Genomic DNA, 57671 nt, shown 5'->3' on the forward strand with positions numbered 1-57671 from the left:
GCTTCCAGCGTTTGCTTGATCGCATCGACCACGGTAGCGCGGGTCGGCAATCCCTGGAACCACATGGCGTGGGCGGAGTCGAAAAGCCGGTCGAGGTGGGCATCCAAGGAAAATACCCGCCCGTCGTACACCCGTAATCCTTCCCAGACCGCGTCGCCGCCCTGTACGCTGCTGTCGAAGACGCTGACCTTCGCTTCGGCGCGGGGCAGCAGTTTTCCGTCGATGTAGACCTTGATATTTTCGTTGGCGGGGTTGAAACCTTGTAGCATAGGGGGATTAAATAGCGTGTTCGAGCAGGCGCTGGTAAACCGGAAGGCACTCCTTGGCCACCCGCTCCATTGTCGGTGATAGTTCTACGGCCCGGGGCTGGTAGGGGCGGAAACCGACGCTCTCGTGTACCCCCGCGTACCAGTAGGGGGCCCAGCTGCCGTCGTAGGCTTTCGGCCCTTTTTCCCAGCTCAGCATGGCCGGGTCGTAGCCGATGCCGATCTGTTCACAGAGTTGCTCCAGCACACCCGGCGGATCTTCCAGCAGGCGGCGGGCGTCCACCACGGCGGCCAGGGTGCCGGCCACGGCCAGGCGGTCGAAGAGCTCCCCTTGCTGGGGCAGACCGATATCGCGGGCGGTAACCTTATCGATCACCTGGTGGAAAGAGGCGAGGATCTCGCGCGGGTCGCGAATCAGCAGCACGTTGACCATCTGGAAGAGGAAGTCCTGCGGCAATTCGATGAGGTGGTGGGTCATCTGCTTGAAGACCACTACGGGGGTGGTGTATTCTCCCTCCACCATTTGCCGTACGACGGCGTTGCCGTCGTTGTTCTGGGTTTTCAGGATCGTTTCCCGCCCCGGGTGATCGGCCTCGGTGGGCTGGTGGCCCAGGTAGTGGGCGTAGAGGGGCTCGTCTACCACCGTGGTATCCGCGCGCTGGGCGAAGGCGTACATCAGGGCCGTGCTAATATTACGCGGCGATGACCAGAGATTTATCCGGCTGCGGGTTTCCATACAATGGCGAAGAAAGAGGAAAAGGCGGGTAAGAAAAAATCCAAGGACGGTAAGAAGAAGAAATGCTGCGAGAAATACCTCAAGAAGGGTAAGTTTTGCAAGCGCTGCCCGATCGCGCCGGCGAGCTAGCCGCGGTCCGGTGCCCCCGGCACATCACGTGTTTGGACATTTGATCCAGGTGTATTAGTTTCACCGCTGCCTATAGTATCTTGTACCACTGAGTCTAAGACATCAGACTACCGAAGAAGTGGTAACGTGCCCCCGGTCAATTCGGCCGGGGGTACTCTCCGTTAGGCGTTTTCCGCTCGCTAGCGCCGGAACGGATCGCTGAGGCTGGCATCCACCAAAACGGAGCGGTCGGTGGTCAGTTCCAGGAAGGCGATGAGTGCCTGTTTGTCAGCTTCGGTGAAGTTCATTTTCCGCGGGGCGCCGTTGAAGTTCTCGCGGAGGTTGAAGTGGAGATTGCCGTGGTCCTGGATGCCCTCGCTATAGTGATCCACCACTTCCCGTAGCGTGGCGAAGCGGCCGTCGTGCATGTAGGGCGCGGTGAGGGCGACGTTGCGCAGGAAGGGTACCTTGAATACTCCGTCGAAGGCACTACCCCGGTGCTCGCCCACGCCGGCGTCCGCCGAGATCCGGTCGAGGCCGTTGTTAGCGATGGCCACGAAGGGCTGGGTAAGGTTCGTGCCGTGGCAGCTGGAGCAGTTATCGTTGAACAGTTGCTGCCCGTGGAGTTCATCCTCCGAGAAGGCCTCCAGGGGCGGGGCTCCGACGAAGCCGAAAGCGGCATCCATCAGGTCGTCGAAGGGGGAATCCATGCTGGAAATCGTGGCGCAAAACTTTTCGAGCGCCAGGGTGATGCGGTCCCCGGTCAGGTTTTCGCTGCCAAACGCTTTGCGGCTCAGGATGCGGTACATTTCCTGGCGTTTCAGATCGTCGGCCAGCTCGTTGAGGTCACGGCCCATCTCCACCCGGTCCTGGATGGTGAGGGTGCTCTGCTCCTTGATGGTGGCGGCGCGCTCGTCCCAGAAGAAGGCGACGCTGCCCTCGGTGAAGGAATTGCCGTCGGTGGAGGTTTCCCCGTAGCCGCTCACCTCGGTGGCGAAGGAGGGTACCGAGGCCAGGGCGATGCTGTTACGCTTGGTGTGCCCGCCGTTGATGCCCTTGCTGAAGGCCAGGTCGTCGCCGAAGGCCAGCTCCTGTTTGTGGCAGGTGGCGCAGCTCGTCTCTCCGGTGGCCGATAGCTGGGTATCGTAGAAGAGGACCCGGCCGAGCAGAGCCTTGGTCAGGTCGGCGGGATCCATAGCCAGGGTGGACTGGCCGGCCGTATTTATGGCGATGTGGTCGGGTAACGCCACTTCCCGTTCGAAGGTCACGTTGCCGAGGGTAAGTTCCTGATTCAGTACCGCGAGTTCCTCGGCGGTGAAGGGGGCCACGGCGAGGGCGGCGGGTTCGTTCCGTTCGTCTTCCAGACAGGCCGAGAACGTGAGGGAGACAACGACTAGGGGGAGGAGGTAGCGCATAGGGGAGGGTGTGGGTGGTACGAAGGCCGGTGCGGAGAGCGCGAACCATCAACCGCTGAAGGAAGATACGGGGAAAGTCACGGCACTGCAAGACCAGTGTCACTGCAATGTCAGTACATGGACGATGGCGCGGGCCCATTCGTTAGCGCTTTAGGTCATATTTAACAGATTTATTTTACCGTACCCCGACTGCCCCCGCGCAACCAAGTACCCGCATCGCCTATTTACCACGCATGTATGCTTCCCTGCGCGACGCCGTCGACGACCTAGAACGCTCCGGTCAACTTCTCCGCATTCGAGCCGAGGTCGACCCCGATTTGGAAATGGCCGAAATCCACCGGCAAGTCTTCGACGCCCGCGGCCCGGCCCTGCTCTTCGAGCGGGTTAAGGGAAGCCCCTTCCAGGCCGTATCGAATCTCTACGGCACCTACGAACGCACCGACTTCCTCTTCCGCGATACGCTGCCCGGCGTTAAGAAACTGGTGGAACTCAAGGCCGACCCGGCAAGCGTGGCGAAGAACCCGCTGCGCTACCTCGGGACACCAAAAACCGCTTTCTCCGCCCTGCCCCGCCGGCACCTGCGCCCCGCCGTCCAGTACGCCCAAACGACGATCGACCAGCTCCCGCTGGTTAAGTCCTGGCCCATGGACGGCGGCGCCTTCGTCACCCTGCCGCAGGTGTGCACCCTGCCCCCCGGCAGGCGCAAACCGATGGAGAGCAACATTGGGATGTACCGCATCCAGCTTACCGGTAATGAGTACGCGACCAATAAGGAGATCGGCCTGCACTACCAACTCCACCGCGGCATCGGCGTCCACCACACCGAATACAACCGCTCCCGCGAACCCTTCCGCTGCTCCGTCTTCATCGGCGGACCGCCCAGCCACGCCTTCTGCGCCATCATGCCGCTGCCCGAGGGACTCAGCGAGATGACCTTCGCCGGTATGCTCGCCGGTCGCCGCTTCGGCTACGCCTGGGACCGCGACTGGCTCCTCTCCGCCGACGCCGACTTCGTCATCACCGGCACCATCCGCAAGGGGGAGAAAAAACCCGAGGGCCCCTTCGGCGATCACCTGGGGTACTACTCCCTGCAGCACGACTTTCCGGTCATGGACGTGGAAACCGTCTGGCACCGCAAAGATCCCCTCTGGCACTTCACCGTGGTGGGCCGCCCCCCGGCCGAGGATTCCAGCTTCGGCTACCTCATCCACAAGATCGTCAAGGACCTTACCCCCGGGGAGTTTCCCGGCATCCGCCAGATCAACGCCGTGGACGAAGCCGGCGTCCACCCCCTGCTGCTGGCCATCGGCTCGGAGCGCTACATGCCCTTCCGGGAAAAGGTGCCCGAAGAGATCATCACCCAGGCCAACCGCATTCTGGGCAGCGGGCAGACCAGCCTCGCCAAGTACTGCCTCATCGCCGCCGAGGAGGACGACCCCGAGCTGGACGCCAACGACCAGCCCGCCTTTTTCCGCCACCTGCTCGAACGCTTCGACCCCACCCGCGACCTCCACTTCCAGACCCGCACCACCATCGATACCCTCGATTATTCCGGCTCCGGCTGGAACGCGGGCTCCAAGCTCATCTGGGCCTGTCGGGGGCCGGTGCGGCGCACGCTGTCCGCGGAAGTGCCCGCTGCCCTCGACCTGCCGGAAGGTTTCTCCCGTCCGCGCATGGTCGCGCCGGGCATCCTGGCGGTAGAGGGACCGCCCTTCGCGGGAACGGAAAGCTACGCCACGCTGGAACCATTTTTGCGCCGGGGCGCGGGTGAAAAGCTCCTGGAACAAACGCCATTGATCGTGGTGTGCGACGACAGTGAGTTTTTGGCCGCCGATTTCGCCAACTTCGTCTGGGCCACCTTCACGCGCAGCAACCCCAGCCACGATATCCACGGCATCGATGCCTTCACCGAGCATAAGCACTGGGGCTGCCGCGGACCCGTAGTGATCGACGCCCGGATTAAACCGTGGCACGCCCCGGGCTTGGTCACCGATCCCAAGGCGGTGGAAAGCGCTAGTCGGATCCTCCACGCCGCCGGCTTCCGGTAAGGGTATAGCCGACGTGCCACTCTACGAAGTCCGCCACGCTAAACTGTCGGGCGTTGACCAGGGTGGCGAGGTACACCCGATCGGAGAGCCGGTACTTCAGGCCGAGGCGCTGCCGGAAGCGATCCACGGGGTTCATGTCACCCGGCGCGACAACGTAATACTCCGCCTGCACCATTACCGACCAGCGGTGAAATATCAGTTCGTAGGAGGGGAAGACGCCCAGCCGCAGTCGGTCGCCCACGGAGCCCGCCGCGTGATGGTGTAGTTGCCCGTCTTCGGTCCAGGCCGACACGCGGTTCCCGTCGTGGTACATCAGGGAGCCACCCAGGCCAATCTTGGAGCCGTAGGATAGCCGTCTACCCACCGTCACCGCGATTCCGCCCAGCCCGTGGGTCAGGCCGCGGTACTTCTCCGATGGTGGTAAGTTTTCGGTTTGGTAGAGTCGCTTCTCCACACCGCCGAAGAAGGATATGCTGAGGTCCGTATACGGGGAGAACCGCGGTAGGGGCGGAAGCACCGCCGGTGGCACTTCCCGAATTGCGTAGCGCAGGCCGATCCCGGCCGACACGGCGTTCAGCCCCGCGTTCGGCCGCTTGACGTTGCCGTTGGAGACGTGGGTGAGCCCGGCGTCCAGCTGCAGGGCGAAGTGATCGCTCAGCGGCACCTTACCCGCCACCCGCAGGCGAAAGTAGGCCGTGAGGTAAGTGCTGATGAGCTTATTGAAGGGGTTGCGGTCCGCATCGTAGCGTCGCCAGCCGGCGGCCAGGCCGATATCGGCACCGTAGGCCAACCGGATTCCGTCACGTTCCCAGAGCGGGGCCAAAAAGCTGCGGTGGAGGGCGACGGGCCGGCCCAGTTCCCGGCGATTGTGGTAGTGGAGAAACGTCAGTCCGAAGCCAAGTTCCGGCCGCCCGTGGCGCCGTTCCCATTCCCGGTGGCCGGCCGTCCGCACCAGGAAGCTCGCCGTAGTGGCACCGAAGCGGGTGAGGGGAGCACCACTCAGGTTTTCGCCCCGTAGGAAGGGCTCCACGGGCAGGAGCATCCCCACTTGGTGACCGGCGGTCACGGTCCATGGCCGCCGGTTGTCGGCGGTATTCCGGTCGTGCTGCGCCGTGGCGATCGCGCTGATCAGGAACAGGAGATGTACGACGAGGAGGGCCTGGCGCATGGGCGGCGGAAGCCGCCCTTAGTGGCCGGGATCCGCTATGCTACGGGAGCGGGGCTTTCGGGGTTCGGCGCTTTCGAAAAGAAATGTCGACCCGGTGCCAGCGGCGGTAAATGGACGCCCGGGATTGCCGGGGCCACACCGGTGAAGACTATTTCGGCCCGCCGAACAGGGTCGGGGCGATCATGATACCTACGTAGTCGGATAGTTGGTTACCGAAAAGGAGGTTGTACTCCACCGCAATGCGCAAGTGGCTCAACTCAAGGCCAAGGCGCGGTACCAGCCCCAGCGCCGAATGGAGTTGGAGATCTCCTTCGTCCATCCTATTGCCGTTGTCGTCGTAGGTGGTGGTCGTACCGACAAATCCGCCGAAGCCGAGTCCGGCAAAGGGGCGGAAATTACCCTCCGTGCGCAGGTAGTAATCGCCGACGGCGACCACGCTGAGCGTGGTCCCGATGTCGGAAGCGCCTCGGTCAGGATCGGAGATGGAGGCTAAAAGTTCGTTGCGCAGACCGATGGAGGTGCGGTCGGAGGCGTTGTAGCGAACTTCGGTCCCCATGGCTACCGCCAGGTCGAAGCGCTCCCCGCCCGGGATTGCGTAGCCAAGCCGCACTACATCCCACTCAAACGCGCGGTAGTTAATAGACTGGGCCGTCAGTACCCCGGAAAGTAGTAGGAAGAGCAGGAAGGAGAGGTGCGCTTTATGCATAACAGGCTAATGCGGTACGCTCCTCCCCAGCCGGAGGAACCGGTTACTGGAATGACGCTACCTAACGCCCGCTCCCGACAACGCATTGTTCAGCAACTCCGATAAGCTGATTCCATCGCTCCGGGCCCACCGCTGGTGATTACCTTCATTCAATTAAAGCTTTACGATGCTCGACTATCCTGCCGCTTTGGCGCTTACCCTGGCACCGACATTTGACTGGGGAGAAGAAACCGTTCCGCTAGCCACGGCCACCGGCCGCGTGCTGCGGCAAACGGTGACCGCCGACCGCGACCAGCCCCCCTTCGACCGGGTCGCCATGGACGGGGTGGCCATCGCCTACGCTGCCTACGCCGCCGGGCAGCGCCGCTTCCCCGTCTCGCACATGGCCCCCGCCGGTACCGCTCCCCGACCGCTAGCGGCCACCGATCAGTGCGTCGAGGTCATGACCGGCGCGCCGCTGCCCCCAGGTACGACGACGGTGATTCGCTACGAAGATGTGCGCCAGGACGGGGAGGCCTTCGTCTTGCCCGACGGAATAGCCGACGCAACCAGCATCCACCGCCGGGGTACCGATGCCCGGGCCGGCGATCGTATGTTGGACGATCGGCGGGTGATCGGTCCCGCGGAAATGGCCGTGCTGGCAACCTACGGCGTGGCGGAAGTAACCGTCAGCCGCTGGCCGCGGGTAGCGATCGCGTCCACCGGCGACGAGGTCGTTTCGGTAGACCGCGATCCCCTCCCACACCAGATCCGCAGTTCCAACGTCCACCAGCTGGCCGCCCTCTTCCGGGCTGTGGGGATCGAGCCGACCCTGGGGCACCTCGGTGACGATCCGGCCGGTGGGCGGGCGGATCTGGTCGAGCTGGTCCGCGACCACGACGTGGTCCTCCTCAGCGGTGGCGTATCGAAGGGGAAGCTCGACCACGTTCCCGACTGGCTCGCGGCGGCGGGTATCGAAAAACTGTTCCACCGCGTAGCCCAGCGCCCCGGTAAACCGCTGTGGGTGGGCCGCGACGCCGCTACCATGGTGTTCGCCCTGCCCGGTAATCCGGCATCGAGCCTGGTCGGCGCGGTGGCCTACGTCGGCGCCTGGTTACGTAAGCAGTTGGGCATTTCCCGGCCGGACCGGTCCGTGCGCCTGCTCGAAGCCGTGGACTTTCCGCCCGAACTGACTTTATTCCGCTCCGTACGGCTCGATCAAACCACGGAAGGGGAAGGCGCCCGGCCGGTATCCAACAACGGGAGCGGAGACCTGGTGAACCTGGCGGCTAGCGACGGATTCCTGGTTTTGCCCGCCGACCGCGCTAACTTTTTGCCGGGCCATTACTTTCCGTATCTACCCCTCCGGTTCTTTTAATTCGCTCCTTATGCACCAGAAGCATCCCAAAATGACGCGTCCGGCCCTCGGTCACTACGGCCGCACGGAATTCGCCCTCGTCGGCACCACCTGCGAGCGTATGGAACGACTGATGGCGGAATGGGCGGCCCGCTTCGCCGAATACCGTTGCCTAACCGTAACGGGCGAGCACCGGGACCACCCCACGCCGGCGTCGATTCGGTACGGCCGCAAACACTTCACCCCCGGTATGGACGACTGGAACGAATACGACGACCGGCTACTCGGCCAGGACTACGACCTGGTGCTGGTAAACGGCAATCACTACCCGGCCAAGCGGCAGATCGTATTCGTCGACGAGGCGAAAGCCGCCACCCTCGAAAGGCGGAAGGAGCAGCTCACCGACATCTTCGCTATCGTGCACGTCAACGGCCCCGCGGCCATGCCGGAGTGGTTAAAGACCCTGGCGAGTCAGCAGCACTGTCCGCCGATCACCACCACCATGAGCCTCCTCGAACCACTCGCCGACGGTATCGGGCGGGCACTGAAAAGCGGCGTTCCCCGCCTGCGCGCCCTCATACTGGCCGGTGGCGCCAGCAGCCGGATGGGGGAAGACAAGGGCCAGCTCGTGTACCGGAACGGGCAAACGGAAGTCGAGCGGCTCTACCATCTCTGCCTTTCCTGCGGGGTGGCGGCGAGCATTTCCGTCCGCGAGGGCACGGATGCGGAGGCATATCCCGCTCCGGTCATCCCGGATCGTTTCCTCGGCATGGGGCCGGCGGGGGCCATCTGTTCGGCTTTCCTGGAGGATCCCGACGCCGCCTGGCTGGTACTGGCTTGCGATCTGCCCCTGCTGGATACGGACACCCTCCGCCAACTCATCGACGCCCGCGCTCCGGAGCGCTACGCCACCGCCGTCCGCGGACCGGAGCGGGAATGGCCCGAACCCCTAATTGCGATCTACGAACCCCGTGCCTACCAGCGACTCCTACGGTTCCTGACGTTGGGCTACTCTTGTCCGCGGAAGCTGCTCATCAATAGCTCGATCCAGCTGGTCAACCTGGACGACATGCTCCCCCTCACCAACGCGAATACGCCGGAGGAGCGCGACCGGGTCCGGAGCATCTTTCGGTAGGCGGCCACTGGAAAGCAAAGAACGAGAGCGAGGGAAATTTTTACAGGGCTTGCGTAGTTACGTAGAATATACGTAGATTTGCTTACGTAGCAATCTACGTATGCTACGTAAACGCCAGCCACTATGCAAATCGTCGTCATCGGGAATGGAATGGTCGGACACAAGTTCTGCGACCTATTCGCCCGTCACCCCCGCCGCGGAGAATTTCAACTGACCGTCTACGGCGAGGAATGCCGGCCGGCCTACGACCGCGTCCACCTCAGCGCCTACTTCAGCGATCGCGACGCCGGGAAGCTTTCCCTCGCTACCCGGGAGTGGTACGCGGAAGCGGGCATCACCCTGCGTACCGGCGAGTTGGTCACCGAACTCGACACCGACAAGCGCGAGTTACGTACCCACCTCGGTAACGTACAGCGCTACGACTACCTGGTACTGGCCACCGGCTCCGTCCCCTTCGTACCCCCCGTTCCCGGTCGGGACAAGAAGGGGGTCTTCGTGTACCGTACGATCGAGGACCTCGAGGCGATTCTCGGTTACGCCGATCAACTGAAGCAACGCCCGGGCGCCCGTTCCGTGGTAATGGGCGGCGGCCTGCTCGGACTCGAAGCGGCCAAGGCGACCCTCGACATGGGCTTGCCCACCGACGTGGTGGAGTTCGCCCCCCGCCTGATGCCCCGCCAGCTGGATGAGGTCGGTGCCGCCACACTCACCAGTACCCTGACCGAGTTGGGACTCGGCGTCCACCTGTCTAAAAGCACCACCGCCATCGCGGGCAACGGCTCGATCACCCACCTGGAGTTCAGCGATCGGTCGACCTTACCCACGGATATGCTGATCATCTCAGCGGGAATCCGGCCGCGGGACGAACTGGCACGCAAAGCCGGCATCGAAGTCGGCCCCCGCGGCGGCATTCTCGCCGATGAATACCTGCGCACGAGTGCCCCCGACGTCTACGCGATCGGGGAGGCGGCCCTGTACCGCGACATGATTTACGGGCTCGTCGCCCCGGGTTACGACATGGCCCGGGTGGCGCTGGGGTCGATCATGGCCGACGCCGACGGGGGCTGCATGCCGGAATCGATCGACCTGTCCACTAAGCTGAAACTGATCGGTACCGACGTAGCGAGTTTTGGCGACTGTTTCCCCCCGGCCGAAGCATCCCGCTCCATCGTTTACCACGACGAATCCCGGGGTATCTACAAGCGGATCAACATTAGCCGAGACGGCAAACGATTGCTGGGGGGCATGCTGGTGGGCGACGCCGGCGACTACAACATGCTCCACCAAATCTACAAGAACGGTATGCCCCTGCCCCCGCAGCCGGAAGACCTGATCCTGGGGGCCCGTGGGGTAGGGGGGCAGCCCGGCGCCGGCGTGCTGGACCTGCCGGACGCGGCCGTCATCTGCTCCTGCGAAAACGTCACGAAGGGGAAACTCTGCGGCCTGCTGGAAGACGGGTCGGCCGCCTCGGTAAAGGAACTGGTAGGCTGCACCGGGGCCGGAACGGGCTGCGGCGGCTGCAAGCCCATCCTGAGCGACGTGGTCGAAAATTACCTGAAGGCCCAGGGCAAGGTAGTCCGCAACGTCATCTGCGAGCACTTCCCCTTCACCCGCCAGGAACTGCGGGACCTGGTGCAGCTAAAGGAGCTGCGTACCTACGACGAAGCCCTCGATACCCTCGGCAGCGGCCACGGCTGCGAGGTCTGCAAGCCGGCGCTCGCGAGCATCTTCGCTACCGTCTACGCCGAAACCGCTAACCCCCAGGCGCAGATTCAGGATACCAACGACCGCTTCCTGGCCAACATCCAGCGGAACGGTACCTACTCGGTGGTGCCGCGTATCCCCGGGGGGGAGATCACGCCGGACAAGCTGCTCGCCATCGGTCGCGTAGCCAAGAAGTACGACCTCTACACCAAGATCACCGGCGGGCAGCGTATCGATCTGTTCGGCGCCCGGCTGGAGGAGCTGCCCCCGATCTGGGAGGAGCTGATCGCCGCTGGTTTCGAGAGCGGACACGCCTACGGTAAATCGCTCCGCACGGTGAAAAGCTGCGTCGGCAGTACCTGGTGCCGCTACGGGATGGACGAGTCCGTCTCCTTCGCCATCGAGATCGAGGAGCGGTACAAGGGCCTCCGGTCCCCGCACAAGCTCAAGGGTGGGGTGAGCGGCTGTATCCGGGAATGTGCCGAGGCCCGGGGCAAGGATTTCGGCCTGATCGCCGTGGAAGAAGGCTATAACGTGTACGTCTGCGGCAACGGCGGTGCCCGCCCCAAACACGCCGAGCTACTCGCGGGGCCGGTAGATCGGGCCACCGCCGTGAAGTACCTCGATCGCTTCCTCATGTTTTACCTGCGCACCGCCGCCCCCCTGGTCCGCACCGCCAAGTGGCTCGAGGGCCTGGACGGCGGCATCGCCTACCTGAAAAGCGTGGTGGTGGACGATGCCCTCGGCCTGGCGGAGGAACTGGAAACGGAAATGCAGGGCCTGGTGAACGGCTACGCCTGCGAGTGGAAAGAGGCCATCAGCGATCCCGCCATGCGGCAGCGCTTCCGCCCCTTCGTGAACACAGAGGACAGCGAGGAGCTCGCCTTCGTTCCCCTCCGTGAGCAGAAAATGCCGAAACCGTGGTAGTGCCCGAAACCTCATTCCCTTCCGTAATCCCCTCCAAATCATCCGCCATGACCGCTTACACCACCACCTCCCCGGAACGGGTCACCACCTGGTTCCGCGCCGGCCACACGAGCCAGTTTCCGGTAGGCGCCGGGGCCACGATCAAGTACGGCGACCGCCAGATTGCCGTTTTCTACTTTCACCGTACCGACCGTTGGTACGCCTGCCAGAACCTGTGTCCACACAAGCTGGAAAACGTACTCGGCCGGGGCCTGATCGGCGAGCAGGACGGCATTCCGAAAGTAGCCTGCCCGCTGCACAAACGCACTTTCAGCCTGGAGACGGGGGAGAACCTGAACGGGGAGTGCCCACCGGTAGCCGTGTACCCCGTGAAGATCGAAAACGACTACGTATACGTAGGATTCGCCGACTAGCGCTTACCTTTCGGCTATGTCCGCTACCGATGACCCGAAACTGACCGCCGCATTCGCCGCCTTTGATGCCGCCAACGCCGCCGACCCCCGCTACGTGGATTCCGGCGCCGACGAGGTGCCCTACGAGCTCCTGTACGCACAAAGAATGACGGAGGAATTGAACCGGTACCTTCCCGAGGCCCCCTTGCCCCTGCGCCTCGCCGCCCGCGCCCAGCACCTCGAACGCTGGCGTAGCCCGCGGGAAGATTACCCCATGGACCGGGAGGGCTACCTGCGGTGGCGGGCGGACCTGAAAAAGTTCCACGCGGCCCGCGCCGGGGAGATACTGAGTGAGGTGGGCTTCGGAGCGGAAGTCATCGAGCGCGTGGCCTTCCTGCTGCAGAAAAAACGCTTGAAGCGGGACGACGATACCCAGGCGCTGGAAGACGTGATCTGCATCGTTTTTCTCAAGTACTACGCCGCCGCCTTCGCCGCCGAGCATCCCCACGAAAAGGTCATCGACATCCTGCATAAAACCCTACGGAAAATGTCGGACCGCGGCCGCGATGCCGCCCTCGCCGCCGAGCTGCCGGAAGCCGTGCGCGGCATGGTGCTCGAGGCGATGAAAGGGGCGTAGGCCATGGGAGAAAACCGCATCTTCTCCCGTCTCCGCCGCGCCTACCTGCTGGCCCTTTCGCTCATCGCCCTGGCGTTGATCGGGGAGCTCGTACTGGTGGACGGCTACCTCACGGACCAGGAGCGCGACGCGGAAATCATCAACGTGGCCGGACGCCAGCGTATGCTGAGTCAGCGCATCGCCAAAATGGTCGCCCTCAATCCGCCCGCCGACGCCGCGGACGTGGAAGAATGGCAGCTGCGCCACGGGTGGCTGAAGACCGAACTCAGGGGCCTGCCCGTTCGCCAGGAGCTAGCGGGACTGGACAGCCTGGTATTGCGGCTTTCCAGCCTCGCGCGGGAGGGAGGGGGCGCCGGAGCGCGGGTAGCGGAAGTGGACCGGTTATCCAATGCCTTTCTCCTGCGGATGGACGCCATCGTGGACGACCTCAGCGACATCGCCACCCGGAAGGTGGACCGGCTGCAGGGGGTGAATAAGTGGCTCACCTTACTGACGCTCTTCATCCTCTTCCTGGAACTGCTTTTCATTTTCCGGCCCCTGTCGCAGTTCGTGCGGCGGCAGTTCACCCAGATCCAGACCGAACGCCAGGCGCAGGAGGAAGCCCGGCACGAAGCCGAGGTGGCGGTGCGGGAGAAGGACGCTACGCTGCGCCAGCTCTACGCCCTTAACAGTGCCATCGACGAGGCGGCGCTCTTCGCCTCGTTGCGGGCCGACGGTACCGTGATCCACCTGAGCAAGAAGTTCCGGAGCCTGCTAGGAACGGATGAGCAGCTCGCTAACCGCTCCTTCGCCGAAATCCTGAACCGGGAGGAAGGGCGCCAGGCCCGCATGGAGGAGATCCTGCGCAACGTTGCCGTGACTCCCTGGCGGGGCGAATGGCAGCTGGTGGACGCCCGCGAGCAGCTGCGCTACCTGGAACTGAGCATCCTGCCCGCGCGCCGTGCCGGGGTGGATACCGATCGCTTCGTGCTGGCCACGGACATCACCGAAAGCCACCTCGCCCGCAAGGAACTGAACCGGATGACGGAGCGGCAAATCGCCGAGGAAAAGCAACGCGCCGATCAGCGTGCGCGGCAGACCAGCGAAGCCCAGGAAAAGGAACGGCTGCGCGTTGCCCGCGATCTCCACGACGGGGTGGGGCAGAACCTGACCGCGCTGAAGTTCAGCCTGGAAAGCCTCAAACTGGAAAAAACGGAACGCAACCAGGCCGATCTCGATCGCCTCAAGCGGCTGGCGGGCGACATCATCCGCGGGGTCCGCATGGCCACCTTCAATCTGCGCCCGCCGGAGCTGAGCGACTACGGACTGGCCATCACCCTGGAACGGATGGCCCGCGAGCTGAGTCGGCTGACGGGCGAACGGGTGGTCTGCCAGGTGGATACCTTTGACGTGGAGCTGGACCCGGCCGTCGAACTCAACCTCTACCGCATCACCCAGGAGGCAGTGAATAACGCCATCAAGTACGCGGGGGCGAACTACATCCTCGTCACCCTCTCCGCCGGGGATAACCTCGTCAGCATCACGGTCGACGACGACGGGCGGGGCTTCGACCCGGAGACGGTCAAGACCCGTACCGACGGTTCCGGCCTGGGATTGGCGAGCATGGAGGAACGCATCGCCCAATTGCACGGTCGCCTATTCATCCGTAGCTCGCCGGAAACCGGAACGCGGATCACCATCAACGTACCGCTGCCGAGCCGAACCACGCCTACTTTGCCTCCCGGCTGAAGCTAGCGTTTCCCCTTATTTTGCCCCCTCAACCTTAGCTACCGATCATGCCCACCCAAATCTTACTCGCCGACGATCACGCACTGGTGCGCGACGGTATTCGCCGCCTGCTGGAAGACGAACCCGATCTCCAGGTGGTCGCCGAGGCCGATGACGGGGTCGGCATGCTGGAAATGGTGGAACGCGTCAAACCGGACCTGGCCATCGTCGACATCCGCATGCCCCGCCTGAACGGCATCGAAGCGGTCCGGCAGCTACGGGATAAAGGGGACAAAACCCCCTGCCTGATGCTCTCCATGCACGACAGCGAGGAATACGTGCTACAATCCATCGACGCCGGGGCCTTCGGTTACCTGCTGAAGGACGCCAGCCGGGAGGAATTCCTGCGGGCGGTGCATACTATCGTCGGGGGCGATCGCTACTTCAGCGGTGATCTATCCAATATCCTGATTCGCCAACTAATGAAGTCCGACCGGGGGGTGAGCAGTGCGTCACCTGCCCGGGAGGAAGTCGTCCTGACGCGGCGGGAGCGGCAGATCCTGCCCCTCATCCTCGAGGGGGCCACGAACCAGGAGATTGCCGATCGCCTCGACGTCAGCCGTCGAACCGTAGAGACTCATCGCTTCAACATGATGAAAAAACTCGGCGTCAGCAACAGCAGCGAACTGAATCGTCGGGTACGGGAGCTGGGCCTTCTCTAATTTCAGTGCTCGAGGAAGCCGATGAGGTGCTCCCGGTAGCCGTAATAATCGGGGTGGTTCAGGATCTCCTTCCGCATGCGCGGCCGCTGAAAGCCGATTTCCAGGATGTCGCCGATCTGGGCCCGGGGGCCGGAGGTCATCATAATCACCCGGTCGGCCAGGAAGATCGCCTCGTCAACGTCGTGGGTAATCTGGATGGCGGTGATCTTTTCCTTGTCCCATACCTCTAACAATACGTCCTGAAGTTCGGCCCGCGTCAGGGAATCCAGCATGCCGAAGGGTTCGTCGAGGAGGAGGATCTTCGGTTTCAGGGCGAAAGCGCGCGCGATGCCCACCCGCTGCTGCATGCCCTGGCTGAGTTGATTGGCACGGCGGTACATCGACTGGCCGAGCCCCACCTTGTCCAGGTAGTATTTGACGATATCTTCCCGTTGCTTGCGGGTGCCGTGGGGGAAGACCTGCTCCACGCCCAGCATGACGTTGTCGAAGGCGGTCATCCAGGGAAAAAGGCTCGGCGATTGAAAGATGACGCCCCGATCGGGCCCCGGACCGGTGATGGGAAATTCATTCAGCAGGATCTCCCCCCGCGAAATGGCATTCAACCCGGCGATCATGGTCAGCAGGGTGGTTTTCCCGCAGCCGGAGTGCCCGATGATGGATACGAACTCCTCCTTTTTGATCTGGAGCTGCAGGTTTTCGAGTACGACGTAGTCGCCGGTCGGGGTAGGGTAGATTTTAGTCAGATCGCGGAAGTCGAGCACGACGTCGCGGAGGTTGACGGGGGCGGTGGGGGCGGTAGCTTGCATGGATTCCGTTTTAGGCGCGACGCCACTTGCTTACGAAGCTGCGGCTGCCGGGTTTGATGGGCTGGATGTCGGGAAGGGTGAGGGAGGCATCACGGTCCGGCCGTCCCGCTTCACCGAGTTGGACGAGGTAGTTGAGGATGTCGGTGCGGACGCGTTTGAAGTGGGGGTCGTGGTTCATGTCCGTCTTGTCGCGCGGCCGTTCGAGCTCGATGCGGAATTCCGGGCCCAATCCCGCCGCGGGGCCGGGGTCGAGGGGGATGATGCGATCGGCCATGTAGATGCCTTCGTCCACGTCGTTGGTGATCAGCACGGCACTGCGGCGGTTGGTGCCCCAGATCTGGAGGATTTCATCCTGGAGGTTGCCGCGGGTGAGGGCATCCAGGGCTCCGAGCGGTTCGTCCATGAGCAAGAGATCGGGGTCGGTGGCCAGTACCCGGGCGATGGAGACCCGTTGCCGCATGCCGCCGCTCAGTTCCGCCGGGTGCTTGTCGACCGCGTGACTGAGGCCCACCATTTGCACGAACTTCCGGATGTGCAGATTGCGCTGCTCCTTCGTCCAGTAGGGATACACTTCGTCGACCGCGAGTCCGACATTCTGGTACACCGTATACCACGGGAGCAGGGAGTAATTCTGAAAGATGATCCCGCGCTCCGGCGCCGGTCCGGTGATGGGCTGGCCGCGGTACAGCACCTCCCCTTCGCTGGGTTGCAGCAGTCCGGTCATCAGGTTCACCAAGGTCGTTTTGCCCGAGCCGGTGAAACCTACGATGGCCAAGAATTCACCTTCCTCGATCGTCAGGTTGATGTTAGAGAGCACTTCGGTGCGGGTGTTGCCGTGGCCGTACCATTTGCTTACGTTTTTGAATTCTATTATTGGAAGCATTTTTAGTCTTTTAGCTCTTTAGTCTTTTAGGGGCCGGCTTCGCCGTCGGTTACTCTTTAGGGGGGAGTTGTCTGTTGTCAGTTGTCAGTTGTCAGTTGTCAGTTGTTAGTTGTCGATTGTCAGATTTCGGTTGGGCTTGCCAATTGTTGGTCAGCTTCGCTGGTTAGCCTTTGGGGGGGAGTTGTCAGTTGTCAGTTGTCGGTTGTCGGCCGAGCTTGGTAATTGTTGGTCAGCTTGGCTGGTTTTGTCATCGGTTAGTCGCCTTCGGTAGGTAGTGCGGTAGTAGCTGGCTTAGTGGTTGTTGTTCTCCAGGTTCGGGAAGCTCTCATTGGACTACCCGAAAACCGATAACCAACAACCAAAAATCCAACAACCCCTCAACCCACCGCCTTCTCGAAACTAACCCGCTGCTGCACCCAGAACATGATCCGGTCGAGCAGGAAGCCGACCAGTCCGATGACGAACATGGCGACGATGATCTTGGCGTTGCTGTCCGAGCCGCCGTTCTGGAATTCCTCCCATACGAAAGAACCGAGGCCCGGGCTCTGCGCCAGTAGCTCGATGGCGATGAGGACCATCCAGGCCACGGATACCGTAATGCGCATACCGGTGAAGATGACCGGAATGGCGGAGGGCAGGATCACCTTGAAGATCTTCTTCCCGATACCCAGGTTCAGGACGCGGGCCACGTTCAGGTAGTCCTTGTTGACTGAAGAGACGCCAAGGCTCGTATTGACCAGGGTAGCCCACATCGAGCAGAGCCCTACGCTGATGCAGGAGATGAGAAAGGAGGTGTCGGAATCGCTACCCAGGGTCAGGGTCTTGACGATCATGAATACGAGCAGTAACCACACGACCGGGGAGACGGGTTTGAAGACCTGGATCATCCAGTTGAAGGCGATCCGCAGGGTATCGTTCAGGCCGATGACGATGCCGATCGGAACGGCGATGAGCAGGGAGATCAGAAAGCCCACCGCCACGGTCTTCAGGCTGGTACCGATCTGATCCACGAAGGAAGGGCGGCCGGTGTAGACGATCGGATCCAGGCCCTGTTCTTCCCGTACCGCGTTGAGTTCGGCGGTTTCGGCGCCGAATTCCGCTTTTTTGGAGCTAATCGCGCGGTGGTCGGCCAGGAGTAATCCCGCGGCGTGGACCACCTCGCTGGGGAATGGCAGGGTGTTCGGTTTGCAGCTTACCGCACCGCTGGCGATACAGGCTTCCATTTCTGCGCCGGCTTCCGGTCCCTGTTCCTGCACCGTCCGTTCGATGCGGGCAGCGGCCTCCACCCCGTAGAGGTAGCTTGCGCTGAGTTGCCACAGGAGGAGGAAAACAGCCATGGATGCCAGGGAAATGCCGAGGGTGCGCACTACGCCCGGGAACCGACTCCGGACCTTACTGCGGGCCGGGAGGTAGCGACCTAGTCCGGCCAGGGATGCTTTCGGGGCGGAGGCTACGGGAGCGTCGAAGGGGGGTTGTCCCATGGTAAGTTGTCTTTGGTAGTTTCGGATGCCGCAGATCGCGGTAAGGGGGTGAAGAATTACTGGTCTTTATTGCCGATGGCGAAGCTGGAGAGGTAGCCGATCGGGTCCTTGCCGTCGTAGGTGTTGCCGTCGATGAAGGCATCGGTGGCGGGCTTGTAGCCGTCGGTATCCGGGATCTCCGTGGCGGGGATGTGGCCTTCGGTCACGAGTTCTTCCGCCGCTTGCCGCCAGATATCGGGACGGTAGATTTCCTTAATGGTGCCGTGGTACCAATCGGCCGGCTTGGCTTCCGGGATCTGCCCCCAGCGCCGCATTTGGGTGAGAAACCAGATGCCGTCGGAGTAAAAGGGATAGGTGGCATCGTGGCGGTAAAAGACGTTGAAGTCGGGCATGGAGCGCTTGTCGCCCTTCTCGTACTCGAAGGTGCCGGTCATGGAGTTAGCGAGCACGATGGAGTCGGCACCGACGTAATCGGAGCGGGAAAGAATGCTTACCGCCTGGGTGCGGTTAGCGGGGTCGTCGAGCCAGCGGCCGGCGCGGATCAGGGCCTTGGTGATGGCCTTCGTGGTATTAGGGTACTTGGTGGCGAAATCGGCCCGCATCGCGAATACTTTTTCGGGGTTGTTCTGCCAGATGTCGTAGTTCGTGACTACGGGCACGCCGATCCCCTTGAATACGGCTTGCTGGTTCCAGGGCTCGCCCACGCAGTAGCCGTAGATCGTTCCGGCTTCCAGGGTGGCGGGCATCTGGGGCGGGGGGGTGACGGAGAGCAGCACGTCGGCGTCTACCTGCCCCTGGATGTTGTCGGCGGTGTAGAAGCCCGGGTGGAGGCCGGCCGCCGCCAGCCAGTAGCGGAGCTCGTAATTGTGGGTGGAGACCGGGAAGACCATCCCCATCTTGAAGGGGTTCCCGGCGTTGCGGTATTCCTCGACCACCGGCACGAGGGCGTCCGCCGCGATCGGGTGGACGGGCTTGCCGCTGTCGTCCATATCGAGGTGGGGCTTCATTTTGTCCCAGACATCGTTCGAGACCGTGATGCCGTTGCCGTTCAGGTCCATGGAGAAGGGGGTGATGAGCTGCGCCTGCCGCCCGAAGCCCGCTCCCGCCGCGATGGGTTGGCCGGCGAGCATATGCGCCCCGTCGAGCTGGCCGTCGATCACCCGGTCGAGGATATTCTTCCAGTTGGACTGGGCTTCTACGGTCACGAACAGGCCCTCGTCGCGGAAGTAGCCCATTTCCTTGGCAATCGCCAGGGGTGCCATGTCCGTCAGTTTGATAAAGCCGAAGGTTAACTGGGGTTTTTCAATGGCCGCCAGTTTGCTGGCCCGGGGATTCGCTTCCGCGGAGCCGGTCTGGGCGTTGCTTTCGCCGCAGGAGTGGAGGAGGTAGGAGCAAGCCAGTAGGAGTAGGAATACATGCTTCATGACGGGAGATTTTTAAGGGAGGCTGGTTGGGAATCCGGGCGGGCGGTGGCCCGGGGATTTATTTCTTCTTGTTTTCCGTTTTCAGCAGGCTGGGCTGAAAAGTGATCATGGTCCAGGCCCAGTTATTGGACTGGCGGTTGCCGGGGCGCAGGGTGGTCAGCGTTTCCGTGCCGAGGAGGTGGGAGTAGCCGACGTGCAGGGTGACGGCGTCGGCGAGCTTGCGCACGTACACCAGGTCGAGCTCCGTGCCCAGGGAAGCGCTCAGCTTGTCACCGCTGTCGTCCAGTTGTTCGGAGGCCGTTAGAAAGTGGTGACCGTGGGCGAGCAGGGCGGCCTTGCCCACTTTCCACTTCGTTTTCAGGTAGAGGTCCGTTACGCCGACCGTACCGTTGGCCGGTCCGACGAAGAAGTAGTCCATAAAGCCGTTAAAGGCGTGATTCGTACCGTAGGAGGGGTCGAACCAGGTCACGTCGGCGGATTCGTCGGTATCGTCCTTGCCCGAGATGTACTCGAAGCCCAGCGTCAGGGGAGTAGCCTTGGTGGGATAGGTGGCGTTGATGCCGCCGAGGAGCGCACCCACCGTGTTCCCGCCGAGGCGGCCGGTCTGGGCGTAGAGGTCGCCGGAGAGGGTCACCTTACCCACTTGGTACGTGAAGTAGGTGCCCAGCGTCTGCCGGTTCGAGACGGTAGAGTCGGCATTCTGTAGCGTCTCGTTCATCGCCAGTAGCGAGAGCGTGCCCTTTTCCTCGGCGAAGGTGCGGTTGAACCAGGCGTACTGCAGGCTTTTGTAATTGCCGCTGACGGAGTAGAAGTTGGCGCCGGGGCGCTGGAGCAAAGCCGGCTCGGGAATATCGTCATCGGAATTAAAGGCGAAACCCAGGTGCAGGCGGTTCACTTTCTTTTCCCCTTCGAACTGGAAGAGGAGGGCATCGTGCCGCCGTCCCTGCTGCGCCCATTCCAGTGCGCCGAGGATGCGCTCGTTGTCGTAGCTGATGATCTGGCGGCCCGCTTTCACGGAGAAGCCGGGCGTGAAGCGGTACTGGCCCCAGGCTTCGCTGAGGAAGGTGTTGCCGCCTTCGTTCTTGAAGATCTGCGGCACCTCGCCCCAGAGGCGAACGTCCTGCAGCGCCAGGCGGAAGGTGTACTTTTCTTCGGCGTAGTCCAGGTAGAGGCGGCTGCGCTGCTCCACGAAGAAAGCGGGGTCGAAACCGGAGGAGCTCGGCGTCTTGAAACCGTTGCGGAATTCGGCGCGCGGCCGTACTTCGGCGCTGAGCTCGAACTGGGCGGAGAGCCCGGCGCCCAGCGAGAGGAAGAGAAGAAGGAAGGCGATCTTTTTCATAGCTTGTAATGACTTAGCGAGTGGGTATGCCGTCGGACGTCCGAATGCCCGATGAAACAAATCTACGTAGTGGAAATCAAACTACGTAATTAAATACGTACTTATCTAAGTAATTTTTTCATTGCCCCGCCGAATTACGTATGTTTGTAGCGTCCTAAATGGCCCAATTACGTAGTTAATAACCCCGCCCTATGGCACTGAACCAAGTGAAAACAACCTGTTCGTACTGTGGCGTAGGCTGTGGTATCATCGCTACGCGGGACGGACAGGACCGCCTCACCGTCGAGGGGGACCCCGATCATCCCGCCAATCGGGGCCAGCTCTGCTCGAAGGGCCGTAACCTGAACTACGTAGTTCAGGATCGGTCCGACCGCCTGCTGTATCCCCAAGCGCGGCTCCACCGTCATCACCCCCTGCAGCGGGTCAGTTGGGACCAGGCCCTGGATCGCGCCGCCGCCGTGTTCCGTAGCATCATGGAGGAGCACGGTCCCGACAGCGTAGCCTTTTATATATCCGGACAGTGCCTCACCGAGGAGTACTACCTGGTGAATAAGCTCACCAAGGGCTACCTGGGCACCAACAACATTGATACCAACTCCCGCCTCTGCATGAGCTCCACCGTGGTGGCCTACACGAAGGCGCTGGGAGAGGACGTCGTGCCGGGCACCTACGAGGACATCGACCATACCGACTGCCTCTTCGTAGCCGGCGCCAACCCCGCCTGGTGCCACCCCATCATCTGGCGCCGGGTCGAGGCCCGCAAAGCCGCCCACCCCTCCATGAAGATCATCGTGGTCGACCCGCGACGCACCGATACCTGCGCCCTGGCCGACCTCCACCTGCAGATCAACCCGGGTACCGACGTGCTGCTCTACCACGCCATCGCGCGCCGCCTCTACGATACCGACCGACTGGACCTCGGCTTCATCCGCGATCACACGGAAGCGGACGAGAACTATCTCCGCATCCTGAAATCCTTGCACCTGCGCTCCGCCGCAAAAACCTGCGGCGTCAGCCTGGACGACATCAAGACCGCCGCCAACTACATCGGTGACGCCCGCGCCTTTATGTCCATGTGGGCGATGGGCCTCAACCAGAGCCGCGTGGGCGTGGAAAAGAACGGTGCCCTCATCAACCTGCACCTCCTCACCGGCCAGATCGGCAAGCCAGGGTCCGGCCCCTTCAGCCTCACCGGTCAGCCCAACGCGATGGGCGGGCGGGAAGTGGGGGGCATGGCGAGTCTGCTGGCGGCCCACCGCGTGCTCGCCAATAAGTCGGATCGGGAAGAGGTAGCCCGCTTTTGGGGGGTGGACCGCATCCCCGCCGAACCCGGGCTTACCGCTACCCAGATGTTCGATGCCCTCGAGAGTGGAAAGCTAAAGGCCATCTGGATCATCTGCACCAACCCCTCCGTAAGTCTCCCGAATGCCAACCACGCCGATTCCGCCCTGCGCAAGGCCAAGTTCGTGGTGGTGCAGGACATCAGCCACCGCAGCGATACGGCCGACTACGCCGACCTGCTGCTGCCCGCCGCCGGCTGGCTAGAAAAGACGGGCACGATGACGAACTCCGACCGCCGGGTCAGCTACCTTCAGCCTTTGGTGCCGCCCCCCGGCGAAGCCCGCCCCGACGCCGATATCATCTGCGATTTTGCCCGCCGCATGGGCTACTCCGGCTTCGACTACCGCGACGTCAGCGAGGTGTACGACGAGTACGTGCGCATGACCGCCGGTACCCACATCGACGTCAGCGGCCTGAGCCACGACCGCCTCCGCCGGGAGGGTACCTTTCAGTGGCCGGTGCCTTCACCCGTGCACCCCGGCACGCCGCGGCTGTTTACCGATCACCGCTTTTATACGCCGTCCGGCCGCGCCCGCTTCCTGTCTACCATCTCCCACAACGAGAAGCCCCCGGTAGCCCCGCCCGACCGCCCGTACATTCTCACCACCGGGCGCATCCGGGACCAGTGGCACACCATGACCCGTACCGGCAAGGTGGCCCGGCTGCGCCGCCACATGGACGTGCCCTGCCTGGACATCCACCCGCTGGACGCCGCGGCGGAAAAACTGGAGGACAACCAACTTGCGGTGGTGCACGCCGGCAACGGGGAGGTACGGGTACGCATCCGCTACCAGACCACGCTGAAACGCGGGGTGGTCTTCCTGCCGATGCACTGGGGCAAGACCCTCGGCTCCTCCCTGACCCGCGCGAACAACCTGACCGACGATACCCTCGACCCGTACAGCAAGCAGCCCAACTTCAAATTCGGCTTCGTCGGGGTGAAGGCCTACGTCAAGGCACGGGAGGACATCCTCGTCATCGGGGCCGGCGCGGCGGCCTACCGCTTTATCGCCAGCTACCGCGAGCACAATACGCGCGACCGCATCACGGTCTTCTCCCGCGAGAAAAACGCCTTCTACAACCGGGTCCTCCTGCCCGAATACGTCACCGAGCACCTGAGTTGGGAGCAACTCGAGAAGATCCGCGAACGGGAGCGGCAACGGCTGGACTTCGATCTCCAGCTGGAAACCTCCATCGAGCGGATCGACCGCGAGCACCGGGTGGTGTACACCGCCGCCGGCGACGCCTTTACCTACGACCGGTTGATCATCGCTACCGGTAGCCGCCCCTTCGTGCCCCGCGACGTTCCCCTGCAACTGCCGGGGGTATTTACCATGCGCCGGCGTGAGGACGCGGACCGGCTCAGCCATTACCTGCGCATACCCGAGCGGCCGCGCGACGCACACGTGCTCATTGTCGGCGGCGGGTTGCTGGGGCTGGAACTGGCGGCCAGCATGCAGGACATCGGCGTACGCATTACCCTCGTCCAGCGCAGCAACCGCCTCATGGAGCGGCAACTGGACGCCACGGCCAGCCAGCTGCTGGCGGAGGACGTCGGCGAGCGGGGCATCCAAACGTACTTCCGCAACGAGGTGGACACCATCTTCCCGGTGGGGGCGGGGGAGGGCGCCGGAGCGCGGGAAGCGATGCGGGTAACTTTCAAGAGTGGTATTTCCCTGGTATGCAACGCGGTCGTCTACGCCATCGGCACGCGGCCTAACCTGGAGGTAGCGCGGACCGCCGGACTGAAGTGTACGGGAGGCATCGTGGTAGATGACCGCCTGACGACCAGCGATGCGCACGTGCACGCGATCGGGGAGGTGGCCGAATGGCGGGGTAAACGCTTCGGCATCACCGCCGCGGCCGAGCAGCAGGCGGACGTCCTGGCGGCTTACCTTTCCGGCGACCTCAGCGCCGTCTACGAAGGATCCGTGCCGATGAATATCCTCAAGTTCCGCGACCTGGACCTGTGCAGCCTGGGGGAGGTAAGCGTACCCTCCGGCGCTCCGGGCTACGAGGAGGTGGTGTTCCGTGATCTGAGTCGGCGCTACTACAAGAAATGCGTGATCTACCAGGACCGGCTGGTCGGCGCCGTGCTGATCGGCGACAAGCACGAATTCGCGGAGTACCGGGCGTTGATCGAGGACCGCATCGAGTTGGGGGACCGGCGAGAGGAGCTGCTGCGGTCGGCGGGGAGTAAGGAACCCGTCTTAGGTCGGGTGGTCTGCAGCTGCAACAACGTTGGCGAAGGCAACCTGATCAAGGCCGTGACCGAGGGGTGCCACGGATTCAACGAACTGGTGACCCGGACGGGGGCCGGTTTGGGCTGCGGCAGCTGTAAGCCGGAAGTGAAATCGATTTTGGACCACCAACTCGCCAGTGTATGAGCGCCCAACTGTACCGCGTATCCGTGAAGGGAGGCATTCTTTCCCCCAGTGAGCTACTCACGGTGATCGATCTGGCCCGGGAGCTGGGGTTGGACGGGTTGCACTTCGGCTCCCGCCAGGATATCCTCTTCCCGGTCCGGGAGGAGCAGGCCGACCTACTCCAGCGCTACCCCCGGCTGACGATCGAGTCGCTCGCCGCGAAGCACCACGCCAACATCATGTGCAGCTACGTGGCGGCGGATATCTTTCCTTCCACGCCCTGGCTCACCAGTTCGACTTACCTCTACATCCTCGAGCAGTTCGCCTTCGCCACGCCGCTGGAAATTAACCTTACGGACCCCCGGCAGCGTCTGGTGCCGCTGTTTACGGGTCACCTCAACTTCGTGGCATCGGACGAGGAGGATTTCTGGTACCTCTACGTGAAGCTGCCCGGGTGGCTGCGCATGGAGACCTTCCCCGCCCTCATCCACAGCTGGGACGTGGGGCGAGTAGCCGGCGCCCTCTGCGCCGCTCCGGACGCCGAGAACCTGGACGAAGTAGTACTGACGGCCCACGAAAACGAGGACCTGAACCTGCGCGACGTCCGGAAGGACCTGGCCATTACGTTTAAGCCCTTTCCCTACTACGAGGGTATGAACCGCCTGGATCGCGACCACTACTGGCTGGGACTGTACTGGCGCAACAACTGGTACTCCCTGGACTTCATGGCGGCGGCCTGCGAGCTCTGTCTGGAGCAGCGCATTGGCAAGCTGAGCATTACCCCCTGGAAGAGCTTCATCGTGAGCGGCATTCCGGAGACCGGTCGGCTGACCTGGGAAAAACTGCTGGGCCGGTTCGGGATCAATGCCCGCCACAGCAGCCTCGAACTCAACTGGCACCTGCCGGTAGCGGACGGCGACGCGCTGGAGCTGAAGCGGTACCTGGTGCGGGAATTCGACCGACGGGACATTAGCACCTACGGGCTCACCTTCGGGGTAAGCCGGGGGCGGGACGTGCCCTTCACCAGTATCGTGGTCGAACGGGAGGAACTGCGCTCGGGACTGGTGGACGGATTTGCCGTGCGACCGCTCTACACCCTGAAGTGCGCCAGAAACTTTGACCCCAACACCCGGGAGTACGCCGAATACGCCCGCCGCGTGGACCGCTCCGAGCTCGCCGAGCTCATGGTCGAGATCAGCCAGCTGTACTTCGAGCAACTTAACGAGGAGCAGGAAGAGATCATCGAGAGCAGGACGGCCGCCCAGGAACCGGTACCCACCCGGCAGTTGCAGCAGTGCGGGCGCTGTCGTTCGGTTTACGATCCGGACTACGGGGAGCCGGCGTCGGGCATTGCGGCGGGTACGGCGTTCGCTGGGCTGCCCGCGACCTACCGTTGCTGGACCTGCGGTGGCGGGAAAGAACAATTTTCGGCCATTGTCCTGGCCGTTCCGGTGGGGGAATAAACAATTTCCACGGCCGGCGAGGTTATCTTTGTACCGACCCAGTTATTCTTTTTTCCTTGGCGACCCATATCATTCACCCCCGACAGTTTCTCGATCCGGACCAGCTTGATGCGTTCCTGGAGCGTGGCTGGCGACCGACGGGGCAATCGATTTACACTTCCGACTACCTCCGTACGGACGATGACGAGCTGCACGGCTGTCTGCAGATTCGGCTTCCGCTATCGGGATTCGATTTCAAGAAACGGCACCGGAAGCTCCTGCGCCGCAATGCCAGGCGGTTCCGGGCCCAGCACGCGAAGGCCGGCATTCCCGACCAGGAGTTGCGCGCCGTTAATCGCCGCTACATGGCCGAGCACCCGGACAAAACGCGGGAGGACCTGGAGTACAACGTGATTAACGAGGCGGGGCAGCAGGTGCTCAATACCCACGTGCTGCGCATCTTCGAGGGCGAGCGGCTGGTGGCCTTTAGCTACTACGATCTGGGCCAGCGGGTTGTGTACGCCAAAGCGGGGATTTACGATCCGCTGTATGCTTCGGCCAGTCTGGGCCTGTACACCATGCTCCTGGAGGTGGAGCGGGCACTGGAACTGGGCTTTACGCATTACTATCCGGGCTATTATTCGCCGACCTTTCCGGCCTTCGATTACAAACTGCGGCTTGGGTCGATGGAATACCGGGACATATCAACCGCAGAATGGCGGGCCCATACCACCGATCCGAATACCCAACCCGAGGACCCGTTGCGGATCAACCGCCGTAAACTGGTGGAAGCCCGCGATACCCTCGTGGCGGCTGGCATCCGCGCCGAGTTTCGGGAGTACCCCTCCTTTACGGGACGTTTTCGGCCGGTGCAACAGGGGGAGAACATCATGCTGGACGCGCCGCAGTTGCTGCTGATCGGCCGGCCGTTGCCACTGGAATTCTACTTCGTGCTCACGTACGATAACGAAGTGGGTCGCTACCGCTTCGACGTGGTGCGTACCGCGAATCTGTACGACATGCGGGTGCAGCTACTGAGTCGGGAGGGCGTACCGCGCTTTACGACGCCGGTCGTGGTGCATAGTCGGATCGTGGAAAGCGAACTCCTCCCGGTGGTCGTACGAAAGGTACGGGAGCGGTTGGCCGGGACTTCCCCCGCCTGATCGTTACATTTGCGGCCCACTTAAAAAGGTATCAGCATGAGCAGCCAACTCCTCGCCGGCAAACGCGGCGTCATCTTCGGAGCCCTAGACGATCAGAGCATAGCCTGGCAGGTTGCCGAGGTCTGCGCCGAACAGGGCGCCAAATTCACCCTCACCAACGCCCCGGTTGCCCTGCGCTTCGGGAGCCTGAACGAGTTGGGTGAACGGCTGGGTGCCGAGATCATTCCGGCGGACGCCACCAGCATCGAGGACATGGAGAACCTGTTCACGAAATCGGAGGAGATCCTGGGGGGTAAGCTGGACTTCGTCCTGCACGCCATCGGGATGTCGCTGAACGTGCGCAAAGGCAAAACCTATACCGACCTGAAGCACGACTGGATGCTCAAGACCTTCGATATCAGTGCCATCAGTTTCCATAAGATGTGCCAGGTACTGTATAAGGGGAATCATATGGCCGACTGGGGCAGCATCCTGGGGCTTACCTACATCGCCGCCCAGCGTACGTTCCCGGATTACAGCGAGATGGCCGAAAGCAAGGCCTTGCTCGAGAGCTTCGCCCGCAGCTTCGGCTACCATTTCGGGGAGAAGAACCACGTACGCGTGAATACCATCAGCCAGTCGCCCACCATGACCACCGCCGGTAAGGGGGTGAAGGGCTTCGACGAGTTTTTCGGTTACGCGGATAAAATGTCGCCCCTCGGCAACGCGCCGGCGAAAGCCTGCGGGGAGTATTGCGCCATGCTGTTCAGCGACTTCACCCGCTACGTGACCATGCAGAACCTGTTCCACGACGGTGGCTTTAGTAGCATGGGGATGAATCCCAAGGCATTGCAGTAGCGCTCACTGTGTTCGCGGCAGAGGTCAAACTCGCCACGCTCGTCTGGCGGTAGTGCTGGCTTAGCTCGCGGTAGCAGGGCATAGCAAGGCGGGGTCGCTGGATGTAAATGCCGAATGGTTGCTGGCTGACGTGGGCAGCAGGTGAGAGAAGGTGCGATATTGAGGTGTTGTACGTTTGCTAATTATGGTGAGGAGACGCTATCGGATCGGGTTGCTGTTGGTGCTGATGTGCGGGGCGGGGCTGCGGGCCCAGATTGTCGATCCCAGCGAGACCATCGAGCTCGATCCGGACGACCCGGACTACGATGCATCCTCGGCGCGGCAGGGAGCCCCCCAGCAGCAGCGGGTCATCGAACCGGACACCTTTGGTATCTACCTCTACGGCGCGGACAACCCGAACCGGGAACAATCCTTTTCCGATAGCTTACTTTCGGGCTTCCAGCAGTACGAGCCGGATCGGCGGGTACCCTTCGACTACGCTACCCTGGGTCAGATTGGGTCGGCCGCTTACCGGATGCGGTACGAACCGGAGTACCGGCGCGGACTCGAGATCGGGCTTCGGCAGTTCGATCTGTACCGACTCAATGTGGACAATCTGGACTTTTACCGGCTCGAGCGTCCCTTTACCTATCTACGCTATTTGCGGGGCAGTGAGCAGCAGGACGGGATGCTGGAGGCGCGCTTTAGCCGCAACTTCGCCGACGGCGTCAATCTTCTGCTCGGCTACGACCGCATTTTCCAATTGGGGGAGCAGGACCAATACCCCGGCACGGCGATCCGCAACACCAACGTAACCGTGGGGCTATCGGTCCGGCCACCCGGCAGTCGCTACAGCGGTTATTTCAGCTATACGGCCAATACCTTCGAGAACCGGCAGAACGGGGGTATCGCCGAGTACCAGGAAGATGACATCGGCGAGATTGACAATCCGGGCGTCCTTACGCCCTTTCTGGCCGAAACCCGGATCCGCCACGCCTACCGCCAGGTCGCCGCAACCCAGTATCTCCAGTTCGGTGCCGCCACGGATACGCTGACGGGGCGGGAGCGTCGCGCCTTTACCCTCAAGCATCAGTTGCGCATCGAGCGGCAATTCTTCCGGATGACGAGTATCCGTACGGTGACGGATACCAGTTTCTACGCCCGCTACCCCGCGCTGGATCTGGACTTCCGGGGCTTGCGAAGCCAGGTTACCGACAACATCATCAGTAACGAAATCGGCTTTTCGACCTTTCGAAGGAGCCGGTCGGCCAGCCAGGAAACCGTACAGCGCGATTTGCTGGAACTGGGGTTGACCCACCAGTACCATCGCGTGGGTCGGGAGACCGGCGACAGCAGCTTGCACTTCGTTCTCGCCACGGGTAGGGTGGGGCTCCGGCCTAGCGACCGCATCAATTTATTGGTCGACGGGCAGCTGAACCTGATCGGGCAAGTGGGGGACTACCGCGTGGCCGCGCGGGGCGAACTGGACCTGGGCGTAGCGGGTAAGCTGGAAGTGGGCGCCGTTAACCAACTGTACGCGCCCGACCTGATCCAGCGCACCTACCTGCTCAACGGGGGGACGTATTACGACCGGGACTTTGGCAAAACGCTGGAACTGCGCGTGGAAGGAGCCTATACGCTGCCGTTCCTGGGTATTCGTGCGGGGCTTGCCTATACGGTACTTACCAACTACATCTACCGGGATACGGAAGGAATACCCCAGCAAAGCGACGGGCCGAATAGCATCCTGCAGCTCACCGCCGAGCGAAATTTCTCCTTCGGTGCCTACCGGATCGACAACCGCATCCTGCTGCAGGAAGCCGATCAAAGCGTTTTTCGCTTGCCCCGGCTGTACGGCGAGCACAGTCTGTACTTCGCCGGTAAGTGGTTTGGCGTCCTCAATGTAAACTTGGGTGCGGATGTCCGCTACGCTTCCGGATTCGTGCCGCAGTACTATAACCCGATCCTCCAGGCCTTCCACTTGCAGGACCGGCAGGCCGTACCGTTTGCCTTCCAGGTGGATCCTTTTTTCAGTTTGCGGGTAACGCGGTTTCGCTTTTTCGTGAAGTATATCCAGGCCCAGACCCTGCTTACCGGCGACTACTTGTTCCTTACGGCGGAGCACCCTTATCCGGATGGGGCTTTGCGGCTGGGGGTAAGCTGGCGGCTTTTGGACTAGGGTAGCGGAGCTCGCCGCGCTCGCGGCAGCGGCTGCGCGGGAAGAAATCGCCGCGCTCGCAATCGAGGCTGCGTGGCAGGGGAAGTTAATTGGGGGGCAGGTACCGGACATACCTTTCTGAAGGCGAAGCTCTACCGGGGAGCGAAGCGACCCTAAATCACCGTACCCCAAAAAAAAGAACCTCCAAACCCGCAAAAAAGGGTCGGAGGCTCACTTTACACTCACTAGTATATATGAAACTTAATCAACTGCTTACCTAACTACGCGACTGGAGGATTTGTTACTAAGAAGCTCAAGTTTTTTGATCCTCTTAACACTTATCTTCCTTTTTCGGCTGCGGCTGGAAGCTTTCCGGTCTTGGTCCGGAAGAGTTTCCACCAGAAGGTCGGTCGGACCAGCTGTTTGCGGAGTTCGAAGTCGGTATACATTCTACAGAGTACTTCAATGACCTTAGGGTTGGCTGCGACGATGCCGGTAAGCAAATTTGTTATCCATTTGTATTGCATGATTTGCTGCAGCCGGTAGCTGAGGCGCAGTTCGGTACGCAAAACCCGCTCGATACGAACGTCGTAGGCGGCCAGGAAGGCTGCGTCGAAGCGTTGTTGGGCGAGGCATTTTTCCGCGAGTTCGGCGGCGATGAAGCCGGAGTACACGGCGTTACCGATGCCTTCGCCGGTGAGGGGATCGATGAGGTGGCCCGCGTCGCCGGTGAGGAGGTAGTGATCCCCGGAAAGCGTGCGCTCCTTCGAGCCGAGCGGAAGTCCGTAGCCGGTGATCGGCCCCATCGGTTCGGCGTGTGCAAAACGTTCCCGGAAGGCGCCGCTGGCGACGATATTCGGTAATTCCTTGCGCAGGTTTAGTCCCCGCTTTTTCACGATATCGGACCGCATGCCGAGTCCGACGTTGGCTTCTCCGTTGGGCAGCGGGAAGATCCAGAAGTAGCCCGGATTATAGGCATCGAGGAAGTGAAGTTCGATAAAATTATCGGGGTGGAAGCCGGTAACTCCCCGGTAATACTGGCGTACGGCGGCTGCGTGGTGGTCTTTGTCCACTTCCTGTCCCGCTTCGTGGCGACTGAATTTGCTGTGGGCCCCGCTGCCGTCGATAAGTAAGTTCGCCTCCCATTCGCGGCCATCCTTGGCTTGAATGCGGTAACCTGCCTGCGTGCGGGTGGTGGCGACGATCTCCGTATTGAGCTGGAGGTCGATGTCGGAGCGGCGGCGCACCTCCTCGATCAGGAAGGCGTCGAAGTCGATCCGCTTGCTCACGTAACCGGGCGCTTCGTCGGGAATGCGCTCGTAGCCGATCTTAAAGGGCAGCTCGATCAGTTTGTTGCTGGGCGGGTAAAAACGGATGCCCCAGACGTCGCTCGGCCGGAATCGTTGGCGGAAGCGGTCCATGATGGCCGGGTCGAGGCGATTCAGCAGGGTAGGCACCTTCCCCGAAATCGCGTCTCCGCATATCTTGTCGCGCGGAAAAATCGCCTTGTCGATCAGTACGCTGGGGATGCCGAGGTAAGAAAGCGTGAGTGCCGTTGCCGCTCCGGCTGGCCCTGCGCCGATGATGACTAGGGGGGTGGGGGTCATTGGGCAAAGGTAGGAGGTTAGTTTTTTAGGGGGTAGTTTTTTAGTCGCTCACTTCGTTCGCGGGTTGTCGGTTGTCGGTTGTCGGTTGTTGGTTGTCGGTTGTTGGTTGTCGGTTGTCGGGTAGTCTTTTAGTCGCTCACTTCGTTCGCGGGTTGTCGGTTGTCGGTTGTCTTTTAGTCGGGGGGGATGCTTGCGGCGGAGCGCGGGAGCAGGGGAATAGCGTACGATGTTGCTCTTGGCGAGAAGGAGGGATTTACAGGGGGAGGCTGGCCTTGAACGCCTGGAATTCGGATTGATCGCCAGTGGCGATGGAGCAGTTTTGTTCCTGGGCGCGGGCGTTGATGTCGGCGACGCGATCCTCGGGGTTGGGATGGCTGCTGAGAAAGGCCGGGGGGCTGCCGCCGTCCTGAATCGACTCGAAGAAGCCGGCGGCACCGTTGGCGGCGTATTCGGTGTTGCAGAGGTAGTCTACCGAGCGGGCGTCGGCCTCTTCCTCGTCGCTGCGGCTAAAACGCAGGGAGAGCAGGCTACCGGCTATTTCGCTCAATAAGCCGGGATCGCCGCCCGTGACCACGCTGATCAGCGTAGAGAATCCGTACTGTGTCGTCAACTGATCGGTGGAGTGGCGTTCGGCCGAGTGGGCGATCTCGTGGGCCAGCACGCCGGCAAGTTCGCTCTCGTTGTCCAGGGCTCCGATCAAGCCGGTGTATACGTAAAGGAAACCGCCGGGGGTGGCGAAAGCGTTTTCCACGTCCTGGTCGATGATGGCCACTTCGTAGGGGAAAACGTCGGCGTAGTCTACTTCTCCCTGTTGTACAATGTCGTTGACCATGCCCTGCAGGTAGGTATAGGCTTGTGGGTAATCGGCTGGATCCAGAATAGGAAATTCCGAGGGGTTGCTGCGGATCTCCTGATTGGTTTGGCGGCCGAGTTCCAGATCCTGTTCGACGGAGAAGACGTTCAGGTCACCATCCTCGGAGCAGGACGCGAAGAAAAGCAGGGCAAGGAGCGGTAGGAGCGGGCTGGTACGGATATTCACGGTATTACTTTTTACCTATAACCGTATCCCTTCGGGACGGTGTTCAGCCCGGGAGGGTGATCGCGGGACGGCCGAAGAAGATACCCGTCCGGAAGGGGGGGCGGATACAAGCAGGGGTGAGTGGACAAAAGCGTACGCCGGGTCACCGAGCTCCTGGATTTCTCCCTACGGCGAAGCATACCGAAGCCACAAGCTGATCCCGCTACGGTTGAATACCGCGGCCCGGCTCCTGACATCCGGGGCGGTGAAGGGCAGAATCGAGTAAAATCCTTTCACCCGCGCTCCGGCGCCCTAACAAACTTATGCGGGTATAGGCTGTTCCGGAAGTTATTACACATACCCAATACACGTTGCGCCACCATCCGCGCACCGATCGCCCAAAGGGGGCGGTCGCACTTTTTACAGTACATGCCTAAGAATAAGACGAAGAGCGGCAAGCTCAAGGCCCGCGATTTAGAGCGCGTAGTCTACCAGGAGTTCAAAGCGAACGCCCGCAAGCCCCTCAACCCCAAACAACTCCAGCGAAAACTAAAGGTCAAGAACAGCAGCGAAAGCATTCAGTCGGCCCTCGACAAACTGGTCAGTAGCGGCAAGGTCAAAAAGACCGACGATCATCGCTACCAATTCAACCGCAGCGATAAAGAGAAACGCTCCAGCACCTTCGCGGAGGGCCGGGTGGATATGACCCGTAGCGGCTCGGCGTACGTCATCATGGATGGCGAGAAGAACGACATCTTCGTCTCCCAGAACCGGCTGCAAAACGCCCAGGACGGTGATAAAGTAAAAGTCCGCTACTGGACGCCCGGCGGCCGTCGCAAGCCCGAGGGGGAAGTGGTCGAAGTGCTGGAGCGCAGCGTGAGCCACTTCGTCGGCACCCTGAAGATTCACGAGAAATACGCCGAAGTGGTAGTGGACGGTCCGGGCGGCAAGAAGCTGAGCGTGGCCGTGCACCGCTCCGAATTGATCGGTGCGAAGAGCGAGGAAAAGGTCGTGGTGAAGATCGTCGACTGGGAAGAGAACCGCTTCGGCCAGATTAGCGGCCAGATCACCGCCGTACTCGGCGAGCCGGGAACCAGCAACATCGAGATGCAGGCCATTCTGATCAACAACGGTTTCCAGATCACCTTCCCCGATGCCGTACTGGCGGAGAGCGAGGCCCTGCCGGGGGAAATCTCGCCCCAGGAAATCAATATCCGGCGCGACATGCGCGAGGTGACCACCTTCACGATCGATCCGCTGACGGCCAAGGACTTTGACGACGCCCTGTCGATCCAGACCCTCGAGGACGGGCAGATCGAGATCGGCATCCATATCGCCGACGTAAGCCATTACGTCCGGCCGGGCAGTGCCCTGGACGAGGAGGCGGCCGACCGCACGACCAGCGTTTACCTGGTCGACCGGGTGTGCCCCATGCTGCCCGAGCGCATCAGCAACGAGCTCTGCTCGCTGCGGCCGAACGAGGATAAGCTGACCTTCAGCGCGGTCTTCAAGTTCAATTCCCAGACGCTGAAGCTGACGGATCGCTGGTTCGGTCGCACGGTGACCCACTCCGACCGTCGCTTTACCTACGAGGAAGCCCAGGAGATACTGGATGCCGGGGAAGGCGACTTCATTAACGAATTACAGCAACTCGACATCATCTCAAAAAAGCTGCGCAAGCAACGCTTTAAGGAAGGATCGATCGACTTCAACACGAACGAGGTCCGGTTCAAGCTGGACGAGGACGGCAAGCCGCTCGAGGTCTACATCAAGGATCGTATCGATACCAATATGCTGATCGAAGACTTCATGCTGCTCGCCAACCGGGAGGTAGCCACCTTCATCAAGCAGAAGGAAGAGCGGCTGAAGCAGAATATCCCCTTCGTGTACCGGGTGCACGACGAGCCCGATATGGACAAGGTGGCCGAGCTGGCCAACTTTGCCGCCGCCCTGGGGTACGAGATGGATTTGAGCAGTCCGAAATCCGTCACGAAAAGCTACAACGCGCTGCTGTCGAAGGCCGACGAGGATCCGATGGTGAAGATGTTGTCGCCGATTGCCATCCGCACCATGTCGAAGGCGGTCTACACCACCGAAAACATCGGGCACTACGGCCTGGGCTTCGACAACTACACCCACTTCACCTCGCCGATCCGCCGCTACGCCGACGTACTGGTGCACCGCCTGCTGGAAAAGAACCTGGAGGAAGGCAGCCTGTACAAGGCCAACGGCGCCAAGCTGGAGGAGACCTGCCAGCACATCAGCAGCCAGGAACGCAAAGCCGTTACGGCGGAGCGGGAAAGTATTAAGTACAAGCAGACCGAATTCATGCTGGACCACGTCGGCGACGAATTCGACGGGGTGATCAACGGACTGGCCGATTTCGGGGTCTTCATCGAACTGATCGAGAACTTCGTGGAGGGCATGATCCCTTTCGATAAGATGGACGAGCCCTACGACCTGAGCGCCGGAAAACTTTCCATTGTTGGGAAGAAGTCCGGGAAAAAGCTCAAGATGGGCGACGTGGTACGCATCAAGATCGAGGACGTAGACATGGACCGCCGTCGGATCGACATGTCGCTCGTCGAAGTGCTCAAAGTGCACGGAGACAACGGGAACCAAGAATCGAAGAAGAAAGACAAGGAGAAGCGCCGGGGCGGCCGGCGGAAGATGCGGGAATAGGTTTTCCTTCGCGATGCCCTCCGCTTCGGTGCCGCCATCGCGGCCCGGGCCGTAGCTTCCGATCGTGCGCGGTTGTGGAAGCGACGTTTCTTTATCGGAAAGGGAGCCACGCCGACGCAGGGCGCTGGAGCCCCTTCTGGATGCCGGATGGAATTCTCTTTTTGAGCACAGCTAGCCCTGGAAACGGGACGTCCCGCCCCGCCTCCGACCAGGCCGGGCCCTACGGAATAGCAGCCGGTAAGCACCTTCGGGCCATTTAGCTCCGCCGGGTGGATCGCCGCGAGCCGTTAATATTGCGTTAAACCAGGCCATGGGTTTCGGCGGAAACCCTGTCGCAAGGCGTTGTAGTACAGTGGGTTAGACGCCTGGAAGGAGAATTAATTCTTTCTTACCGAAGTAACTTCCTAATTCTTTAAGCGTCTATTCCTTAGCAGATCGGCACCCGCCTCTGTACTTTTGTGATCCAAAATTTATCCCTATGCGTTTTCGCAATTTCCTGATGGTCGCTTTATTAGCCTTCGCGGGCTTCGGCGCCCAGCTTTCCGCCCAAAAGATTGCCTCCGTAGACATGGAGAAGATCCTTACCAGCATCACCGAATACCAGGAAGCCCAGGACCAGCTGGATCAGCTTGCCGCCAAGTGGCAGCAGGAGATCAACCAGGAGTACGATGCCATTAAGGGCCTGTACAATAAGTATCAGGCCGAGCAGGTACTCATGACTGACGAGCAGCGCCAGGCCGAAGAGCAGGCCATCTTCGATCGCGAAACCAAAGTGCGGAATATGCAGGCCGACCGTTTCGGCCCCGAAGGCTCGCTGTTTCAGCGCCGCCAGGAGCTTATTCAGCCCATTCAGGACGCCATCTACGAGGCCATCGAAACCTACGCCAACCAGAACAACTACGATTTCATCTTCGATCGGGCGGGTTCCGCCGGAATCATCTTTTCGAGCGAACAGTACGACAAGACGGATGAAATCCTACGAACGCTCAAAAACTAGGGTGTACGCCTCAATAAATCAGCGCTTACCACCGTACTATCCCTCTACACTCCAACTCCGAACTAAACTATAATCATGAAATTCTTTAAATTCACTTTCGTAGCGCTTATGCTACTGGTCGCTACGGCCACCGCTTCGGCTCAGAAATTCGGCTACGTGAATTCCGCGGAACTCCTTTCCGAGCTGCCCGCCACCAAAGCCGCCGAATCCAACCTCGAAGGATTGCAGAAGCAACTCCAGAAGAAAGGTCAGTCGCTGGTGGAAAGCTTCCAAACCGACTACCAGACCCTGCAAACCGCAGCACAGCAAGGTACCCTGAGCCCCAAACAGCAGCAGGAAGAAGCCGCCAAACTGCAGAAGCGGGAGGAAGAAATCTCCAGCTTCGAGCAGCAAATGATGAGCGACCTACAGAAGAAGCGGCAGGAACTGCTCACGCCGATCTACGACTCCATCAACAATGCCATCAAGGAAGTTGCCGAGGAGAACGGTTTCCAGTTCATCTTCGACGAGCAAGTGTTGCTTTACGGCCAGGATAGCCAGGACGTTACCTCCCTCGTCCGCGCCAAGCTCGAAATCTAAATCCGGCCGGTGTTCCTGCCCGATCATATCGGATCCATTGGAGTCTTCGACTCCGGCATTGGCGGCCTCTCGGTCGCCAATGCTATTTCCGGGCTATTGCCCCGAGAAAGTATGCTCTACGTAGCCGACAACGGCAACGCTCCCTATGGGGCCCGCACCAACGAGGAGGTACTGGCGTTCAGCCGCCGCATCACCGACTTCCTCCTCGCCGGCGGCGTCAAAATGGTTGTGGTCGCCTGCAACACCGCCACCAGTATGGCCATTGACACCCTGCGCGAGTTGTATCCGGAGGTGCCGTTCGTAGGGCTGGAGCCCGCGGTTAAACCGGCCGCCACGGGAGTACGTGTCGGCGTGATGGCAACGGCGGTAACGCTGCGCAGCGCGCGCTACCTGGCCCTGCGGGATAAATATCTTTCGGGCCATCAGGTTTGGGAGAATCCGTGTGCCGGGTTGGTGCCCCTCATCGAGGAGTACGGCCCGGGTTCGCCGGAAATTCGTCGCTACCTCTCCGAATTGCTCGCTCCCGCCGGTCCGCTGGACACCGTGGTGCTCGGCTGCACCCACTATCCGCTCATCGCTGCGGACATCGCGGCGGTGCTACCGCCGGGTGCCCGGGTAATCGATCCTTCCGGGGCGGCGGCGCGGCAGGTGCAACGCTTGCTCGAAAAACGCGACCTTTTAGTCGCGACCGACGGCCAAACCCGCTACGACTTTCTGGCTACTGCCGGCGGGGCGCCACTTCAACGTACGTTACGGGCGCTCGACCAGCTTAACCGAAACCGGAGATGGCTGGTGCCAGCGGTCACCGTTTCCCGGGCCGCGATTAACTTCTAGTACGCGATCCGGTTAAGGAAAGAAAGCTTTCGCTCATGCCCGCTACCGCTCAGCAAGTCCTCGACGACCACCACCGAATCCGGCGCAACCTACTGGGCTTACTCGACGCCTTTAGTGTGGCGCAGCTCGGTGAGATTCCCCCCTTCCTCAACAACAACTTGCTCTGGAACGCGGGCCACATCGTGGCCGTACAGGAGTTGCTCACCTTCGCGCTTGGGGGCCACCGCTCCCCGAGCGGCAAGGAATTCATCGGCCGGTACCGGGGCGGAACGCGTCCCTTTTCCGGAATGGAGGAGGAGTGGCCGTTTATTCGGGCTCAGCTGGCGGAAGGCAATCAGGTCCTGCGGGATGCGTACACCGATCGGGATTGGTCCGGCTTTCAGCCGTTCACCACCCAACTCGGCATTGAAGTACGAAGTATCGACCACGCCCTGATTTTCAATAACCTGCACGAAACCCTCCACCTGGGGACGATGCTGGCCATCCGCAAATGGGTAGTGGCCAACGGCGGGTCAGGAAAGGAAGTGCCGGTCGAGTAGGGTGCGTAATTTTTCCTGCGTCAGGGGTTTGGCTTCGTGGCCGTCGATAGTGGCGTAGGCGTGAGCGCGGGAATAGTCGGAATCGCCGACCGAGCTCGTCAGCATGACGATCGTGACCCGAGCGCGTTGGGCTTCCGGGAGAACCTGGTAGGCATCGAGAAATTCCCAGCCGTCCATCACCGGCATATTGATATCCAGGAACAGGATATCGGGACGCCCGTCGGGATCTACCGTGGTGAGGTAGTCGAGGCCCTGTTTTCCGTCCGCTCGGATAACGATTCGTTCGGCGATGCCCATTTTGGTCAGTCTGCGAGAGTGGATGAAATTATCCGTCTCCGAATCATCAACCAACATAATGCACCCTAGCTTCTTCATGCGTCAAACTGCTGGGTAAGGTCACGGTAAAAGTACAGCCAAGTTCCGGTTCGCTTTCAACGGCAATGGTACCTTGGTGCAAGTGTACTATTTTTTGACAGAAAGCAAGACCGATGCCCTGCCCTTCCTGCATTTGAGAAGAATCTAAACGCGTAAAAAGCTGAAAGATTTTCTCCTGATCTGATTTTTTTATACCCATTCCGTAATCCTTGATGGTGATCTGCACCTGAGTGTCGGTTTTTTTCCCATGAATTTCAATTCTGGGAGGTTTGCCGGGTAAATGGAATTTCAGGGCATTGGCCAGCAGATTCTGAAACAGCTGCCGGAGGGCCACCGGGTATCCCTCTACGGTGGGCAGGTCGCCGATCGTGATCCGGGCCGCTGATTCCTCCACGCGCAGGGCCAGGTTTTCGAGGGCTTCCCGGACGGGTTGAATCAGGCCGATATGGGTCGGGGTTTCGGATTGGCCGATGCGGCTGTAGAGCAACAGACTGTCGATCAGCCCGCGCATTCGATCGGTGGCGCGGTGAATGGTTTCCAGATATTCCTTACCGTCCCCGTCGAGGCGATTTCCGTAGTCTTCGCTGATCACCTCGATGTAGTTACTCACCGTGCGTAAGGGCTCCCGGAGGTCGTGGGAAGCGATGTAGGCGAACTGGTCCAGCTCCTGGTTCTTGGCGTTCAGGTTTTCGATCAGTTCGCGGTTCTGCCCTTCCACCCGCCGCCGCTCTATGTTTTCCTGTTTTAGCCGCTCGTTGGAGCTGGTAATGGTGTCGAAGAGGGGGCGTACCTGGGAGTAGATGTAGTAAAAAACGAAGGCGAGTCCCACGACACCAAGAAAGCGGAGCACGGTGGTCACCGTACTGAGCTGAGCGAGTTGGGCCTGCCGGATCCGAATGTCGCGGATTTCCGCCTCCCGGAGCAGGTCGACGTAGTAGCGGATCCGGTCCATGGCCTGCAGCCCCATATTCGTTTCCAGAAGTTGTATCAGCGCGGTGGTATCCCCGCGGCGGACGAGGGTGATGGCGCTGTCCAGTTCGTTGAATTTGACTTCAGTCGCCTTGCGCACCCAGGCTACCCGGCGCAGCTGCACGGAATCCCGGCTTACCTCCCGGGAAATCTGCTGGAGCAGGGTGTCGTAGTTTTCCCGCGCCGATAGATAGGGGTACAGGTAAGTGAGATCATGGGTCAGCAAGTAGCCCCGCTGGCCGGATTCCGCGTCCTGGGTGAGGGTCAGTAACTGGCTAAGGTCCTGCTCCAGTTCCAGGGCATTATTCATCTTCTTCCGCACTTCGATAGCCGTTACCTCCGGTATTACCGACGCGAGGACGATTACCGTCAGGAGGGTCAGCCCAACGAAGACGACACGAAAGAGCCGGTAGCTTTTATGGCTTCCGGTCAGCGAATGATCTGGTGGCAAGAAGAAGATAGGGTTTGCTGGTTTCGTAGAATGGCAATGACAAGATAGGAACGCCAAATGGGGTGCCCAAATCGGCGGTTGTGCGATTCGCCCGCCGACCCCGGGGGCTGCGACCTGGCCTGCTGCCTAAGGGGCAAAGCTACAGGGGGGGCAGGAATTTTAGGGTATATAAGTTGGGTTTATCGACACGGTCGATGTACGTCAGCTGGGGGCGTGTGCAATTTTGTTAGGCGTGCGGAAAGTTTGCGTATATTCGCGGCGATACAAAATGACAATACGAACTGCCGCAAAAGTGCGGTATCCGTCGGTCTGCAGCGACCCCCGGCGGGATTGAAAGAAACACGGTGGCTATCTACCACCCAGCGCGGCCGTTTACCGGGTCTTTTTGCACCTGCGCTCCGCCGCCCCTTTTCCTTTCCCCAAGGTGGTTTTTTTGTGTCAACGCCCCTGCCCGCCAGGGCGCAACAACGCATATTATCATTTAAAGTCCAATCAATAATGGGTAATCAAACCCCAATGTCGGTGAACTTCAATCTGCCTAACGGGCGGGAAGTCACCATCGAGACCGGCAAGCTCGCCACCCAGGCTGACGGCTCGGTCGTCGTCAAATGCGGCAAGACCATGCTGTTTTGCTCCGCCGTCTCCAGCACCAGCGTTCGCGAAGGACAGAGTTTCTTCCCCCTCAGCGTGGATTACCAGGAAAAATTCGCCGCCGCCGGCCGCATCCCCGGTAACTTCTTCCGTCGGGAGGCGCGCCTCAACGACTACGAGATCCTCATCTCCCGCCTGGTCGACCGGGCCATCCGTCCGCTCTTCCCCAAGGGCTACATGTTCGATACCCAGATCATCATCAACCTGATCTCCCTCGACGAGGAAGTGATGCCCGATGCCCTCGCCGGTCTGGCCGCCTCCGCCGCCCTGACCTGCTCGAATATCCCCTTCGAAGGCCCCATCTCGGAATGCCGGGTCGCCCGCATCAACGGGGAGTACGTCATTAACCCCGACCGCAGCCAGCTCGCCAATGCCGACCTGGACCTGATCGTTGCCGCCGATAAGGGCAACATCATGATGGTCGAAGGCGAAGGCAAGGAAGTAGAAGAGAAAGCCATCCTGGAGGCCCTCAAGGCCGGCCACGAGGCTATCCGCACTATGTGCGACGCCCAGCTGCGCCTGAAGGAAATGGTCGGCGACAAGGCCACTACCCGGGAAGTGGAAATCCACGAGATCGACGCCGACATCCTCAGTTACGTTGAAAAATCGATCAAGAGCGAGATCCTCCGCGTAGCTAGCTCCGCCTCCGATAAAGCTACCCGCAAGGATTCTTTCAAGGAAGTGAAGGACAACTTCAAGGAAGTCGCCCTGGCCGAGAAAGGCGAGGAGTGGATGACCGAAAATAAGGAAGACGTCAGCGCCGCCTACGACAAGGTTCAGAAGAAGCTGATCCGCAACATGATGCTCGACGAGAAGAAGCGCCTGGACGGACGCGCCTTCGACCAGGTGCGCCCCATCTGGACGGAAGTGGACTACCTGCCCAGCGCCCACGGTTCGGCCATCTTCAACCGCGGAGAAACGCAGTCGCTCACCAGTCTCACCCTCGGTACCAAAACCGACCAGGCCATGGTGGACATTGCCCACAGCAATAGCTACGATAACTTTATCCTGCACTACAACTTCCCCGCTTTCTCGGTGGGGGAAACCAAGCCGATGCGCGGCCCCGGCCGCCGGGAGGTAGGCCACGCCAACCTCGCCGGACGCTCGATCCGCCAGGTATTGCCGGACGACATGACCCACACCATCCGCCTCGTGTCGGACATCCTCGAATCGAACGGTTCCAGCTCGATGGCTACCGTCTGCGCCGGCTCGCTGGCCCTTATGGACGGCGGCGTACAGATCAAGCGCCCCGTAGCCGGTATCGCCATGGGTATGGTGGCCGAAGGCGGTAGAATCGCCATCCTGAGTGACATCCTCGGTGACGAGGACGCACTCGGCGATATGGACTTCAAAGTCACCGGAACCAGCAAGGGCATTACCGCCTGCCAGATGGACATCAAGATCGACGGTCTGCCCTACGAGCAGCTCGAGCAGGCGCTGGAGCAGGCCCGCGTCGGTCGCCTCCACATCCTCGGCGAGATGAACAAGACCCTGAGCGAGCCCCGCGAAGACATCAAGCCTCACGCCCCGCGGATCGTCAAGCTCATCATCGAGAAGAGCTACATCGGTGCCGTCATCGGACCCGGCGGTAAGATCATCCAGGAGCTGCAGGAGCTCACCGGTACCAACATCAACATCGACGAGATCGACGGCAAGGGCCACGTGTCCATCGCCAGCTCCGACAAAGCGGCCATCGAAGACGCCGTGGCGCGGATCAAGAAGATCACCTTCACCCCCGAAGTGGGCGAGGTCTACGAAGGCACGGTGAAGACCATCATGCCCTACGGCGTATTCGTCGGATTCGAAGGCGGTCGCGACGGTCTCCTCCACGTGAGCGAGATGAGCCACAGCCGCATCGACAGCGTCGAAGACGAGTTCAACGAAGGCGATAAAGTCAAATTCAAGATCGTCGACATCGACGAGCGCACCGGTAAACTGCGCCTCAGTCGCAAGGCCATCATGCCCCGCGCCGACGGAACCATTCCAACGGACGAGGAGCTGGAAGAAGAGCGCAAGGCCGCCAAATCCCGTGGCCGCGAACGTCGCAACGACGACCGGGGTGACCGGGGTGATCGCCGTGGTGGCGGTGGACGCCGTGGCGGTCGGGATCGTGATCGCGACTAGTCATCAACCGCTGACTGAATGAACAAGCGCCCGGTAGCAACTTGCTGCCGGGCGCTTTTTTTATCGGTCGACCAAATGGCGACTTCACCGATCAGCCCCTAGCGCTGCTGCTTCCGGCGGAAGAAAAAGTAGACCAGTGCCGCTATTGGCAGAACACTGATCAGGATAACGGCCCAGAAAATGAGTCCGATGTCTGGCTTAAGAAGGGTAAAGTCTGCTAGTATAGGTAGGTAATGCATTGGTACAAGATAAGAAATGCCGGTAGTACTTCAAAAGGGCTCAGGTTGCTGCATTTCGCTACCTTTGTATGCTTCATCGGGAGTCTTTTGACTCGTTGATCACGTAATGGATGAAAGCATATCACCTTCTCCTGGCCGTCCTGCTAGCGGGTTGCCATTGTTCCTCCTTGTTCGGACAAAACGGTAACGTGCTGCTTTTCGACGGCCAGTCCGATTTTTTCAGCATCCCGGATGACGACGAACTGGACTACCAGCAAGCCATTACCCTCTCGGCCTGGATCCATCCGAACTGCGGTGACGGCCTGCGGTCCATCATTAGCAAACAGTGGTGCCAGGGCGACTACGGCTACTACTTTGGCGTCCGCGACAACCGCCTGATCTGGTCCTACAATATCGATGGCAACTGCAACGACCCGAACGCCGTAGTCTCCCGCGACATCTTCTTCACGGCGTTGCGGTGGTACCACGTGGCCGTCACCCACGACGAAACGGCCATCCATTTATTCATAGATGGTGTCGAGGTGGAGCAGGAGCAGTACGAAGGGCGCTTCACGGCCATTCGCAACAACCGCCAACCCTTCCTGATCGGGGGATACCGGTACCTCAACGGGACCGTGGGCAACTTTTTCAGCGGACTCGCCGATGAACTACGCTTCTGGAAAACCGCCCTTACGCCCGCGGAGATAGCCGCCGAAGCCGCCTCGCCGGTCGCCCTGCGGACCGACGGAGCCGTATTGAGCTATCACCTGGAAGGGGCAAGTTCGGGACCCATCCCGGCGCTCACGAACGACCTGCCCAATGGAAAGCCCTTCCGGGCGACCGCTAGCGGAAATCCCCGGGTGGTAGCCGCTGGGTATTACGACTCCGACCCGGAATTCGCGATCGACACGGTAGGTACGGCGTGTGCCGCCTCCGTGATGCTGGTCGTTCAACCCCTGGGGTATGCCGAGATTCAATGGAGTACGGGGGAGTCGACCGACGAGATCGAGGTTACGGAAGCGGGCCGCTACTCGGTCACGGTCACGACCGATGACTGCCGCAGCTATTCCGACACCCGCCTGGTAAACCCGGGCTTAGCCGTAACGGAGGTCAGCATTCCCCTCTGTCGGGGAGACACCCTGGAGGTGAACGGCCGGCTCGTTTACCGTGCCGGGTACCTTATTGACACCTTGGTAAGCAGTGCCGGCTGCGACAGCATCGTAGACTACACCTTCACGGAGACTTCGGCGGACACGATTGAACTGGTGGTACCCGTCTGCCGGGACGAGCCCATCGAGCGCTACGGCGTCACCCTTTACCCCGGAGTGCGGCAAACGGTGACCGTACCGGCCGAGCAGGGATGCGATACGCTCTACTCCGTGCTGGTCACCTATCAGCCGGCCACAAAGCGCGATACCTTGGTTTACGTCTGTTCCCCGGTCGAGATGGTAGCTTTCGGGGGCCGGGAATTAGCCCTCGGCGATAGCCTGTTGGTAACGGGCCGTAATGCTGCGGGCTGCGATTCCCAACTATTGGTCCGGGTAGCCCTGTCGCCTTCCGAGCCGCTGCTGCCGGATTCGCTGATCGCCTGCGACGACGCCCTGCTGATTCGCACCTCGCGTTCCGACGTGATCTGGAATACCGGGGTGGTCGACCGCCACCTTTACGTCACCGAACCCGGACTGTATACCGCCTCCTATACCAGTGCTACGGGCTGCCCCCGCACCGATAGCGTGACGGTCACCTTCGCCCAACCGCCGATCTACGTACCTACGGCCTTTTCCCCGAACGGAGACGGAAGAAACGACTGCGTGGGACCGATGATGGGTGCCCTACCTGACTTCACCGATTACCGCTTCGCGATTCACGGCCGCTGGGGCGATTTGGTGTATACCACCGACCGGCCTGGTGAATGCTGGGACGGGGCGGGCGGCACCCCAGGTAGCCAGGTTTACATCTGGTACCTGACGTACCGGGTAGCCGGATGTCCGGAAGGTTACCGCCTGGCGGGCACCATCAATCGACTGCCATAGGCCCCATGCGCCGGATAGCCGGAGTAATCGTAAGTTTGGCACATTGCTTACGACAGCTTCATGCTCGCCTTTCTCGGATTGCTCACCATCCTTCTCCTGCTGGTTCTTATTATCAGCAAGATCCTGTCGCCCGTAGTGGCACTCGTAGCCGTACCGGTTACCACGGCCTTACTGGGGGGATTCGGCTGGGAGATATCCGCCTTCATCACCGACGGCCTGACGACGATTGCTCCTACGGCGGTGATGTTCGTCTTCGCCATCCTCTTCTTCGGCATCATGACCGACGCGGGCACCTTCGAGCCGGTGATCGGGCGACTGTTGCGGGCGGCCGGCAACGACCCGGCCCGGATCACGGTCGTGACGGCCTTGCTGGCCATGCTCGTCCACCTCGACGGCTCCGGGGCGGTCACCTTTCTCATCACCGTTCCGGCCATGCTGCCGCTATACGATGCCCTGGGTATGCGCCGTACCACGCTGGCGACGGTGGTGGCCCTGGGGGCCGGTACGATGAACATCCTGCCCTGGGGCGGCCCGACCATTCGTGCGGCTACCGCGCTGGAAGTGCCCGTGACGGAGCTGTTCAATCCGATTTTGCTGCCCGTATTGGTGGGCCTGGCCTCCGTGCTGGTCATCGCGTGGTGGCTCGGCCGGCGGGAAGGTAACCGGCTGGCGGACGAACTACCCGCCACCTCCGTACCATTGCCCGGCACCGGCGCACCGCCGCCCGACTATCGTCGTCCGGGTCGGCTGTGGTTTAACGGGCTGCTCATTCTGGTAGCCGTCGGGTTGCTGATCACGGCCGTGCTGCCGCCCCATGTCGTATTTATCGGTGCGTTCGTGATTGGCCTGACGGTCAATTACCCCCGACCGGCGGACCAACGGGAACGCATCGACGCCCACGCCAAGGCGGCCCTCCTGATGGCGAGCATCCTGTTCGCGGCCGGCTGCTTTACGGGCATCCTCAAATCGTCGGGCATGATCGCCGCCATGGCGGACGCGGCGGTCGACCTCCTACCGGTAGCGATCGGGGAGCGGCTCCCCGTGCTGACCGGATTGGTCAGCATGCCAGCCTGCCTGCTGTTCGATCCGGATTCCTTCTATTTCGGTATCCTGCCTTTGCTTAGCTCGACGGCCACGGAGTTTGGCGTGGACGGGCTCGAGGTCGGCCGCGCCGCGATTATGGGGCAAATGACCACCGGTTTTCCGGTCAGTCCGCTCACCGGATCGACCTACTTGCTGGTGGGGCTCACCGGCGTGGATTTGGGCGATCACCAGCGCCGGACGATCCCGCTGGCTTTTTTGGTGACCCTGATTATTCTCTTCGTGGCCATTCTGATCGGTGCCGTAAGTATCTGACAATGCAAACTATTCGAATTGGCGGCGGCGCGGGCTTTTCGGGCGATCGGCTCGAACCCGCCGTGCTGCTCGCCCAAGAGGGGAACCTCGATTACCTCGTGCTGGAATGCCTGGCCGAGCGGACCATCGCCCTGGCCCAACGCCGAAAACTTCAGGATCCCGACGCCGGGTTCGACCCCCTGCTGGAGCGCCGGATGGAAGCCTTGCTGCCGGTCATTACGGCGAAGGGAGTACGGCTGATCAGTAATTTCGGAGCCGCCAATCCGGTAGCTGCGGCCCGCAAGATCGGGCAAATAGCCCGGCGGTTAGGACTGTCCATCCGGGTAGCGGCCGTAACCGGCGACGACGTACTCGACCGCATTTCCCCAAGTATGTCTGCGATGGAAACCGGTCGGCCGCTTTCCGAGTACGGTCAGCTGGTTTCCGCCAACGCCTACCTCGGTATTGACGCCCTGCTGCCCGCCCTGCAGACGGGAGCGGAAGTGATCGTAACCGGTCGGGTAGCGGACCCCTCGCTCGTACTGGCCCCCCTGGTGCACGCATTCGGCTGGTCTTCCACCGACTATGCGACCCTCGGCCAGGGAACGGTGATCGGCCATCTGCTGGAATGCGGCGCCCAGATCTGCGGGGGGTACTTCATGGACGGCGACCGCAAACAGATACCCGATCCGGCGAACCTGGGCTTTCCCATCGCGGAAGTAACGGAAGACGGCTCGGCCACGATCACCAAAATCAGCGGCACCGGCGGGCGCATCGATCTGCGGACGGCCAAGGAGCAATTACTCTACGAGGTGGTCGATCCGCACGCCTACCTCACGCCCGACGTGGCGGCGGATTTCACCACGGTTCGCCTGGAAGAAACGGGTGCCGATACCGTATCCGTAACGGGAGGCACCGGAGCGAGACGACCGGATCGCCTCAAAGTCAGCGTCGGCTACCGGGCCGGCTTCCGTGGAGAGGGTGAAATCAGCTACGCGGGGCCGGGCGCGGAAGACCGGGCACGACTGGCCGGCGACATCGTGGCCACCCGGCTGAACGGCTGTCTGGATCGCCTCCGGGTCGATATCATCGGCATCGATTCCGTGCACTTCGGTCCCGGGGGGGAGGCAAAAAGCCGGGAGGCGCGGGTAAGGGTCTCGGGTTCGAGTGCCGACGAGGGCACCGCCGCCCGGGTCGGGGAGGAAGTGGAAGCGCTCTATACCAACGGCCCCTACGGCGGTGGGGGCGCCCGCAAGTCCGTCACGGAAATGATCGGTATCGTTTCGGTACTGATGGACCGCCGGCTTATTCACCCATCCGTGGACATCTTTACCGCATGAAGCTCTACGACATCGCCCACTCCCGGGCCGGAGACAAGGGGAATACCCTCACGCTGAGTTTGATTCCGTACTCGCCGGCGGACTACGACATGCTGCAAAGGGAGATCACGGCCGAACGGGTGGCCGCCCACCTCGCGACCAGCGTACGGGGCGAGATCCGGCGCTACGAAATGCCCCGTATTCACGCGCTGCTTTTCGTCTGCGAGGGCGCCCTGGACGGTGGCGTGACCACCTCCCTGGCCGCGGATACCCACGGTAAATGCATGAGCGGCGTCCTGCTCGATATGGAGATAGGGGGCGGCGGAGCGCGGGAGTAACAAATTCCCGTCGCGTTGATATACGTAAGTCACCCCCTGGTCGGAAAAGGCCCCAACATTCGGTAGTGGCCCGGTACATTCGAGGCAAAACACAAGCATGCGCAACCGCCATATCATCTACGCACTCGGCTGGGCGGCCATCCTCCTCGCCTCCGCCTACTTTATCGGAGATTGGGAGGGGTATCCGTACCTCTCCGCCGCCCTCCTCATCGGCTTCGCCCTCACCAATCGACAGCGGGGTGCATGCCGGCCGACGTAAGCGGCACCAGTGGGTCGGTAAGCAGGCATCCGGTCCGCTACCTCAGCCACTGGCCCCTGGCGATGATCCGCTTCGGCTACTTTCTTGTAGGAGAAAGGTAAGCTCCCTTCAAAACCGGAACCTCAATCCGGAAAAGTATCCCGTAGCTTTTGCAATTCCCCCTTCGTCACCCGTACCACCGTACCGTGTCGCGTCCCCTCTGGAAAGCTGAGCTGGTCCGATATGTCCGTCCAGTTTTCCAGGTCCGACGACCGCACGGCGCCCATCGCGTGATTCGTGTAGCGATCGAAATAGACGACCCAGTCTCCGTCGATTATCGTGACGGTGGGCCCCTCCACCCAGTGGCCGGTGATGGGCGCGCCCGCCGGCGTATACGGACCGGCTAATTCCTTCGCCGTGGCGATCCGGATATTCTTCTGGGCGACGGGGTGCTTCGTCTCGTCCTTCAGGAACATAACGTATTCCCCGTTGGCTGGCTGGATGGTGGCGTCGATCACGTTGAAGCCCCGGTCGTAGAGCACTGCTGTGGGGGTAAATTCCTGAAAATCCTCCGTGAGCGTGTAGTACATCCGGTGGTTGAGGCCGTTGTCGCCGCTGCTGTCGGTTTCCGGGAAGCGCCCCGGGATGGTGGTGGCCCAGTAGATCAGGTAGCGGTCTTCGGTGGCGTCGTAGGTGATCTCCGGGGCCCAGCTGTTGCGGGCGTCGGGCTCGTGCTCCATCACCGGGAGGTAGCGCTGTTCGGACCAGTTGATCAGGTCGGGAGAGTGGGCGTAGCCGATGCCGCGCTCGTGCCAGCTGACGGTCCACACCAGGTGAAATTGCCCGTCACCACCGCGGATAATGCAGGGGTCGCGCATGAGCTTATCCTCGCCGACGGCCGGCGTCAAGACCGGTTCGTTTCCATTGAGCGGCGTCCAGCTCAGTCCGTCGTAGCTGAAGGCCAAATGGAGGCCGTCTTCGCCGTTGCCCTGGAAGTACGAGAATACATAGGCCGAGTCCTGGGGCGGGGTGGGGGAGAGCCACCCCAGGGCGGTCAGCAGCAGGAGGAAATCCATAACGAAGGGGGTTCGGTGAACGGTAACATACGTACTTCCCGGTTTTTTGCGGACCCGGGGGGACTTCCCCTTTGAAACCCGCGCCCCGTCGCCCAACCCCTTTTTAGCTGGCGCCGGGGCGCGGGAAGCAGGGCTCCCGACCGGTTATCGTGGCAATAGCGACCCAATTACCAACGTTTGGGGGAGTATCTATTGGTTCCTTCGTGCTCGCTATTGCGGTCGAAGGAGCCCATCCACCGCCCATTTCAATTTTCCTATGAAGCGTTTTTTCCACTGTGCCCTGCTACTGCTCCTGCTCGGCGCCATTTCCTGCGAGAAGGAGGTGATCGAGCCGGCCGTAGTGGTCGTAGAGCCTGAACCGGAGCCTGAGCCCGTTCCCGCCGTCGATACCATCCGCTACGACTACGTGGGCGGCTACGTGCAGAAGGGGCCCTACCTGAACGGTACCTCGATACAACTCGTCGAGTTGGACGACCAGCTGGCCCCGACCGGCAAGAATTTCCAAACCCAAATCGTCGATAACCGGGGCACCTTCGAGGTCCGCAACGTCGAGTTCGTTTCCCCATACGTGCAGCTGAAAGCGGACGGCTTCTACTTCAACGAGGTCACCGGCGAAAATTCCGCCGCCCAGCTTACCCTCTACGCCCTCAGCAACCTCGAAGATTACAGCGCCCTTAACGTAAACCTCCTGACCACCCTGGAACGGGCGCGGGTGGATTACCTGGTCTCCCGCGGCAGCGCGTTCGGGCCGGCTAAGCTCCAGGCCCAGCGGGAGATTCTGGACATCTTCGAGATGAGCAACGCCGACGTGGCCAAATCCGAACTGCTCGACATCACGAAGGGTGGGGACGACAATGCCCGGCTGCTGGCCATGTCCGTTATCCTGCAGGGGTACCTCAGCGTAGCCGACTTATCGGAGCTCGTCGCCAACCTGAGCACGGACCTGCGGGCGGACGGGGTTCTGAACAGCGACCGCCTGGGAAGTACACTGGTCAATAACGCCGTAGCCCTCGACCTGCCGGCCGCGCGTAAGCACCTGGAAGAGCGCCTGGATGAGCTCGGGCTGGAAACCACCATTGACGATTTTGAAACCCATGTTCAGCATTTTCTCGACAATACCGAGTTCGCGCATACCGATACGATTCAATACCCCGTACAGGGCGAGTATGGACCGAACCTGCTAGCGGGGGAAAGGACCGACTTTGCTGCGGGAACCTATTCTCTGCTGGCTAAGTTGCCGCGAAAAACCTCCTTACGCGTTCGCATCAGTGGCCCGAACTGGACATGGTGGAACATTGGATCGAGTAGTTGGGAAGAGACTTACTTCGACAACGCCCACTTTGCCCGCGAGTATACCATTGCAAGCCCCATAGAAATCGCCGACCTGGAGATCAGACTTTACGAGCGGGATCCGTGGCCGGGCCAGGAACGGGACGGTCCCATCGTCAATCCACCGGACTCCACCGGCTACGTGAACCCGAATCCCGATCAACCAACCGACACCACGCGAATCATCGTCTACGAGAATGGTTCGGAGGTACCTAGCTGGACGAAGAAATTCGTGCTGAAGTCAGAGTAACCTCCGTCCGGATCGGGTTGCGCAAGCGGGGCAATCGGGAAATATGGTTAGGTTAGCGGGGAAAGCTCGTTGACCATGCCCGTACACCCGAGAGGTCTAGGCCGCGCCTATCTTCTTTCTGCCTGCTTAGGGCTGATTACCCTCACCTTGTCGGCCCAGCCAGCGGTCGAAACCTACTACGGTCGGGTAGTCGGAGAGACTTCGGCGGACGGCACCATCAACATCTTTCGAGGGATCCCCTTCGCCCGGCCTCCGATTGATTCGCTGCGGTGGCGAGCTCCGGAGCCTCCCGATTCGTGGACCGGCACCAAAGTCTGCACCACCTTCGCCGCCAGCCCCATGCAGCGCAGTCCGGAGCCATTCAGCATGTGGAGCGAGGAATTCCTCATTCCCAAAGAGCCCATAGGGGAAGACTGCCTCTACCTCAACGTTTGGTCCCGGGCCGGTGCCACCCAGCAGCCCGTGCTGGTGTGGATCTACGGGGGCGGCTTTAACAGCGGGGGCAGCGCCGTGCCCATTTATGACGGGGAGGCCATGGCGCGGGAGGGGGTGGTCTTCGTCAGCATCAACTACCGGGTCGGGCCCTTCGGCTTTCTCGCCCATCCGGAGCTCAGTGCTGAGGCCCCTTACGGCAGTTCCGGCAACTACGGATTACTGGACCAGATCGCCGCCCTCCACTGGGTGCGCGACAACATCGCCGCCTTTGGCGGCGACCCGAACCGCATCACGATCGCCGGACAGTCGGCCGGGGCCGCCAGCGTCAACGCCCTGGTCGCGTCCCCGCTCTCCTACGGACTCTTTCACCGCGCCATCGCTGAGAGCGGGGGGCTGCTGACGCGGGAGCCCGTGAGCCTGGCCGCCGCTGAGGATAATGGCCTGCGCTTCGCCGATTCCCTGGGAGGGACCGATCTGGAGGCTATGCGTGCCCTCCCCGCCGCCACGATCCAGGCGACCCCCGCCCCGCTGCTGCGGCCCATACTCGACGGCTACGTGCTGCCGCTGCCGGTAGCGGAATTACTGGGGCCGGGGCGGGCCCGTGAGGTAGAGTTGCTTACGGGCTGGAATGAAAACGAAGGCCTGCTGCCCGGGCCGCTCGTCGATGCGGCGGCTTACCGCGCGCGCATTCGCGAACGTTACCCGGACCGGGCGGAGGAGTACCTGTCCTACTACCCGGCCACCAACGACAGTATCGCCCGACGGTCGCAGGAGGATGCGGCCCGCGATGCTCTTTTCGGTATTCAGAACTACGGCTGGTCCAACCTCCACGCCGGCTATTCGGACCGGCCCGTCTACCTCTATCGCTTCACCCGGCGGGTCCCCGGCGAAGGGAAGTACGCCGACTACGGTGCCTTCCACACCGGGGAGGTGCCCTACGCCTACGGCAACCTCGACCGGGTGGACCGCCGCTGGACCCCCGTCGATCACGAGTTGTCCGAAACCATGCGTACCTACTGGGTCAACTTCGTCAAGCACGGCAACCCCAACGGTGTCGGGCTGCCCGCCTGGCCGGCCTATTCCGCGGCGCGGAAGGAAGTGATGCTCCTGGGCGACCGGGTTCGGGCGGAGCTGCTGCCCGACGCCGAGCGCCTCGACTTTATGTTTTACCTGCAAAGTTTGGATGAATGAATTATCGCCACTGGCCGTTGATCGTGCTGCTCCTGCTCCTGTTTGGCTCGCTGGCCGGGGCGCAGGTGACCGAGCGGACCGCCCGTCCCTGGACCTACTGGTGGTGGATGGGCAGTGCCGTAAACAAGCAAGACATTACCCGTCAGCTCGAGCAGTTCGCCGCGTCAGGGCTGGGCGGGGTACACATCATTCCCATTTACGGGGCAAAGGGCTACGAGGACCAATTCCTCGATTTTCTCTCCGAACCCTGGATGGAAATGGCGGCCTATACCATCACCGAGGCCGACCGCCTCGGGATGGGGGTGGACCTGTCCCTCGGCACGGGATGGCCCTTCGGCGGGCCCTGGGTCGATGCCAGCCACGCCGCGCGTAGCCTCACCGTGGATACCTTTTCGCTAACCGCCGGGAGCGCTTTTCTGCCGGACCCGGAGCGGTTGGCCGACCAACTGCAGCTCCAGGATGTGGAAGCCGTATTTGTCACCGACGGCCGGCGGCAGTATAATCTGTCGCCCTTCCTGGGAGGGGGCCGGGACGCCTGGGCGGTGCCCGCCGGCGACTGGCGGGCGGTGGTCTTCGGCGTCCGCCCCACCGGTCAGCGGGTGAAGCGGGCCGCGCCGGGGGGCGAGGGCCTGGTAGTGGATTACTTCGACCGCGGCGCCGTGGACGAATACCTGGCGCACTTCGATTCCGTGTTCTCCCAATCGGCTAATCCACCGGAGGTGCGGGCCATCTACCACGACAGCTACGAGGTGTACGGGGCCCAGTGGACGGAAGCGTTCGCCAGTGCCTTCCGGAGGCAGCACGGTTACGATGTCCGGGCGAGCCTGCCCCTGCTTGCCGATACCTACCACCGGGATCGCGGCTTGTTGCTCCATGATATTCGCGCTACCATCTCCGAGCTGCTGTACGAATCCTTCGCCCGCCCCTGGACGCGGTACGGAGAGCGGGCCGGCTGGCTCACCCGCTACCAGGCCCACGGTTCCCCGGGCAATATCCTCGACCTGTACGCCCTGGCTACGATCCCGGAAACGGAGTCCTTCGGCTGCGCGGAATTCGGGATTCCCGGCCTGGCCTGCGACCCCGACTTCGAACCCGAGACCTTCGGCCGGCCGAGCACCCTGATGACGAAGTTCGCCTCTTCCCCGGCCCACCTTTACGGCAAGCCGCTGGTCAGCTCCGAAACGGGTACCTGGCTGGGCAACCACTTTCGGGTGTCGCTGCGGCAAGTGAAACCCCACCTCGACCAGCTGTTCGTGGGCGGAGTGAATCACGTGTTCTTCCACGGCAGTACGTACTCGCCCGCGGAGGCCGGCTATCCGGGATGGCTGTTCTACGCGTCCACCAATTTCGGGCCCACCGCCCACTTCTCCGACGAGCTCCCCCTGTTGAACGACTACATCGAACGGTGCCAGTCTGCCCTCCAGGCGGCCCGGCCCGACAACGACGTACTCCTCTACTTTCCCATTCACGATCGCTGGTCTTCGTCCGACGAGGATATCCTGCTGCAACTGGACGTCCACCACAGCGAGGACTGGTTTGGCGCCACCCCCTTCGGCCAGACCGCGGAAGAACTGCTGGAGGCCGGCTACGCCTTCGATTACGTCTCCGACCGCCAACTGGCCTCCTTGCGGACGGATGCAACCGGTGGGGTAAGCCTGGACGGCCGCGCCAGCTACCGGGCCGTCGTGGTGCCGGCAACGACCTACCTGCCCGAGGCAACGCTGAACGTATTACACCAACTGAAGCGCGGCGGCGTGGAGGTGATTTTTCTCGACCGACTACCGGCCGCGTATCCGGGGCTGGGGGCGGATCGCCGCATTCCGGCCGATAAGCTTCGTGGACTTACCGCGGTGGCCGACGTGGCGCCTGCGCTGGCCGAAGCGGGAGTGCGTCCGGAAAGCGTAAAGAAGCTTGGTCTCGACTACATTCGCAAGCGCACCGACACAGGCGGCCTGTACTTTCTGACCAACCTGTCCGACCGCTTCGACCGGGGCTACGTTACCCTTTCCGGTGATTACCGGAGCATCGTGCTTACCGATCCGCTGACCGGGGCTTCCGTATCGATCGCCACCCGCGACAGCTTCTTCCTCGAGCTGCCGCCGGGGAAATCCGTGCTGGTCGAAACAAGTACGAACGAAGCCGCCGCGCCAGCGAGGGATTTCCTCCGCGTCAGCGACACCCTGGCGATCGAGGGTCCGTGGACCGTAACCTTCGACGACACCACCGGCCTGCAAGTCCGGGAGCGGTATACGCCGGAGCGGCTTACCTCCTGGACCGACTGGGACGAGGACCTTGCCTTCTTTACCGGCAAGGCTACCTACCGCACCGATTTTACCCTGGATGCAGCCGCGTTGGGTGCCGCGGGTTACCGGCTGACCTTCGATGGGGTGCACGAAAGCGCGGAGGTGATCCTGAACGGGGAGCCGGTGGGCACGGTATGGGCCTTCCCGAACGAGCTCGACCTGCCCGCCAACTTGCTGCGCGAAGCGAACCAGCTCACCATCGTAGTACAGAACCTGTCGGCCAATTATATGCGCCGCTACGATCGCGAGCACCCCGAGTGGAAGAACTTCTACGACATTAACTTCGTCGACATCACTTACCGCCCCTTCGACGCGGGTGCGTGGCCGCCGGCTTTATCGGGACTGACCGGCCGGGTGCGGCTCCTGACCCGGGAGTGAAGCGACAGGTACCTATATTCGCATCCTGATTGTTCGTTGCACCTGCGTCCGGCGCCCTATGAAGTACGTTTTCTATTTTTTGCTTTGCCTGATTGTCCTTCCCCTTAGCGGTCAGTCCGCCGTCGATGAAGACAAGCTCGGCGCATGGTACATGTACTTCTATTCCCATTCCTTTGGCGACGGCCCCTGGGGCATCCAGGGTGACGCCCAGTACCGCAACTGGAACCTGGGGGGCGATCTCGAACAATTGTTGCTCCGCTCCGGCCTGACTTATTCTCCGACCGACGCGGGCATCACCTTCACCCTGGGCTACGCCAACGTGACGAGCGGAGCTTACGGTGACAGCGACGCCACGAGTGGGGAAAGCCGGATATACCAGGAAGCGCTGTTTCCGCAGCGCATCGGCGGCCGCTTTTTGCTCACCCATCGCCTGCGCTACGAGCAGCGCTGGGTGGAGGGGCAGGATGTCCGTACCCGCTACCGCTACAATCTGTTCGTCAACGTACCGCTGAACGCCACCGATTTGGGGAAGGGCGTCATCAACCTGGCACTCTACAACGAGGTGTTCCTCAACGGGCAACTGGACATCGGTGACGGACGCAGCGTACAGTATTTCGACCGCAACCGCCTGTACCTCGGCCTGGCTTACGGCATTACCGACCGGCTGCGCACCCAGCTAGGCTGGATGCGGCAAACGACCGTCGCCGTCGACAAGGCCCAGCTCCAGGTGAGCTTGCACCACAGCTGGTGAACCCGGTTGGCCGTTTCCGACTTGGAGCTGTATGGACAATACACCGGAGGAGCAGGAGTCGAAATCCCTGCCCGACAAAGCGGCCGAGACCTACCAGTGGTGGGATAACCTGGCCACGATTCACGCAGAAGACCCCTTTCTCGTCGGTGCCGCTAAAATCGGCCTGCGGCTGTTCGGCGTCATCGTGCTGCTGGCCCTGTCGCCCGTCATCCTGCTTGGCCTCCTCATCGCCTTCATCACGGTACTATGAACGTCCTCCGTAACCCATGGTGGTGGGCCGCCGTACTGCTTTTCGTACTCCACCAGCTGCTGCAGCGGGTGCTCGGCTACCCGCTGGAGCTGATCGATAGTTATTTGGATCCCTTCCTGGCGCCGCCCATTCTGCTCGGGCTTTGGTTGTGGGAGCGGCAGCTGGTATGGCGCGCCCCCTACCTGCGGTGGTACGAAACGGCGGTCGCCGTACTCGTGCTGGCCGTCATCTTCGAGGAGGTCTATCCCCGCTACAGGGAGGCCTTCCGCTACGACGTTTGGGATTACCTCGCTTACGGCCTGGGGGCGGTCTACTTCTACTTCCTCATCAACGTACCGCGGGAGGACGTGAAGCCGGGAGTGAGGCGGTAGTAAAACGGCGGGGCGCCGGAGCGCGGGTGAAACGAATACCATCAAACGGTGTTGCGCGGAACCACCTTCGGTCTACCCCCTGATCTTCCGCGATAGTGGGTGAGGTGACCCTAAACGAAGTCCGTTCGCTACGCACTGTTGCTGCTTTTACCCGCCATCGCGGAAGCCCCGCAGGCTACGGTCTGCGAACTCACCGACCAGTACCCCGCCGTTTTCATTAGCTGCATTGGAACGGGACCGGTCCGCTGTCCATCAGTCACCGCGAACTCTACGGGCGGATGCAAACGCAGCTGCAGCCACGATCGACGCGGTAGCCGAACGTACACCGGCGCTCGACGAGCCGGCCGACGCCCGCCCCGCCGCGGTCGCGGCCCACGCGGACCTTGCCCCGGATGCCCGCGCCGGCTTCGTACCCGACCGGGAATCGCTCGGGCTCCTGACCGCCCGCCACCTGTAGTTCAGTATCCGCCCTGGCGAGCGGAATGCCCGGACGGGGGAGACCGACACCGTCACCCAGGACCTGTCGATCGCGGTACGGGCGATGATCGGCAGGCAACGCCGGATGACGCGGTTGTTTCTGAAATAACAGGTCCGGCTTCTCCGTTCGCCGTCCATCGCTCTCGGGAACCAACTGCTGGAAAATCGCCGGTGCCTTACCTCGTTGCGGGAAATACCAACCGTGAGCCTGCCGTCGTATCGTACCTTTACCGGACGATGGTCCCTATCCCACCGAATGAAAATGCCAGATTGGCCAACCTGCGGGAGTTCGATATCCTCGACACCCTACCCGAAGACGAGTACGAC

At 61.6% G+C, this 57671-nt stretch carries 47 protein-coding genes (2 of these 47 cut by a window edge); 31 read left to right on the forward strand and 16 right to left on the reverse strand.

The features are described 5' to 3' along the window. The 3 genes from CLV84_RS06620 to CLV84_RS06630 form a co-directional block, all read right to left on the reverse strand. Window positions 1-269 carry the beginning of an aminotransferase class IV gene (locus CLV84_RS06620; RefSeq protein ID WP_104418928.1) on the reverse strand. The gene continues 628 nt to the left of window position 1, outside the view, so the window shows 269 of its 897 coding nt (coding positions 1-269); it begins with the start codon at window positions 267-269; the stop codon falls past the left edge of the window. A 7-nt stretch (window positions 270-276) separates the two neighbouring features. Then, window positions 277-1002, reverse strand: a complete 726-nt coding sequence (locus tag CLV84_RS06625) for a sulfotransferase-like domain-containing protein (RefSeq protein WP_104418929.1) — start codon at window positions 1000-1002, stop codon at window positions 277-279. A gap of 308 nt (window positions 1003-1310) precedes the next feature. Beyond that, window positions 1311-2525, reverse strand: a complete 1215-nt coding sequence (locus tag CLV84_RS06630) for a cytochrome-c peroxidase (RefSeq protein ID WP_104418930.1) — start codon at window positions 2523-2525, stop codon at window positions 1311-1313. 233 nt (window positions 2526-2758) lie between these two features. Here CLV84_RS06630 and CLV84_RS06635 point away from each other — a divergent pair, with 233 nt between their 5' ends. Continuing rightward, window positions 2759-4573: a UbiD family decarboxylase gene (locus tag CLV84_RS06635; RefSeq protein WP_104418931.1), complete on the forward strand. Its 1815-nt coding sequence runs from the start codon at window positions 2759-2761 to the stop codon at window positions 4571-4573. Here the strand turns inward: CLV84_RS06635 and CLV84_RS06640 are convergent. Together CLV84_RS06640 and CLV84_RS06645 are read right to left on the reverse strand one after the other, a co-directional pair. Further along, window positions 4539-5741, reverse strand: coding sequence for an acyloxyacyl hydrolase (locus CLV84_RS06640; RefSeq protein ID WP_104418932.1), 1203 nt, complete (start codon window positions 5739-5741; stop codon window positions 4539-4541). The two genes, CLV84_RS06635 and CLV84_RS06640, sit on opposite strands and share 35 nt — an antisense overlap. A gap of 148 nt (window positions 5742-5889) precedes the next feature. Then, window positions 5890-6447 (reverse strand): hypothetical protein, encoded by a 558-nt coding sequence (locus CLV84_RS06645; RefSeq protein WP_104418933.1) that lies wholly within the window; start codon window positions 6445-6447, stop codon window positions 5890-5892. 166 nt (window positions 6448-6613) lie between these two features. On the opposite strand from CLV84_RS06645, the gene CLV84_RS06650 reads away from it, so the two are divergent. The 7 genes from CLV84_RS06650 (at window position 6614) to CLV84_RS06680 (ending at window position 15007) form a co-directional block, all read left to right on the forward strand. Then, on the forward strand, window positions 6614-7804 hold the full coding sequence (locus CLV84_RS06650) for a molybdopterin molybdotransferase MoeA (protein ID WP_104418934.1): 1191 nt from the start codon (window positions 6614-6616) through the stop codon (window positions 7802-7804). A gap of 10 nt (window positions 7805-7814) precedes the next feature. Beyond that, on the forward strand, window positions 7815-8918 hold the full coding sequence (locus tag CLV84_RS06655; RefSeq protein ID WP_104418935.1) for an NTP transferase domain-containing protein: 1104 nt from the start codon (window positions 7815-7817) through the stop codon (window positions 8916-8918). 123 nt (window positions 8919-9041) lie between these two features. Further along, complete coding sequence (nirB, locus tag CLV84_RS06660; RefSeq protein WP_104418936.1) at window positions 9042-11549, forward strand: nitrite reductase large subunit NirB; 2508 nt, start codon at window positions 9042-9044, stop codon at window positions 11547-11549. A gap of 47 nt (window positions 11550-11596) precedes the next feature. Continuing rightward, complete coding sequence (gene nirD / locus CLV84_RS06665) at window positions 11597-11962, forward strand: nitrite reductase small subunit NirD (RefSeq protein ID WP_104418937.1); 366 nt, start codon at window positions 11597-11599, stop codon at window positions 11960-11962. A 16-nt stretch (window positions 11963-11978) separates the two neighbouring features. Next, window positions 11979-12578 (forward strand): DUF4202 domain-containing protein, encoded by a 600-nt coding sequence (locus tag CLV84_RS06670; RefSeq protein WP_104418938.1) that lies wholly within the window; start codon window positions 11979-11981, stop codon window positions 12576-12578. Window positions 12579-12581: 3 nt separating this feature from the next. Continuing rightward, window positions 12582-14306, forward strand: coding sequence for a sensor histidine kinase (locus CLV84_RS06675; protein ID WP_104418939.1), 1725 nt, complete (start codon window positions 12582-12584; stop codon window positions 14304-14306). Between the two features lie 47 nt (window positions 14307-14353). Beyond that, window positions 14354-15007 (forward strand): response regulator, encoded by a 654-nt coding sequence (locus CLV84_RS06680; RefSeq protein WP_104418940.1) that lies wholly within the window; start codon window positions 14354-14356, stop codon window positions 15005-15007. Window positions 15008-15009: 2 nt separating this feature from the next. On the opposite strand, the gene CLV84_RS06685 is transcribed toward CLV84_RS06680, so the two are convergent. The 5 genes from CLV84_RS06685 to CLV84_RS06705 form a co-directional block, all read right to left on the reverse strand. Beyond that, entirely contained in the window at window positions 15010-15813 is an 804-nt protein-coding gene (locus tag CLV84_RS06685; protein ID WP_104418941.1) for an ABC transporter ATP-binding protein, read from the reverse strand. Between the two features lie 10 nt (window positions 15814-15823). Next, complete coding sequence (locus tag CLV84_RS06690; RefSeq protein WP_104418942.1) at window positions 15824-16696, reverse strand: ABC transporter ATP-binding protein; 873 nt, start codon at window positions 16694-16696, stop codon at window positions 15824-15826. 377 nt (window positions 16697-17073) lie between these two features. Next, a complete protein-coding gene (locus tag CLV84_RS06695; protein WP_104418943.1) occupies window positions 17074-18177 on the reverse strand; it encodes an ABC transporter permease in 1104 nt (367 codons plus the stop codon). Between the two features lie 56 nt (window positions 18178-18233). Beyond that, complete coding sequence (locus CLV84_RS06700; RefSeq protein ID WP_104418944.1) at window positions 18234-19601, reverse strand: CmpA/NrtA family ABC transporter substrate-binding protein; 1368 nt, start codon at window positions 19599-19601, stop codon at window positions 18234-18236. A gap of 58 nt (window positions 19602-19659) precedes the next feature. Next, on the reverse strand, window positions 19660-20940 hold the full coding sequence (locus CLV84_RS06705) for an alginate export family protein (protein ID WP_104418945.1): 1281 nt from the start codon (window positions 20938-20940) through the stop codon (window positions 19660-19662). Between the two features lie 191 nt (window positions 20941-21131). Here CLV84_RS06705 and CLV84_RS06710 point away from each other — a divergent pair, with 191 nt between their 5' ends. The 5 genes from CLV84_RS06710 to CLV84_RS06730 all read left to right on the forward strand — a co-directional run bounded on the left by CLV84_RS06710 (window position 21132) and on the right by CLV84_RS06730 (window position 30247). Continuing rightward, entirely contained in the window at window positions 21132-24668 is a 3537-nt protein-coding gene (locus CLV84_RS06710; protein WP_104418946.1) for a nitrate reductase, read from the forward strand. Beyond that, window positions 24665-26110 (forward strand): rubredoxin, encoded by a 1446-nt coding sequence (locus CLV84_RS06715; RefSeq protein WP_104418947.1) that lies wholly within the window; start codon window positions 24665-24667, stop codon window positions 26108-26110. The genes CLV84_RS06710 and CLV84_RS06715 overlap by 4 nt, the downstream gene beginning before the upstream one ends. A 56-nt stretch (window positions 26111-26166) precedes the next feature. After that, window positions 26167-27252, forward strand: a complete 1086-nt coding sequence (locus CLV84_RS06720; protein ID WP_170067596.1) for a GNAT family N-acetyltransferase — start codon at window positions 26167-26169, stop codon at window positions 27250-27252. 36 nt (window positions 27253-27288) lie between these two features. Next, a complete protein-coding gene (locus CLV84_RS06725; RefSeq protein ID WP_104418949.1) occupies window positions 27289-28089 on the forward strand; it encodes an enoyl-ACP reductase FabI in 801 nt (266 codons plus the stop codon). A gap of 184 nt (window positions 28090-28273) precedes the next feature. Further along, window positions 28274-30247 carry a putative porin gene (locus tag CLV84_RS06730; RefSeq protein WP_104418950.1) on the forward strand — a complete coding sequence of 658 codons (1974 nt, stop codon included), beginning with the start codon at window positions 28274-28276 and terminating at the stop codon, window positions 30245-30247. 317 nt (window positions 30248-30564) lie between these two features. Here CLV84_RS06730 and CLV84_RS06735 read toward each other — a convergent pair whose 3' ends face one another. Then, window positions 30565-31833 carry an NAD(P)/FAD-dependent oxidoreductase gene (locus CLV84_RS06735; RefSeq protein ID WP_104418951.1) on the reverse strand — a complete coding sequence of 423 codons (1269 nt, stop codon included), beginning with the start codon at window positions 31831-31833 and terminating at the stop codon, window positions 30565-30567. Between the two features lie 253 nt (window positions 31834-32086). Beyond that, on the reverse strand, window positions 32087-32872 hold the full coding sequence (locus CLV84_RS06745; RefSeq protein WP_104418953.1) for a M48 family metallopeptidase: 786 nt from the start codon (window positions 32870-32872) through the stop codon (window positions 32087-32089). Between the two features lie 408 nt (window positions 32873-33280). Between CLV84_RS06745 and rnr the strand changes: the two genes are divergently transcribed. The 5 genes from rnr to CLV84_RS06770 all read left to right on the forward strand — a co-directional run bounded on the left by rnr (window position 33281) and on the right by CLV84_RS06770 (window position 38482). Then, window positions 33281-35533, forward strand: a complete 2253-nt coding sequence (rnr, locus tag CLV84_RS06750; protein ID WP_104418954.1) for a ribonuclease R — start codon at window positions 33281-33283, stop codon at window positions 35531-35533. Window positions 35534-36011: 478 nt separating this feature from the next. Continuing rightward, window positions 36012-36530 carry an OmpH family outer membrane protein gene (locus CLV84_RS06755; RefSeq protein ID WP_104418955.1) on the forward strand — a complete coding sequence of 173 codons (519 nt, stop codon included), beginning with the start codon at window positions 36012-36014 and terminating at the stop codon, window positions 36528-36530. Between the two features lie 75 nt (window positions 36531-36605). Continuing rightward, complete coding sequence (locus CLV84_RS06760) at window positions 36606-37109, forward strand: OmpH family outer membrane protein (RefSeq protein WP_104418956.1); 504 nt, start codon at window positions 36606-36608, stop codon at window positions 37107-37109. Between the two features lie 9 nt (window positions 37110-37118). Then, window positions 37119-37943, forward strand: coding sequence for a glutamate racemase (murI, locus tag CLV84_RS06765; protein ID WP_245911398.1), 825 nt, complete (start codon window positions 37119-37121; stop codon window positions 37941-37943). A gap of 35 nt (window positions 37944-37978) precedes the next feature. Beyond that, complete coding sequence (locus tag CLV84_RS06770; protein WP_104418958.1) at window positions 37979-38482, forward strand: DinB family protein; 504 nt, start codon at window positions 37979-37981, stop codon at window positions 38480-38482. Here the strand turns inward: CLV84_RS06770 and CLV84_RS06775 are convergent. Both CLV84_RS06775 and CLV84_RS06780 read right to left on the reverse strand, forming a co-directional pair. Beyond that, window positions 38456-38836, reverse strand: coding sequence for a response regulator (locus CLV84_RS06775; protein WP_170067597.1), 381 nt, complete (start codon window positions 38834-38836; stop codon window positions 38456-38458). The two genes, CLV84_RS06770 and CLV84_RS06775, sit on opposite strands and share 27 nt — an antisense overlap. After that, a complete protein-coding gene (locus CLV84_RS06780) occupies window positions 38826-40277 on the reverse strand; it encodes a sensor histidine kinase (protein WP_104418960.1) in 1452 nt (483 codons plus the stop codon). Before CLV84_RS06780 ends, CLV84_RS06775 begins: the two co-directional genes overlap by 11 nt. Before the next feature lie 498 nt (window positions 40278-40775). Between CLV84_RS06780 and pnp the strand changes: the two genes are divergently transcribed. Then, window positions 40776-43052 (forward strand): polyribonucleotide nucleotidyltransferase, encoded by a 2277-nt coding sequence (gene pnp, locus CLV84_RS06785; protein ID WP_104418961.1) that lies wholly within the window; start codon window positions 40776-40778, stop codon window positions 43050-43052. A gap of 98 nt (window positions 43053-43150) precedes the next feature. Here pnp and CLV84_RS21765 read toward each other — a convergent pair whose 3' ends face one another. After that, window positions 43151-43291: a hypothetical protein gene (locus CLV84_RS21765; protein WP_170067598.1), complete on the reverse strand. Its 141-nt coding sequence runs from the start codon at window positions 43289-43291 to the stop codon at window positions 43151-43153. Between the two features lie 110 nt (window positions 43292-43401). Between CLV84_RS21765 and CLV84_RS06790 the strand changes: the two genes are divergently transcribed. The 5 genes from CLV84_RS06790 (at window position 43402) to CLV84_RS21770 (ending at window position 48554) form a co-directional block, all read left to right on the forward strand. Further along, window positions 43402-45303, forward strand: a complete 1902-nt coding sequence (locus CLV84_RS06790; RefSeq protein WP_104418962.1) for a LamG-like jellyroll fold domain-containing protein — start codon at window positions 43402-43404, stop codon at window positions 45301-45303. A 60-nt stretch (window positions 45304-45363) separates the two neighbouring features. Beyond that, window positions 45364-46659, forward strand: a complete 1296-nt coding sequence (locus CLV84_RS06795) for a CitMHS family transporter (RefSeq protein WP_104418963.1) — start codon at window positions 45364-45366, stop codon at window positions 46657-46659. Between the two features lie 2 nt (window positions 46660-46661). Continuing rightward, window positions 46662-47978 carry an acyclic terpene utilization AtuA family protein gene (locus CLV84_RS06800; protein ID WP_104418964.1) on the forward strand — a complete coding sequence of 439 codons (1317 nt, stop codon included), beginning with the start codon at window positions 46662-46664 and terminating at the stop codon, window positions 47976-47978. Further along, window positions 47975-48295 carry an AtuA-related protein gene (locus CLV84_RS06805; RefSeq protein WP_104418965.1) on the forward strand — a complete coding sequence of 107 codons (321 nt, stop codon included), beginning with the start codon at window positions 47975-47977 and terminating at the stop codon, window positions 48293-48295. Before CLV84_RS06800 ends, CLV84_RS06805 begins: the two co-directional genes overlap by 4 nt. 97 nt (window positions 48296-48392) lie before the next feature. Next, complete coding sequence (locus tag CLV84_RS21770) at window positions 48393-48554, forward strand: hypothetical protein (RefSeq protein WP_170067599.1); 162 nt, start codon at window positions 48393-48395, stop codon at window positions 48552-48554. Window positions 48555-48676: 122 nt separating this feature from the next. Here CLV84_RS21770 and CLV84_RS06810 read toward each other — a convergent pair whose 3' ends face one another. Next, window positions 48677-49609: a glycoside hydrolase family 43 protein gene (locus tag CLV84_RS06810; protein ID WP_104418966.1), complete on the reverse strand. Its 933-nt coding sequence runs from the start codon at window positions 49607-49609 to the stop codon at window positions 48677-48679. Window positions 49610-49865: 256 nt separating this feature from the next. Here CLV84_RS06810 and CLV84_RS06815 point away from each other — a divergent pair, with 256 nt between their 5' ends. The 7 genes from CLV84_RS06815 to CLV84_RS06850 all read left to right on the forward strand — a co-directional run. Continuing rightward, a complete protein-coding gene (locus tag CLV84_RS06815; RefSeq protein ID WP_104418967.1) occupies window positions 49866-51188 on the forward strand; it encodes a hypothetical protein in 1323 nt (440 codons plus the stop codon). 75 nt (window positions 51189-51263) lie between these two features. Further along, window positions 51264-52814, forward strand: a complete 1551-nt coding sequence (locus CLV84_RS06820) for a carboxylesterase/lipase family protein (RefSeq protein WP_104418968.1) — start codon at window positions 51264-51266, stop codon at window positions 52812-52814. Beyond that, on the forward strand, window positions 52811-55495 hold the full coding sequence (locus tag CLV84_RS21775) for a glycosyl hydrolase (RefSeq protein ID WP_170067600.1): 2685 nt from the start codon (window positions 52811-52813) through the stop codon (window positions 55493-55495). The genes CLV84_RS06820 and CLV84_RS21775 overlap by 4 nt, the downstream gene beginning before the upstream one ends. A 58-nt stretch (window positions 55496-55553) precedes the next feature. Beyond that, on the forward strand, window positions 55554-56246 hold the full coding sequence (locus CLV84_RS06830) for a DUF2490 domain-containing protein (protein ID WP_104418969.1): 693 nt from the start codon (window positions 55554-55556) through the stop codon (window positions 56244-56246). Between the two features lie 31 nt (window positions 56247-56277). After that, a complete protein-coding gene (locus tag CLV84_RS06835; protein ID WP_104418970.1) occupies window positions 56278-56496 on the forward strand; it encodes a hypothetical protein in 219 nt (72 codons plus the stop codon). After that, entirely contained in the window at window positions 56493-56867 is a 375-nt protein-coding gene (locus tag CLV84_RS06840; protein ID WP_104418971.1) for a hypothetical protein, read from the forward strand. Before CLV84_RS06835 ends, CLV84_RS06840 begins: the two co-directional genes overlap by 4 nt. 714 nt (window positions 56868-57581) lie before the next feature. Next, window positions 57582-57671, forward strand: partial view of a sensor histidine kinase gene (locus CLV84_RS06850; RefSeq protein ID WP_104418973.1) — the 5' end (the start) only. Its footprint extends 1140 nt past the window's final position; only the first 90 of its 1230 coding nucleotides appear in the window; it begins with the start codon at window positions 57582-57584; its stop codon lies beyond the right edge, outside the window.

Origin of the sequence: Neolewinella xylanilytica (genome assembly GCF_002934605.1) — a bacterium.
In the GTDB taxonomy this organism is placed as follows: Bacteria; Bacteroidota; Bacteroidia; order Chitinophagales; family Saprospiraceae; genus Neolewinella; species Neolewinella xylanilytica.

What these genes read in the sequence shown, in the direction of transcription:
- CLV84_RS06625 (WP_104418929.1), bottom strand. Translation starts at nt 1,002, where the DNA reads ATGGAAACCCGCAGCCGGATAAATCTCTGGTCATCGCCGCGTAATATT.
- CLV84_RS06630 (WP_104418930.1), bottom strand. Translation starts at nt 2,525, where the DNA reads ATGCGCTACCTCCTCCCCCTAGTCGTTGTCTCCCTCACGTTCTCGGCC.
- CLV84_RS06635 (WP_104418931.1), top strand. Translation starts at nt 2,759, where the DNA reads ATGTATGCTTCCCTGCGCGACGCCGTCGACGACCTAGAACGCTCCGGT.
- CLV84_RS06640 (WP_104418932.1), bottom strand. Translation starts at nt 5,741, where the DNA reads ATGCGCCAGGCCCTCCTCGTCGTACATCTCCTGTTCCTGATCAGCGCG.
- CLV84_RS06645 (WP_104418933.1), bottom strand. Translation starts at nt 6,447, where the DNA reads ATGCATAAAGCGCACCTCTCCTTCCTGCTCTTCCTACTACTTTCCGGG.
- CLV84_RS06650 (WP_104418934.1), top strand. Translation starts at nt 6,614, where the DNA reads ATGCTCGACTATCCTGCCGCTTTGGCGCTTACCCTGGCACCGACATTT.
- CLV84_RS06655 (WP_104418935.1), top strand. Translation starts at nt 7,815, where the DNA reads ATGCACCAGAAGCATCCCAAAATGACGCGTCCGGCCCTCGGTCACTAC.
- nirB (WP_104418936.1), top strand. Translation starts at nt 9,042, where the DNA reads ATGCAAATCGTCGTCATCGGGAATGGAATGGTCGGACACAAGTTCTGC.
- nirD (WP_104418937.1), top strand. Translation starts at nt 11,597, where the DNA reads ATGACCGCTTACACCACCACCTCCCCGGAACGGGTCACCACCTGGTTC.
- CLV84_RS06670 (WP_104418938.1), top strand. Translation starts at nt 11,979, where the DNA reads ATGTCCGCTACCGATGACCCGAAACTGACCGCCGCATTCGCCGCCTTT.
- CLV84_RS06675 (WP_104418939.1), top strand. Translation starts at nt 12,582, where the DNA reads ATGGGAGAAAACCGCATCTTCTCCCGTCTCCGCCGCGCCTACCTGCTG.
- CLV84_RS06680 (WP_104418940.1), top strand. Translation starts at nt 14,354, where the DNA reads ATGCCCACCCAAATCTTACTCGCCGACGATCACGCACTGGTGCGCGAC.
- CLV84_RS06685 (WP_104418941.1), bottom strand. Translation starts at nt 15,813, where the DNA reads ATGCAAGCTACCGCCCCCACCGCCCCCGTCAACCTCCGCGACGTCGTG.
- CLV84_RS06690 (WP_104418942.1), bottom strand. Translation starts at nt 16,696, where the DNA reads ATGCTTCCAATAATAGAATTCAAAAACGTAAGCAAATGGTACGGCCAC.
- CLV84_RS06695 (WP_104418943.1), bottom strand. Translation starts at nt 18,177, where the DNA reads ATGGGACAACCCCCCTTCGACGCTCCCGTAGCCTCCGCCCCGAAAGCA.
- CLV84_RS06700 (WP_104418944.1), bottom strand. Translation starts at nt 19,601, where the DNA reads ATGAAGCATGTATTCCTACTCCTACTGGCTTGCTCCTACCTCCTCCAC.
- CLV84_RS06705 (WP_104418945.1), bottom strand. Translation starts at nt 20,940, where the DNA reads ATGAAAAAGATCGCCTTCCTTCTTCTCTTCCTCTCGCTGGGCGCCGGG.
- CLV84_RS06710 (WP_104418946.1), top strand. Translation starts at nt 21,132, where the DNA reads ATGGCACTGAACCAAGTGAAAACAACCTGTTCGTACTGTGGCGTAGGC.
- CLV84_RS06715 (WP_104418947.1), top strand. Translation starts at nt 24,665, where the DNA reads ATGAGCGCCCAACTGTACCGCGTATCCGTGAAGGGAGGCATTCTTTCC.
- CLV84_RS06725 (WP_104418949.1), top strand. Translation starts at nt 27,289, where the DNA reads ATGAGCAGCCAACTCCTCGCCGGCAAACGCGGCGTCATCTTCGGAGCC.
- CLV84_RS06730 (WP_104418950.1), top strand. Translation starts at nt 28,274, where the DNA reads ATGGTGAGGAGACGCTATCGGATCGGGTTGCTGTTGGTGCTGATGTGC.
- CLV84_RS06735 (WP_104418951.1), bottom strand. Translation starts at nt 31,833, where the DNA reads ATGACCCCCACCCCCCTAGTCATCATCGGCGCAGGGCCAGCCGGAGCG.
- rnr (WP_104418954.1), top strand. Translation starts at nt 33,281, where the DNA reads ATGCCTAAGAATAAGACGAAGAGCGGCAAGCTCAAGGCCCGCGATTTA.
- CLV84_RS06755 (WP_104418955.1), top strand. Translation starts at nt 36,012, where the DNA reads ATGCGTTTTCGCAATTTCCTGATGGTCGCTTTATTAGCCTTCGCGGGC.
- CLV84_RS06760 (WP_104418956.1), top strand. Translation starts at nt 36,606, where the DNA reads ATGAAATTCTTTAAATTCACTTTCGTAGCGCTTATGCTACTGGTCGCT.
- CLV84_RS06770 (WP_104418958.1), top strand. Translation starts at nt 37,979, where the DNA reads ATGCCCGCTACCGCTCAGCAAGTCCTCGACGACCACCACCGAATCCGG.
- CLV84_RS06775 (WP_170067597.1), bottom strand. Translation starts at nt 38,836, where the DNA reads ATGTTGGTTGATGATTCGGAGACGGATAATTTCATCCACTCTCGCAGA.
- pnp (WP_104418961.1), top strand. Translation starts at nt 40,776, where the DNA reads ATGGGTAATCAAACCCCAATGTCGGTGAACTTCAATCTGCCTAACGGG.
- CLV84_RS21765 (WP_170067598.1), bottom strand. Translation starts at nt 43,291, where the DNA reads ATGCATTACCTACCTATACTAGCAGACTTTACCCTTCTTAAGCCAGAC.
- CLV84_RS06790 (WP_104418962.1), top strand. Translation starts at nt 43,402, where the DNA reads ATGAAAGCATATCACCTTCTCCTGGCCGTCCTGCTAGCGGGTTGCCAT.
- CLV84_RS06795 (WP_104418963.1), top strand. Translation starts at nt 45,364, where the DNA reads ATGCTCGCCTTTCTCGGATTGCTCACCATCCTTCTCCTGCTGGTTCTT.
- CLV84_RS06800 (WP_104418964.1), top strand. Translation starts at nt 46,662, where the DNA reads ATGCAAACTATTCGAATTGGCGGCGGCGCGGGCTTTTCGGGCGATCGG.
- CLV84_RS06805 (WP_104418965.1), top strand. Translation starts at nt 47,975, where the DNA reads ATGAAGCTCTACGACATCGCCCACTCCCGGGCCGGAGACAAGGGGAAT.
- CLV84_RS21770 (WP_170067599.1), top strand. Translation starts at nt 48,393, where the DNA reads ATGCGCAACCGCCATATCATCTACGCACTCGGCTGGGCGGCCATCCTC.
- CLV84_RS06810 (WP_104418966.1), bottom strand. Translation starts at nt 49,609, where the DNA reads ATGGATTTCCTCCTGCTGCTGACCGCCCTGGGGTGGCTCTCCCCCACC.
- CLV84_RS06815 (WP_104418967.1), top strand. Translation starts at nt 49,866, where the DNA reads ATGAAGCGTTTTTTCCACTGTGCCCTGCTACTGCTCCTGCTCGGCGCC.
- CLV84_RS06820 (WP_104418968.1), top strand. Translation starts at nt 51,264, where the DNA reads ATGCCCGTACACCCGAGAGGTCTAGGCCGCGCCTATCTTCTTTCTGCC.
- CLV84_RS21775 (WP_170067600.1), top strand. Translation starts at nt 52,811, where the DNA reads ATGAATTATCGCCACTGGCCGTTGATCGTGCTGCTCCTGCTCCTGTTT.
- CLV84_RS06830 (WP_104418969.1), top strand. Translation starts at nt 55,554, where the DNA reads ATGAAGTACGTTTTCTATTTTTTGCTTTGCCTGATTGTCCTTCCCCTT.
- CLV84_RS06835 (WP_104418970.1), top strand. Translation starts at nt 56,278, where the DNA reads ATGGACAATACACCGGAGGAGCAGGAGTCGAAATCCCTGCCCGACAAA.
- CLV84_RS06840 (WP_104418971.1), top strand. Translation starts at nt 56,493, where the DNA reads ATGAACGTCCTCCGTAACCCATGGTGGTGGGCCGCCGTACTGCTTTTC.